Annotated in this window: 53 protein-coding genes (2 of these 53 only partly in view); 36 read left to right on the forward strand and 17 right to left on the reverse strand. The window is 64.7% G+C overall.

The annotated features are described in order from the left end of the window. The 4 genes from tagF to C8K18_RS21235 form a co-directional block, all read left to right on the forward strand. Window positions 1-1,019 carry the 3' portion of a type VI secretion system-associated protein TagF gene (tagF, locus tag C8K18_RS21220; protein ID WP_107709598.1) on the forward strand. The gene continues 472 nt to the left of window position 1, outside the view, so 1,019 of the gene's 1,491 nt are visible here — the last part of the coding sequence; its start codon lies beyond the left edge, outside the window; the stop codon is at window positions 1,017-1,019. Further along, window positions 1,016-1,732 carry a PP2C family serine/threonine-protein phosphatase gene (locus C8K18_RS21225; protein ID WP_006049760.1) on the forward strand — a complete coding sequence of 239 codons (717 nt, stop codon included), beginning with the start codon at window positions 1,016-1,018 and terminating at the stop codon, window positions 1,730-1,732. Before tagF ends, C8K18_RS21225 begins: the two co-directional genes overlap by 4 nt. A gap of 10 nt (window positions 1,733-1,742) precedes the next feature. Next, window positions 1,743-4,601 (forward strand): serine/threonine-protein kinase, encoded by a 2,859-nt coding sequence (locus C8K18_RS21230; RefSeq protein WP_107709600.1) that lies wholly within the window; start codon window positions 1,743-1,745, stop codon window positions 4,599-4,601. 71 nt (window positions 4,602-4,672) lie between these two features. Further along, a complete protein-coding gene (locus C8K18_RS21235) occupies window positions 4,673-5,029 on the forward strand; it encodes a hypothetical protein (protein WP_258196168.1) in 357 nt (118 codons plus the stop codon). Window positions 5,030-5,123: 94 nt separating this feature from the next. Here C8K18_RS21235 and tssA read toward each other — a convergent pair whose 3' ends face one another. After that, window positions 5,124-6,206, reverse strand: coding sequence for a type VI secretion system protein TssA (gene tssA / locus C8K18_RS21240; protein ID WP_107709681.1), 1,083 nt, complete (start codon window positions 6,204-6,206; stop codon window positions 5,124-5,126). Between the two features lie 258 nt (window positions 6,207-6,464). On the opposite strand from tssA, the gene C8K18_RS21245 reads away from it, so the two are divergent. The 4 genes from C8K18_RS21245 to C8K18_RS21260 all read left to right on the forward strand — a co-directional run bounded on the left by C8K18_RS21245 (window position 6,465) and on the right by C8K18_RS21260 (window position 10,246). After that, window positions 6,465-7,013, forward strand: a complete 549-nt coding sequence (locus tag C8K18_RS21245) for an RNA polymerase sigma factor (protein ID WP_107709604.1) — start codon at window positions 6,465-6,467, stop codon at window positions 7,011-7,013. Then, the gene (locus C8K18_RS21250; protein ID WP_107709606.1) at window positions 7,010-8,011 is read left to right on the forward strand and encodes an anti-sigma factor; all 1,002 of its coding nucleotides are present in this window, start codon (window positions 7,010-7,012) and stop codon (window positions 8,009-8,011) included. Before C8K18_RS21245 ends, C8K18_RS21250 begins: the two co-directional genes overlap by 4 nt. Window positions 8,012-8,119: 108 nt before the next feature. Continuing rightward, entirely contained in the window at window positions 8,120-9,208 is a 1,089-nt protein-coding gene (locus tag C8K18_RS21255) for a catalase family peroxidase (protein WP_258196169.1), read from the forward strand. A gap of 135 nt (window positions 9,209-9,343) precedes the next feature. Next, a complete protein-coding gene (locus C8K18_RS21260) occupies window positions 9,344-10,246 on the forward strand; it encodes an anti-sigma factor (protein WP_107709608.1) in 903 nt (300 codons plus the stop codon). Here C8K18_RS21260 and C8K18_RS21265 read toward each other — a convergent pair. The 12 genes from C8K18_RS21265 to C8K18_RS21320 form a co-directional block, all read right to left on the reverse strand. Then, window positions 10,224-11,144, reverse strand: a complete 921-nt coding sequence (locus tag C8K18_RS21265) for a LysR family transcriptional regulator (protein WP_107709610.1) — start codon at window positions 11,142-11,144, stop codon at window positions 10,224-10,226. The two genes, C8K18_RS21260 and C8K18_RS21265, sit on opposite strands and share 23 nt — an antisense overlap. A 135-nt stretch (window positions 11,145-11,279) precedes the next feature. After that, entirely contained in the window at window positions 11,280-12,845 is a 1,566-nt protein-coding gene (locus C8K18_RS21270; protein ID WP_107709612.1) for a UbiD family decarboxylase, read from the reverse strand. A gap of 35 nt (window positions 12,846-12,880) precedes the next feature. Next, entirely contained in the window at window positions 12,881-13,606 is a 726-nt protein-coding gene (locus C8K18_RS21275; RefSeq protein ID WP_107709614.1) for an enoyl-CoA hydratase/isomerase family protein, read from the reverse strand. Next, complete coding sequence (locus C8K18_RS21280; RefSeq protein ID WP_006049749.1) at window positions 13,596-15,947, reverse strand: xanthine dehydrogenase family protein molybdopterin-binding subunit; 2,352 nt, start codon at window positions 15,945-15,947, stop codon at window positions 13,596-13,598. The genes C8K18_RS21275 and C8K18_RS21280 overlap by 11 nt, the downstream gene beginning before the upstream one ends. After that, window positions 15,944-16,453: a (2Fe-2S)-binding protein gene (locus C8K18_RS21285; RefSeq protein WP_006049748.1), complete on the reverse strand. Its 510-nt coding sequence runs from the start codon at window positions 16,451-16,453 to the stop codon at window positions 15,944-15,946. Before C8K18_RS21285 ends, C8K18_RS21280 begins: the two co-directional genes overlap by 4 nt. A 28-nt stretch (window positions 16,454-16,481) precedes the next feature. Next, the gene (locus tag C8K18_RS21290; RefSeq protein ID WP_006049747.1) at window positions 16,482-16,940 is read right to left on the reverse strand and encodes a carbon monoxide dehydrogenase subunit G; all 459 of its coding nucleotides are present in this window, start codon (window positions 16,938-16,940) and stop codon (window positions 16,482-16,484) included. Between the two features lie 38 nt (window positions 16,941-16,978). Beyond that, window positions 16,979-17,782, reverse strand: a complete 804-nt coding sequence (locus C8K18_RS21295; protein ID WP_107709616.1) for a xanthine dehydrogenase family protein subunit M — start codon at window positions 17,780-17,782, stop codon at window positions 16,979-16,981. Window positions 17,783-17,843: 61 nt separating this feature from the next. After that, window positions 17,844-18,608, reverse strand: coding sequence for an alpha/beta fold hydrolase (locus C8K18_RS21300; RefSeq protein ID WP_107709618.1), 765 nt, complete (start codon window positions 18,606-18,608; stop codon window positions 17,844-17,846). 3 nt (window positions 18,609-18,611) lie between these two features. Next, window positions 18,612-19,982: a fumarylacetoacetase gene (fahA, locus tag C8K18_RS21305; RefSeq protein WP_107709620.1), complete on the reverse strand. Its 1,371-nt coding sequence runs from the start codon at window positions 19,980-19,982 to the stop codon at window positions 18,612-18,614. Next, the gene (locus C8K18_RS21310; RefSeq protein WP_181324937.1) at window positions 19,979-20,521 is read right to left on the reverse strand and encodes a VOC family protein; all 543 of its coding nucleotides are present in this window, start codon (window positions 20,519-20,521) and stop codon (window positions 19,979-19,981) included. The genes fahA and C8K18_RS21310 overlap by 4 nt, the downstream gene beginning before the upstream one ends. Window positions 20,522-20,580: 59 nt before the next feature. Further along, window positions 20,581-21,768, reverse strand: coding sequence for an FAD-dependent monooxygenase (locus C8K18_RS21315; RefSeq protein WP_107709622.1), 1,188 nt, complete (start codon window positions 21,766-21,768; stop codon window positions 20,581-20,583). A gap of 227 nt (window positions 21,769-21,995) precedes the next feature. Continuing rightward, window positions 21,996-22,574: a UbiX family flavin prenyltransferase gene (locus C8K18_RS21320; RefSeq protein ID WP_006049741.1), complete on the reverse strand. Its 579-nt coding sequence runs from the start codon at window positions 22,572-22,574 to the stop codon at window positions 21,996-21,998. A 308-nt stretch (window positions 22,575-22,882) separates the two neighbouring features. Between C8K18_RS21320 and C8K18_RS21325 the strand changes: the two genes are divergently transcribed. From C8K18_RS21325 to C8K18_RS21335, 3 genes are all read left to right on the forward strand, one after another. Continuing rightward, window positions 22,883-23,974: a porin gene (locus tag C8K18_RS21325; RefSeq protein WP_107709624.1), complete on the forward strand. Its 1,092-nt coding sequence runs from the start codon at window positions 22,883-22,885 to the stop codon at window positions 23,972-23,974. A gap of 198 nt (window positions 23,975-24,172) precedes the next feature. Then, complete coding sequence (locus tag C8K18_RS21330; RefSeq protein ID WP_107709626.1) at window positions 24,173-25,558, forward strand: MFS transporter; 1,386 nt, start codon at window positions 24,173-24,175, stop codon at window positions 25,556-25,558. Window positions 25,559-25,714: 156 nt separating this feature from the next. Beyond that, window positions 25,715-27,085, forward strand: coding sequence for an MFS transporter (locus C8K18_RS21335; protein WP_107709687.1), 1,371 nt, complete (start codon window positions 25,715-25,717; stop codon window positions 27,083-27,085). Window positions 27,086-27,167: 82 nt separating this feature from the next. On the opposite strand, the gene C8K18_RS33760 is transcribed toward C8K18_RS21335, so the two are convergent. Next, the gene (locus tag C8K18_RS33760) at window positions 27,168-27,434 is read right to left on the reverse strand and encodes a hypothetical protein (protein WP_258196170.1); all 267 of its coding nucleotides are present in this window, start codon (window positions 27,432-27,434) and stop codon (window positions 27,168-27,170) included. Here C8K18_RS33760 and C8K18_RS21340 point away from each other — a divergent pair. Further along, window positions 27,403-28,908 (forward strand): methyl-accepting chemotaxis protein, encoded by a 1,506-nt coding sequence (locus tag C8K18_RS21340; protein ID WP_258196171.1) that lies wholly within the window; start codon window positions 27,403-27,405, stop codon window positions 28,906-28,908. The genes C8K18_RS33760 and C8K18_RS21340 overlap by 32 nt on opposite strands. Before the next feature lie 54 nt (window positions 28,909-28,962). Here C8K18_RS21340 and C8K18_RS21345 read toward each other — a convergent pair whose 3' ends face one another. After that, entirely contained in the window at window positions 28,963-29,862 is a 900-nt protein-coding gene (locus C8K18_RS21345; RefSeq protein WP_006049736.1) for an NAD(P)-dependent oxidoreductase, read from the reverse strand. Window positions 29,863-30,106: 244 nt separating this feature from the next. Between C8K18_RS21345 and C8K18_RS21350 the strand changes: the two genes are divergently transcribed. From C8K18_RS21350 to C8K18_RS21365, 4 genes are read left to right on the forward strand one after another with little or no spacing between them, the layout of a single operon-like run. Further along, window positions 30,107-31,108: an ABC transporter permease gene (locus C8K18_RS21350; RefSeq protein WP_181324938.1), complete on the forward strand. Its 1,002-nt coding sequence runs from the start codon at window positions 30,107-30,109 to the stop codon at window positions 31,106-31,108. A gap of 57 nt (window positions 31,109-31,165) precedes the next feature. Next, window positions 31,166-32,107, forward strand: coding sequence for a sugar-binding protein (locus C8K18_RS21355; protein ID WP_006049734.1), 942 nt, complete (start codon window positions 31,166-31,168; stop codon window positions 32,105-32,107). Then, window positions 32,107-33,624, forward strand: coding sequence for a sugar ABC transporter ATP-binding protein (locus tag C8K18_RS21360; RefSeq protein ID WP_107709627.1), 1,518 nt, complete (start codon window positions 32,107-32,109; stop codon window positions 33,622-33,624). The genes C8K18_RS21355 and C8K18_RS21360 overlap by 1 nt, the downstream gene beginning before the upstream one ends. A gap of 30 nt (window positions 33,625-33,654) precedes the next feature. After that, entirely contained in the window at window positions 33,655-34,311 is a 657-nt protein-coding gene (locus C8K18_RS21365) for an aspartate/glutamate racemase family protein (protein ID WP_006049732.1), read from the forward strand. Here C8K18_RS21365 and C8K18_RS21370 read toward each other — a convergent pair. Beyond that, window positions 34,286-35,050, reverse strand: a complete 765-nt coding sequence (locus C8K18_RS21370; protein ID WP_107709629.1) for a Crp/Fnr family transcriptional regulator — start codon at window positions 35,048-35,050, stop codon at window positions 34,286-34,288. The two genes, C8K18_RS21365 and C8K18_RS21370, sit on opposite strands and share 26 nt — an antisense overlap. 360 nt (window positions 35,051-35,410) lie before the next feature. Here C8K18_RS21370 and C8K18_RS21375 point away from each other — a divergent pair, with 360 nt between their 5' ends. From C8K18_RS21375 to C8K18_RS21435, 13 genes are all read left to right on the forward strand, one after another. Beyond that, complete coding sequence (locus tag C8K18_RS21375; protein WP_006049730.1) at window positions 35,411-36,106, forward strand: GntR family transcriptional regulator; 696 nt, start codon at window positions 35,411-35,413, stop codon at window positions 36,104-36,106. A gap of 49 nt (window positions 36,107-36,155) precedes the next feature. After that, window positions 36,156-37,424, forward strand: a complete 1,269-nt coding sequence (mtnK, locus tag C8K18_RS21380; protein ID WP_053860204.1) for an S-methyl-5-thioribose kinase — start codon at window positions 36,156-36,158, stop codon at window positions 37,422-37,424. 16 nt (window positions 37,425-37,440) lie between these two features. Next, window positions 37,441-38,520, forward strand: a complete 1,080-nt coding sequence (gene mtnA, locus C8K18_RS21385) for an S-methyl-5-thioribose-1-phosphate isomerase (RefSeq protein ID WP_029970307.1) — start codon at window positions 37,441-37,443, stop codon at window positions 38,518-38,520. Next, entirely contained in the window at window positions 38,517-39,188 is a 672-nt protein-coding gene (locus C8K18_RS21390; protein WP_029970309.1) for an L-fuculose-phosphate aldolase, read from the forward strand. The genes mtnA and C8K18_RS21390 overlap by 4 nt, the downstream gene beginning before the upstream one ends. Before the next feature lie 64 nt (window positions 39,189-39,252). Continuing rightward, window positions 39,253-40,362 (forward strand): sugar ABC transporter substrate-binding protein, encoded by a 1,110-nt coding sequence (locus C8K18_RS21395; RefSeq protein ID WP_006049726.1) that lies wholly within the window; start codon window positions 39,253-39,255, stop codon window positions 40,360-40,362. 62 nt (window positions 40,363-40,424) lie between these two features. Further along, window positions 40,425-41,960, forward strand: coding sequence for a sugar ABC transporter ATP-binding protein (locus C8K18_RS21400; protein ID WP_107709631.1), 1,536 nt, complete (start codon window positions 40,425-40,427; stop codon window positions 41,958-41,960). Beyond that, window positions 41,957-42,958: an ABC transporter permease gene (locus tag C8K18_RS21405; RefSeq protein WP_006049724.1), complete on the forward strand. Its 1,002-nt coding sequence runs from the start codon at window positions 41,957-41,959 to the stop codon at window positions 42,956-42,958. The genes C8K18_RS21400 and C8K18_RS21405 overlap by 4 nt, the downstream gene beginning before the upstream one ends. A gap of 48 nt (window positions 42,959-43,006) precedes the next feature. After that, window positions 43,007-44,017, forward strand: a complete 1,011-nt coding sequence (locus tag C8K18_RS21410; RefSeq protein WP_107709633.1) for a dihydroxyacetone kinase subunit DhaK — start codon at window positions 43,007-43,009, stop codon at window positions 44,015-44,017. Window positions 44,018-44,029: 12 nt separating this feature from the next. Next, window positions 44,030-44,656, forward strand: coding sequence for a DAK2 domain-containing protein (locus C8K18_RS21415; protein WP_107709634.1), 627 nt, complete (start codon window positions 44,030-44,032; stop codon window positions 44,654-44,656). A 419-nt stretch (window positions 44,657-45,075) separates the two neighbouring features. Further along, window positions 45,076-46,056, forward strand: a complete 981-nt coding sequence (locus C8K18_RS21420; RefSeq protein WP_029970314.1) for a 2-keto-3-deoxygluconate permease — start codon at window positions 45,076-45,078, stop codon at window positions 46,054-46,056. Continuing rightward, the gene (locus tag C8K18_RS21425; RefSeq protein ID WP_107709636.1) at window positions 46,053-47,408 is read left to right on the forward strand and encodes a four-carbon acid sugar kinase family protein; all 1,356 of its coding nucleotides are present in this window, start codon (window positions 46,053-46,055) and stop codon (window positions 47,406-47,408) included. The genes C8K18_RS21420 and C8K18_RS21425 overlap by 4 nt, the downstream gene beginning before the upstream one ends. Before the next feature lie 72 nt (window positions 47,409-47,480). Next, the gene (pdxA, locus tag C8K18_RS21430; protein ID WP_029970316.1) at window positions 47,481-48,482 is read left to right on the forward strand and encodes a 4-hydroxythreonine-4-phosphate dehydrogenase PdxA; all 1,002 of its coding nucleotides are present in this window, start codon (window positions 47,481-47,483) and stop codon (window positions 48,480-48,482) included. A 78-nt stretch (window positions 48,483-48,560) separates the two neighbouring features. Further along, window positions 48,561-49,397 carry a DeoR/GlpR family DNA-binding transcription regulator gene (locus tag C8K18_RS21435; protein WP_107709638.1) on the forward strand — a complete coding sequence of 279 codons (837 nt, stop codon included), beginning with the start codon at window positions 48,561-48,563 and terminating at the stop codon, window positions 49,395-49,397. A 133-nt stretch (window positions 49,398-49,530) separates the two neighbouring features. Here C8K18_RS21435 and C8K18_RS21440 read toward each other — a convergent pair whose 3' ends face one another. Next, entirely contained in the window at window positions 49,531-49,881 is a 351-nt protein-coding gene (locus tag C8K18_RS21440; RefSeq protein WP_107709640.1) for a hypothetical protein, read from the reverse strand. 572 nt (window positions 49,882-50,453) lie between these two features. Here C8K18_RS21440 and C8K18_RS21445 point away from each other — a divergent pair. The 7 genes from C8K18_RS21445 to phnA form a co-directional block, all read left to right on the forward strand. After that, window positions 50,454-51,209: a DeoR/GlpR family DNA-binding transcription regulator gene (locus C8K18_RS21445; RefSeq protein WP_006053235.1), complete on the forward strand. Its 756-nt coding sequence runs from the start codon at window positions 50,454-50,456 to the stop codon at window positions 51,207-51,209. 613 nt (window positions 51,210-51,822) lie between these two features. Next, window positions 51,823-52,911 (forward strand): 2-aminoethylphosphonate ABC transporter substrate-binding protein, encoded by a 1,089-nt coding sequence (phnS, locus tag C8K18_RS21450; protein ID WP_029970318.1) that lies wholly within the window; start codon window positions 51,823-51,825, stop codon window positions 52,909-52,911. Window positions 52,912-53,011: 100 nt separating this feature from the next. Next, window positions 53,012-54,112 (forward strand): 2-aminoethylphosphonate ABC transport system ATP-binding subunit PhnT, encoded by a 1,101-nt coding sequence (gene phnT, locus C8K18_RS21455; RefSeq protein ID WP_006053233.1) that lies wholly within the window; start codon window positions 53,012-53,014, stop codon window positions 54,110-54,112. Then, window positions 54,090-55,049, forward strand: coding sequence for a 2-aminoethylphosphonate ABC transporter permease subunit (locus C8K18_RS21460; RefSeq protein WP_053860213.1), 960 nt, complete (start codon window positions 54,090-54,092; stop codon window positions 55,047-55,049). The genes phnT and C8K18_RS21460 overlap by 23 nt, the downstream gene beginning before the upstream one ends. Further along, on the forward strand, window positions 55,039-55,902 hold the full coding sequence (gene phnV / locus C8K18_RS21465) for a 2-aminoethylphosphonate ABC transport system, membrane component PhnV (RefSeq protein WP_006053231.1): 864 nt from the start codon (window positions 55,039-55,041) through the stop codon (window positions 55,900-55,902). Before C8K18_RS21460 ends, phnV begins: the two co-directional genes overlap by 11 nt. A gap of 94 nt (window positions 55,903-55,996) precedes the next feature. Next, window positions 55,997-56,743, forward strand: a complete 747-nt coding sequence (locus tag C8K18_RS21470) for a phosphonate utilization associated transcriptional regulator (RefSeq protein ID WP_006053230.1) — start codon at window positions 55,997-55,999, stop codon at window positions 56,741-56,743. A 64-nt stretch (window positions 56,744-56,807) separates the two neighbouring features. Next, window positions 56,808-57,212, forward strand: partial view of a phosphonoacetate hydrolase gene (phnA, locus tag C8K18_RS21475; RefSeq protein WP_107709642.1) — the 5' portion only. Its footprint extends 873 nt past the window's final position; the window shows 405 of its 1,278 coding nt (coding positions 1-405); it begins with the start codon at window positions 56,808-56,810; its stop codon lies off the right edge, out of view.

Genomic DNA, 57,212 nt, shown 5'->3' on the forward strand with positions numbered 1-57,212 from the left:
GCGGGCAATGGGGACTCGGCATAGCGGACAGCACGTGCGCCGGCCTGATTCTGAGCGAGGCATGGCGCCAGCTTTGCATGAGGCCGGGGCCGTGGTGCCTGTGGTGGACCGCGGGCGCGGCGCGATTGCTGGCGACGCGCGGGTTGCCGCGCAGTTATGCGGCGCTGCTTGCGCCTTCATGCCTGCCGGTTCAGGACGGACCGCATGGAGCGTATCGACAGTATCAACCGTACGAGCAACCCTTGCGCGCTGACGATACTTTTAGCTCGTCGGATATCGATGCAAGTGGCGCCGCGTCGATGACGGCAGTCTGCGCCTTCGCAAGCGAGCCTTTGATCGCGACCTCAAGCAGTCCCGACCTCGTCCCTCGCACCGCCCCGATCGGCAGCACGACGATGTGGCTGGACAACGGCCGGACTTTGCTCGTGAGCGCCGACGACGGTCCGCCTGACCCACGCCGCGTGGCCGCGCGCGGCATCCGCGAGACGGTGCTGCTGAACGCGCCCGACGCCCGGATGCTCAGGGCCGGGCTGATGTCGCTCCATGCGCGGCTGCGTGATTCAAACAGTGAAGCAAGCCGTGAAGCAAGCGGGGCGGCTGCCGAAAACGGCGCGGCTGTCGTCGTGTGTTTCGAGGGCGCGTCCGCCCGCGTGATGCGCGTCGGCGCCGCGGCGCTGTGGCACTGGCGATCCGGCCAGTTGCTCGCGCCGTTCGTCGAGCGCGCAGCGGGCACGGGCGGCGAGCTGGACGATCTGCTGTTCGGCGACGCATGGCTCGACATGCCCGGCATCGGCGCCCACGGCGATCCGAACTGCGAGGAAGCGGCGCTTTCGCTCGAACGCGGCGACCGTCTGCTTCTGCTCGCCACACGCGAACTCACGCGGCTTTCGCGCGACTGTCTCGCCACGGCGCTGGCGCTGCCGACCTGCGACGACGCGCGCGCCTATCTGGCGAATGCGGCCGGGCTTCGTGCGCCGTCCGCGGAATGGCCGCTCGCGGTCGTGGAGATAGACGCATGAGGACGGTCTGCCGCTCAGCCGGCCACACGGAAACGGGTAACGTGCGCCGCCGTAACGAGGACGCGATCCTCGTGCGCGACGACCTCGGACTGTGGGTCGTCGCCGATGGACTCGGCGGCCACGCGGCCGGCGACTACGCCAGCACGCTGATCGTCGAGCGGCTGGGTGCGCTGACTCGCGACGCCGACGTGAACGACTTCATTGCGGCCATCGAAGATACGTTGCAGCAGGTCAACGCCGAGCTGCGCGCGGCAGCCGCTCAGCAGCAGGTCGACGTGATCGGCTCGACGCTCGCGCTGCTGGTCCACGCCCCGGCATTCGTGCTGTGCGGCTGGGTTGGCGACAGCCGCGTCTATGTGCACGAAAACGGCGCGCTGGTTCAGCTCACGCGCGATCACGTGCACGGTCAGCCAGCCGACATCACACAGTTCGGCACGCGCGCGCCGGCAGCGGGGGCGGGGGTGCTGACACGCGCAATCGGCGTCGAGGACACGCTGTTCGTCGACTGGGCGGTGGCGGGCAGCCGCCCAGGCATGCTGTTCCTGCTGTGCTCGGACGGGATCAACAAGGAACTGAGCGACGGCGAACTGGCCGACGCATGCCGCGATCCGCACACCCCGCAGCAACTGGTGGACCGCCTGTTCGCGCTGTCGCTTGCGCGCCGCGCCCGCGACAACCTTTCCGCCGTGATCGTACGGCTTGAAGCAGCCTGATAGACCTTCGATGAACGACATCTACTCACGCCTCGGCGCCGGCGGCGCGCGCGCACGGCAACTGTTCCTTCTGATCGAGGCCCGCGCACGGCGGTTGTTCGCGCGGCGCGCCGCGCCGGTTTCGTCTTCTTCCGTGTACCGCCGCGAGCAAGTGGCGCTCGATGCGAGGCCCGCTGACGCCGACGACGGCCTCACTGTCGTGCAACCCGCAGTGGGGGTTTCATCGCACGCATCGTGGGACGACGCGACCGTCGTCAAACCCGCGAGCCGTTCCGTCAGCCACGCGGGATCGGAAGAAGTCCGAAGCAACGATGCGAACAACAGCGATGTGAACGGCAGCAGCGCCAGCGATAGCAAGTCCAGCGACAGCAGCCTGAACCGCGATAGCTGGCAGCGCGTAGCTCAGGCACAAAGTAGCGATCATGCATCGGTGGGCAAGCTGCTCAAAGGACGTTTTCTGCTCGAGCGCGAACTGGGGCGCGGCGGCATGGGCGTCGTCTATCTGGCGCGCGACGAGCGCAAGGTCGAGGCCCGCGACCGCGATCCCTACGTGGCCGTGAAGGTGCTCAACGACGAGTTCCGCCGCCACCCGGATTCGCTGATTGCCTTGCAACGCGAAGCGCGCCGCGCGCAACGGCTTGCTCACGACAACATCGTGCACGTCTACGACTTCGACAAGGACGGCACGATCGTTTTCATGACGATGGAGTACATCGACGGCACGGATCTGCGCACGCTGATTCGCGAGCGTCCTTCGGGAATGCCGTTTCGCGAGGCGTGGCCGCTGATCGACGCGATGGCGCGCGCGTTGCAGCGGGCGCATGCGAGCGGCATCGTGCACTCGGACTTCAAGCCGGGCAATGTCATGGTGACGCGCGACGGCGTGCCGAAGGTGTTCGACTTCGGCATCGCGCGCGCGGGGCTCGCTGCCGCGGGCGCGGCCGGTGAGCAGACCGTGTTCGATGCCGGCACGCTCGGCGCGATGACACCGGCCTATGCGAGCCTCGACATGATCGAGGGCGCGGCGCCGTCGGTGCGCGACGACGTGTACGCGCTCGGCTGTGTGGTTTTCGAGTTGCTAACCGGCCGCCATCCGTTCGACCGGCACAGCGCCGACGTCGCGTTGCGCGAGAGTGCAGTGACGCCGCCCGTGCCGGGTCTCGGGCGGCGTCAATACCGGGCGCTGTGCCAGGCGGTGGCTTTTCGCGGCGGCGAGCGGTTGCAGGCGGTGGGCGCGCTCGTCGAAGGGCTGCGGCCGAGGAAAATGCGCGAGCGCCTCTTGCCATATTGCGCGGGCGCGCTCGCCGTGGCGGTGCTCGCCGCAGGCGCTTCCGCATGGCATAGCCAGCATCGCCATCGGCAACTGGAGGCGACCATCGCGCGCTTTGCCGGTAGCGATCCACGGCACTACGCGAACGAAGACCAGGCCGTCGCGGCGCTCGCATTACTGGGCGTGGACGAGCGCGAACGCCTCGTGCTGAACCAGAACGATCTGATCCAGCGCTTTCTCGCAAGCCGGCTCGACGCGTACTGGAGCCCGCCGCTCGGGCGAATCGATTATGCGGCCGCCCAGCACGTGTTTCAGATCCGCGACCAGTTGAAGCTGTTTTCGCCGGAATTCGACGTGCGGCGCAAGCAGATCGACGATGAGCGCGCCGACATGCTCGCGAAGCTCGCGAGCAGCCTCGACGAAGCGCTCGATCGCGACGCGTTGTTCGACGACCAGCCGGGCAGCGCGGCGGACATCCTGCAGCGGATTCGCATGCTCGACCCGGGCAGCGCGTTGCTGAAGAGTCCGCAGATCGAATCGCGCTACGACGCCGCGATCGGGCAATCGCTCGACTCGGCCAGGTTCGACGAAGCGCGGGCGCGGATCGCGCTGGCCCTGCAACTGTTTCCGGACTCCTCGCGCTTGCAGCGGCGGCGCGGACAACTGGCGGCCGCAGCGGCATCGGCGACACAAAATCATGGGACGCCTGCCGCCGCGATGAGCGTGCCCGATGCGCGCCGCTCGCTCGTGGAACTGGCGGCTAATCCGTCAGCCAGTGCATCGTGGCTCGACGGCGTGAGCCGGGCGATGAGCGCGCTGCAAAACGACGCTTCGCCGGAAACCGGCACCGCAATAGACGCGCTCGCCGACGGCATCGTCGCCGCGGCGTCTCGCGTGACCGATCCGCTGCTGGCGCATCGGACGCTGGACGTCATCGAGGTCGGCTTGCGTTATGCGCCGCATTCGCCGGGTCTTTCCGCTCAGCGTGACCGGATGCTGCAGTTGTTGCAGCAGCAACGCATCGACCAGTTGACGGCGAGCGGCGACGCCGCTGCGCAAATGGACGCGCTGCGGCTCGCCGCTGCCGCCAACGACGGAGCGCGTGCTCTCGCGGCACTCAACCGGATGCGCGCGTTGGAACCCGGCAACGCGTTCCTCACGAGCGGCGCGCCGCAGCTCGTTGCCAACGCGTATCTCGGCAATGCTCGCGCGCTTGGCCGCGCGGGCCATCTGCAAGACGCCGCTCGCGTCGCCTCGCAGGGTGCCGACGCGCTTTCCGGCGATCAGAAACTCGGCGACGCGGCGCAACGCTATCTGCTCGCGGCGGCAATCCTGGCCGCGCGCGATCAGCCGATGGCCGACCCGGATCTGCAGGCGCTGCAGGCACGCTTCGATACCGCGCAGGCAGCCGACCCTGAAGCGATGAAGCAGATGGAGCGCGACATCGGCGCGAGCATCGCGTTGCCGCCAGGCGGCTTGAGCGCGCTGCTGGACCAGATCAAGGCGCGGGTCGAAAGCGGCGACGCGGCGAGCGCGGCGGCGTCGGTTTCGATGACGCTGCCCGCGCGCAGCGACCGGCACAGCCAGGCAAACGCATGACGGGCAGCGAAATGCGGCGGGCAGGACAGCGCAGACGGGCGGCGCGGCGCGACCTGCAGGCGGAGCTTGCGGTGACGACACATGAGGAGCCGGGCATGCGCGAGCAGCAGGTCAACGACGCGTTGCGGGCGCTCGATGAAATGCATCGGCTTGGCCGCATCGAACGCGATGCATATCGGCAGCGGCGGCGACGCTTGCTTGATTCGCTCGTCGGCGAAGCGCCCTCCGATGGGCGCGATACGGTGCGTCGAAGCGTCCCTGCGGGTGCCGCACGGCGCCAGCCCGTGCCGATTCGGCGGCTCGATGCCGGCAGCGCGCAGATGCCTGTGAAGCGAGGCCGCTCGTCCGCGCTATGGATGCTGCTGATGCTGCTGCTGGTCGCGGTGGCCAGCGCGCTTGCCGCCGGGTGGTTGATGCTGACTCGTTGATGCTGGCGTCATGATCGCCGTTGAGGGCCGCGATGCGGTCTGCTGAACGCGCCTCCGCGGCCGCACCTCGCCGGCCGCACCTCGCCGGCCGCGCTTATTCGCTCTCGGAACCCGACAATGTCTGAAGCTCCGACAGCCCGCCTGGCGCGATGTCCCTGAGCACCTCGGCGAAACTCTTGCCGACGAGGCGCCGCGCGCGTTTGAGCAGAATCGGTAGCGGGCTCGAAGGTTCGACGCGCTCGTAGTAGTCGCAAATCTCGTCGAGCCGCCGGATCACATCGGCTTGGCCGGAGATTCTCGCGTTGGCCGGCTCATGCGTGGCGCCCTCGTGCGGCGACACAGGCGAAGACGAAGACAAGTCCAGAAGCGAGCCCGACAGCGAGGCCGGCGACGCGCCGACGCTCGCTTCCGGTCGTCCAGGAAACCGGCGCTGCACTTGCGTATCGACGAATTTTTTCAGCTCCGCGATATCGCCGCACAACAGCGCCAGGTCGGGGCTCGCCGTGCCGAGTTTTTCCCGCACCAACGCAACGATGGCTTGCGCATGTTCCTGTGCTTCTGCGAGCGTTGCGGCCGATTGCGGCAACTGATCCTCCGGGCAGTCCATGCAACATGCTTCGAGATCGACGAGCGTCGGAGCCGGCGCGCCGTCCTGCGACGGCGACGCGTTGATCGCGCCCGTCGCGACGCGCAGATCGCGCAGCGAAAAGCGGCCGAGACGCGGCGACTGCACAAACGGAGCAAGCCTGAACATGCCGAGCGCGCTTTGCGGATCGCCAAGCGGCATCAGCGCATTGGCGCGGGCGGTGGGGTCGTTGTTATCGTCTGCGTCCAGTTGCGGATGCACATGGTCCCAGTAGCGTTCGAGCAGCCCGCGCACGAGGCCGAGGCCCGCGGCCCATCCGGACAGACCTTCTCTACGGGTTCGAGCAGAACACAGGTGAACCGCGACGCGCAGATCTTTCGTGCGCGCGAGCAGTGCGCCGGCGGCGCTTGCGACTTTGTCCCAGTCGGGTTCCTGAGCCGCTTTCAGACTGTCGCCCATGGCGCGCTCGGGCGTCGGTGTCGCCAGCAGTTCGAGTTCGGTGAAGGCGGGATCGTATTCCAGGTTGAGCCCGGCCGGCGCCGCATCGTCGATAGGGGAAAGCAGGGCATTCGTCGTGGAGGAGTCGGTCATGTCGGACTGGAAGATGAGAGCATGTGCAAGCGCAAGCGAAAACGGCGGACGCGCTCGCGTGATTTCGTTCGGTGTTTCCGGTCCATGACAGAACAACTGACGGCGAGCGGTTATTCCACCTGAGGCGGCAAAGAGGCGTGGCTGCCCCGAAGCAAACGTTTGACGCACGCTGTACAATCCGCGAACTCCTTCACCCGCAGGAACGGTCAGTCAGCAGCCGGCGCGCCGGACGGTAACCCTGCTTCGAGCCAGTCAATCATGTCAACAGCAGATGTCGAGAATCTGCCCAGTCTTCTACCGGGCATGCTGCCGCGGCTCTGGGCATTCTCTCTGCGCCTGTGCGGGAACCAGCACGACGCCGAGGACCTGCTCCAGCGCGCGTGCGTGCGGGGGCTCGAACGTGCTCATCAATTGCAGCCCGGTACCTCGCCTCTGAGCTGGATGTTCTCCATCGTCCATTCCACCTGGCTCAACGAACTACGTGCGCGCAACGTGCGCAGCCGCTCGAGCATGGAGTGGGACGACAACTTTCTCGAAACCGTGCCCGACCCAGGGGCGCGCAATCCTGCCGACAGCGTGAGCGAGATCATCGCGGCGGTGGAGCGTCTTCCCGACGCGCAGCGCACCGTGATGCTGCTCGTGGCGGTCGAAGGGTTCAGCTATGCGGAGGCGGCCGAGGTGCTCGGCGTGCCGATCGGCACCATCATGAGCCGGCTCTCCCGCGCGCGCCAGACAATCGGCGCGCAATTCAGCGACCACGATACGTCTTCGGCACGATCGTCGAAAACCCAGCGAGCGGCGCAATGAAGATCGATGATGCCAGCCTGTTGGCTTATGTCGACGGTGAGTTGTCGGGCCCCGAGCGCGAACAGGTGGAAAAGGCGATCCGCGAATCGGAAGATCTCGCGTCCCGCGTGTCGATGCTGCGCGCCTCGCAACTGCCTTATCGGCATGCGTTCGAACAGCAGGCGTTGCCGCCCATGCCGGAATCCCTGGGCCGTAGCGTCGACGCGTTGATCCGTCAGCATGTGGAGCGCGAGAGCGCCGAGCGGAGCGCGAGCGCTGACGCGGCAGAAGTGGCCCAAGCGGCCGAAGCGGCAGAAGCGGCCGAAGCGGATAACTCGCGCGGCACCGAAGAACAGCATGGCGACAATGTGCGGCCGCTAAGGCCTCGGACGAAGTCGCGGCAATGGCTGTCGCTGCCGCAGTGGCCCACGTGGCCGAAGCTCGCCGTGGCGTTCGTCGCGGGCGCGTTCTGCTGCGGCCTCGCGCTGCGGCTCGTGCCGCAACTGGCCGGTGGCGGCGCGCTCACCACGGCCTCTGACGACTCGGGCATGACGCCGTGGATCAAGGCGGCGGCCGGTTATCAGAAGCTGTACACACGGGACACGGTCGCTCTGCTGCAACCCGACATGAGCACCACGGCGACGACCGTTGCAGACATCCAGCAGGTGGATGAGCTGCCCGTACGGATTCCCGATTTGCGCAGCCAGGGGCTGACTTTCAAGCGCGTCCAGCGGCTGCGCTTTCATGGCAAGCCACTGGTGCAGATCGTCTATTTGCCGGAGAAGGGCGACCCGGTCGCGCTGTGCGTGCTGAAAGAACCGAAGGCGGATGCAGCGCCGTCGAACGCGAAAGTCGAAGGCATGAAGGTGGTCGCGTGGCGGCGCGGCGAGGTGGGCTATGCGCTGATCGGCACGCCAGGTGCAGTCGATCTCAATGCGCTCGGCAGGCAGCTTTACGATGGCCGGGTATCCGCGACCGTCGGCGACAACCGCACCGGCACCGATGTCCAGCAGAGTTGAGCGCAACCTTAGCGGTTCGATGTGCATGACGAGTCGCGCCGCATTCGCTGGTCACGAGCCGCTCGCGTACGCCGCGTTGAAGCGCACGCGCCGCCGGCCGCATAACGCATGAGGTTCGGCCACTTGCGCGATCAGCCGGCGCGTCAGCGATCATCGCGTCGCACGTTGCGCACATTGCGCACGTTCGCCGTATGCGCGATACCCGCGGCGCTCGCCGCTGTGTTCCTTTCGTGCGTGGGCTGGCTTTCTCCACGGCTGAACGCACGGCGCATCGTCAATGCGTTCGAGGCGACGACCACGCCGCACCCCGGTTTCAGGCGCAATCATGCGAAAGGAATTTGCGTGACCGGCCACTTCGACAGCAACGGAGACGGCGCGCTGCTCTCACGTGCCAGCGTGTTTGCGAAGGGGCGTTATGCGGTTGTCGGACGCTTGTCGATACCCGGCGGCGATCCCGGCGAGGACGACGCCGCGGCCACGGTGCGCAGCCTCGCGCTGCGCATGGCGCTGCCGCGCGGCGAGGAGTGGCGTCTTGCGATGAACTCCACGCCTGTCTTCCCGGTGCGCACACCTCAGGCGTTGCTCGATCAGTTGCAAGCGGATGCGCGCGATCCGCGCACGGGCCGCCGCGATCCGGCGAAGATGCAGGCGTTCCTCGACAGTCATCCCGAGGCCCGCGCTTTCAGGCGTTTTATCGAGCAGCATCCGCCGTCGTCGGGCTACGACAATGCCACGTACTACGGCATCAGCGCGTTCCAGACTATCGACGCGCACGGTATCCGTCGCTTCGTTCGGTGGGAAGTGGTGCCGGACAAGCCTTATCGTCCCGTCGATGCCGGCGATCTGCGCGATCCGGATTTTCTGTTCTACGATCTGTCGAAAAGTCTGCGCAAGGGGCCGTTGCGCTGGCATCTGTTTATGAACGTCGCCATGCCCGGCGACACGACCGACGACTCCACCCGGCAATGGGTGAGTTCGCCGCGCCGGCCGAGAATCGACGCAGGCACGCTCGTGATAGATCGCGCGCAAACGCAGATCGACGGTGCGTGCCGCGATCTTGCTTTCGATCCAACGGTTTTGCCGGACGGCATTGCGCCTTCCGCCGATCCGCTGCTTGCCGCACGATCCGCCGCCTATGCCGTGTCCCTGCAGCGCCGCACGAGTGAAGAAGCGGCGGCGCGGGCCCGCGCACATTGACGCGCGCACTGCCTCGGGTGGGAACGCACCGCCAGTACGGTTATCATGGAAGCCTTCGGCAGCACGGGCGTTCGTGCCCGCCGTGACGCCACTCACTCATTCACACAGCCCTTTCTCTCCTTAGCCTATCGTCCAATGAAGCCCGACGACAGCCAACTGATCGCGTATGCCGACGGCGAACTCAGTGCTCGCGAAGCGGCATCGGTCGAGAGCGCGCTCGCGCAATCCGCCGATCTGAGAGAGAGCGTGGCGTTGCTGCGAGCGTCGCGGCTTCCTTATCGCGAAGCGTTCGCGGCGCAGAAATTGCCGCCGCTGCCTGACGAACTCCGGCGCCGGATCGAGTCGATGGCGCAGGCCGCGGGGCCGCAGGCATCGAGCACTCCCGCGCCGCAAGCACAGCGTTCGCAGCGCCGCCTGTGGCTTGCCGCCGCTTTCATTGCGGGCGCTTTTTGCGCGGGCCTCGTGCAGCATCTTGGCGGATGGCCCGGCGCGTCCGGCAATCGCGGAGTCTCCACGGCGGCCGTTCAGACGCGCTCGTGGATCAGCGTCGCGGTCGACTATCAGCGCATGTACACGCGCGAGACGGTCGCCAGTATCGTTCCCGATGGCGCCGCTGCCGCCCGCACTGTCGATGCGATTCGCAAGGTCGACGGCATCCGCTTGCGTATGCCCGATCTGCAGGCGGCGGGGCTATCGTTCAAGGCGGTGGAGCGGTTGCGCTATAACGGCAAGCCGCTCGTCCAGATGGTGTATCTCCCCGAGCGTGGCATGCCGGTGGCGCTGTGCGTGATGAAGGATTCGCGCCCTGACGAGTCCATCGCCCAGCGCGAGATGGACGGGATGAACGTCGTTTCGTGGCGGCAGAACGAACTGTCCTATGCGCTGATCGGCAAGCCCGATTCCGCCGACTCCGCCGACTTGCCGGCCATCGCCCGGCAGATATCGAACGGCAATGTCGACGATATGTTCTCCGGGCTCGACGCATCGTCGCAGCACGGGCGTGGCACGCGGCCATTCATCCAGGCACGAACGGGCTGAGTTGAGCCGCCGCGGCGAACATCCGCGTGAATTGATCCAGCGCGGGCAGCGTGTCGCGTCCGCTGCGCGTGATCCGGTAGAACGAAAATTCCACCTCTGGCCGGATCACGTCGATGCGCACCTGATAGTGCCGGCAGATGTGTTCGCAGAACGACGGCATGATCGCAACGCCCAGTCCTTCGTGAGCCATCGCGACCGCGGTCTGCAAATGACCGACGACCGTACGCCGGCCCGCCGTCACTTCTTCTTTCGACAACGACGCTTCGATCAGCCGCTGCAACGGGTTCTCCTTCGGCAGGGTAATGAGCGGCAACCCTTCGAGCGCGCGCCATTGCACTCCGTCGCGCGGCACCTTGCCGATGCCATGCGCTCCTTCCACGGGCGACGAGACCACGACGAGCCGCGTCGGAAAGATAGGCACGCGGTCTATCCCGGACAACTGCGAGAAGAAGATGCCGTACGCCGCATCGAGATCGCCGTCCTCGACCATCTTCAGAAGCTCGCCGGGAGGACGGTCGACGAGTTCGATCTGCGCTTGCGGACTCGTCTCGGCGAAACGCGCAAGCACTTGCGGCATCAGACTCGCGGCGATCATCGGCGTGCAGCCGAGCAGCAGCGACGCCTGCTTCTGCCGGCCGAGTTCGTTGAGTTCGACGACGGATTTTTCAAGCGTGTCGACGATCTTCATCGCCGTTGGATAGAACAGGTGACCCGCCTCCGTGAGCGCAACCGTGCGCGTGGTGCGTTCGAACAGCCGGCAATCGAGCTGGGTCTCGAGCTCGCGGATGATCGCGCTCAGCGCCGCCTGACTCAGATGCAAGCTCTGCGCGGTCTTCGTGAAGCTCGACGCGTTCGCCACGCCGAGAAAGACCTTCAGTTGTTTCAGGGACAGATTCATGCGGCGGTCCTGTGGGAAGGGCACGAGAGGGCTGCCGGGATTCTATCGCCGCGCTCGGGTATCCGCGACCGGGACAACACCCGATCGCCCCTTACATGTCCATGACGATGCGACGGCGCCGTTGCGCCGCACCTGTCATGCAAACGCGTATCGCCCCTCCTCGTCGCGGACGATGGCGCGGGTTGCCGCCGTGTCTTCGAGCCAGCGCACGATCTCGCGGCCATCGCGCGTTCCTGTCGCGGACATGAGTTCGGTGAAACGCTTCGGACCGTGCTCGAGTGCGGCTTGCAGCGAATCGAAACGCGCGCCCGTCAGAACCGGCGGCGTGGGAACGCGATGTTCGAGATCGCGCTGTTCGCCGGGGCGCAAGAGCGGCAGTGTCAGGTCGAAGCCGAGCTTGGCGGTGACCGTTGCGCCGGCGAGCGACGGGTCCAGCGGCATCGCGCGCATGCCGCCATGCATCACCATATCGCGGTCCGCCTGGAAGCGCGTGGCGAGCGCCCAGTCCATCTGCTCGTCCGAGAAGATATCGATGTCGGGGTCGACCACGAAAACATGCTTGACGTTGGCAAGCGACGCGAACACGGCCGCGATCGCGTTGCGCGCTTCACCAGGCACACGCTGTTGCATCGCGATCCGCACGTTGAACATGCCGCCCGTCGCGGGACTCGCGTACACCGCCCTGATCTCGCGCACGGCCGTTTCCAGCGCGCGCCATACGGTGACTTCGGTGCGCAGCGCGGCCAGTTGCGCGGTATCGGTGCGCGCCATCGTGCGGCCGCCGATCGTGCAGGTCTGGAACACGGCGTCTTTGCGATGCGTGATCGCAGTCAGATGAAACACCGGGTTGGTCTTGATGCCGCCGTAATAGCCGAGGAATTCGCCATACGGTCCTTCGGGCTCCGCGTGGCCGCGCTCGTCGAGATAGCCTTCGAGAATGAACTCCGCGTCGGCCGGCACCAGCAGATCGCTGGTCACGCATTTGACGACGCCCATCGGCGCGCCGCGCAACGCGGCAACGAGCTCGAGTTCGTCGGCGGGAATGCGCATCGTTGCACCGACGTGATCGATGGGGTGCGTGCCGACGGCGAAAGCGATCGGCAGCCGCTCGCCGCGCTTCGAATGTGCGAGCGAGATCGCGCGCAGATCGGACGGCGCCACGAGATCGATTCCGGCGGTGCGGCGCCCGCGCAGCATCAGCCGGCGAATGCCGACGTTGGTCCAGCCCGTGTCGGGGTCGACCGCGAAGTCGATCGACGCCGAGATATACGGCGCGCCGTCCAGATCGTGTTGCAGATGAACGGGCAGCGCCGTGAAATCGCAATCGTCGCCGGTCAGGACCACTTGCTGAACGGGTGCCTGTGCGCGGCTCACTTCGACGAGCTTGCCCTTCGTGCGCAAACGGTCGCGCACGACTTCGAGCAACTGGTCGGGTGTCGTGTCGAACGCTTTGGCAAGGCGCGAGCGGCTCGCCGCCACGCTGCCCGCGAGCGGCACGCTGCCGCCCGCCGGTTGCGCGAACCAGACGGCGCGCGGATTGCCTTCCATGATCGCGGCGATATCGGCCAGATCGACGGGCTCGCTGCGTCTATCGAGTTCGGTTTCGTCGAGCGAGTCGAGAAAGCGGCGCAGCCGGAAGCGCTCCAGGTCGGGCAGTTCCGCGCCTTGCGCGGTGGAAGCGATGGTGGTCTTCGGTCTCAATGTCGTGTCCTTGTGCGAGGGGCGGCGCGCGGCCCTCAGAAGCGGGCTGACAGCGCAGTGGCTGCAAGATGGGCGGCAAAGCCGCTCGAAGCCGCGGCGGGCATCTCCGGAGCGAGATGCAGGAACTGCTTGACGGCGCGCAGCGTGACGGCGCTGCAGCCGAGCAGCGTTTCGGTGAGCGCCCCGGCTTCGGCGTCGAGCGAGGCGGATGCAACGACGCGGCTCACGAGCCCCGCCGCCAGCGCTTCGTGCGCGGAGAGCCGCGCGCGGCTCAGCACCATGTGTGCAACTGTCTTGACTGGAACGCGTCCGATCAGCGCCGACATGACGAGCGTCGGCGGAATGTCGCGCTCCATCTCGGGGATCTGAAACACGGCGTCCTCGGCGGCAAGCGCGACATCGCAAACGCCCGCGAGCGCGCAGCCCACGCCGATCGCCTCGCCGCGCACGACCGACAGCACCGGCACACGCACCGCCTTCAGCGCATCGTAGAGCGCGAGCGGCGGCGCGGCGACGACGCGGCGCAGCGTTTCCGCCGACGGCTTCGCGCCTGCCGGCGGCATCGGCGACTGGCGTCCTTTGCAGAAGTCCTTGCCGCTCGTGACAATGCGCACGAGCTTGGTGTCGTCGTCGATCGTGGTCATGGCGGCGATGATCGCATCGCTCATCGCCTGGTCGATCAGGTTGCCGTTCTCAGGACGGTCGAGCACGACTTCGAGCAACGCGCCCTCACGGCGGATAGTCACGGATTCAGTCGACATGAGCGCCTCCTTGCGCGCGGTGTATGTATTCCCAGATCACCCTGGGCGTGGCCGGCATCGCGAGTTCGTCGCTGCCGTAGTCGCGCAGCGCGTCGGCCAGCGCGTTGAAGATGGTGGCCGTAGCCGGCGTGATGCCGCTTTCTCCACCGCCTTTCACTCGCAGCGGATTGCCCTGCGTCGGATCTTCCGTCAGCTCCACGTTGAGCGGCGGAATCACGCCGGCGCGCGGCACGCCGTAGTCCATGTAGGAGCCGGTCAGCACCTGGCCGGTTTGGCGATCCATGTAGAAGCCTTCCGAGAGCGCCTGGCCGATTCCCTGCGCGAGGCCGCCATGCACCTGGCCTTCGACGATCAGCGGATTGATCGGCTGCCCCACGTCGTCCACCGACGTGTAGTTCACCAGCTCGACCGCGCCGGTGTCGGGGTCCACTTCGAGTTCGCAGACGGCCGCGCCGGTCGGATGGGCGGGCACGCGCGTGCTGACTTCCGCGTGGGCGTGCAGCTTTTTCGCCGATGGGTCGCCTGGCAGGCCGTCTTTCGCCACATGCTGCGCGATCCCGGCAAGGCTCACTCGACGGCCGCTCGCGGGCGCGGTGAATTGCGCGTCGGCGAATTCGACGCTCGCTGCGTCCACATCGAGCAAGACCGCGGCGACGCGCTTGCCGGCCGCAATGATCTGTTGCGCGGTATCCACGAGCAGCATGCCGCCGAGCCGCATCGTGCGGTCCGAGTGACTGCCGCCGCCGACGCTCACGAACGCGGTATCGCCCGTGCGCAGCTTGACGGCTTCCATCGGCACGCCGAGATGATGCGCGACCACCTGCGCGAACGTGGTTTCGTGTCCCTGGCCGGTCGACTGCGTGCCCGACACGATATCGATGCCGCCGTCGGCGCGCACCGTCAGTTCGATGCGCTCACGCGGCGCGCCCACCGGCGATTCGATGTAGTTCGCAAGGCCGATGCCGCGCAGCCGTCCCTGCGCGCGCGACTGCTCGCGGCGCTCCGCGAAGCTGTCCCATTGCGCGAGCGTCAGCGCGCGCGCCATGTTGCGCGCAAAATCGCCGCTGTCGTATGTGAGACCCATCGGGCTGCGATACGGAAGCCTGTCTCGCGGCACCAGATTGCGCCGGCGAATCTCCGCGCGATCAATACCTAAGCCGGCGGCCGCAAGATCGAGCATACGTTCGATCACATGCGTCGCTTCGGGGCGGCCCGCGCCGCGATACGGCGCCGTGGGCACGGTGTTGGTCAGGACCGCGCTCACATGCACGGCGGCCACCGGTACGTCGTAGACGGTCGTCATGATGCGCGTGCCGTTCGACATCGGCACATACGAGACCGTGTGGGCGCCGACGTTGCCGATCCACTCGTTGTCGATGGCGAGCATGCGGCCGTCTTTCGAGAAACCGATCGTCGAGCGGATGATCGCGTCGCGCCCCTGGTAGTCCGACAGAAACGCTTCGCTGCGATCGCTCGTCCATTTGACCGGGCGTCCGATGCGGCGCGCGGCCCATACGACGGCAAGCTGTTCGACATAGATGAACGAGCGCGGCCCGAAGCCGCCACCGGTATCCGGGCAAATCACGCGCACGTTCGCCGGCGGCACTTTCAGCGCCGCGGCGAGGCAAAGCTGCTGGCGCACCGCGCCCTGACTGCCGGAGATCAGCGTGTAGACGCCGGTTGCCGCGTCGTACGCGCCGATTGCGCTGCGCGGCTCCATCTGGCAATTGACGAGCCGGCTGTGATGAAACTCGCGGCGCACGACATGATCCGCTTTGGCGATGATCGCGCGCGCGGCGTCACGATCGCCGATCTGGGTCTGAAAGCACAGGTTGCCCGGCGCGCCATCCCAGAGTTGCGGCGCACCGTCCTGCATCGCGTCGTTGCCGTTGATCACGGCGTCGAGCACGTCGTAGTCCACGTCGATCAGTTCGGTCGCGTTGCGCGCCTGCAGCGGCGTCTGCGCGATCACCATCGCGATCGCTTCGCCCACATGGCGCACCCGGTCGACCGGCAGCGGGAGATGGGGCTGATTGAAGATCGAGCCGGTCAGCGACGTGAGGAAAGCCTTCTTCGTCGCGTCGATGGCATCGACGGGATTCGGCACATGGTCCACCCCCTTGAAGCCGTCGTCGAGATAATCCTGGCCCGCCAGTACCGCGATCACGCCGGGCGCTTCGCGGGCGGCGGCGATGTCGATCGAACGCAGCACGGCGTGCGCATGGGGCGAGCGCAGAAACGCCGCATGCAACTGTGCGTCGACGTGAATATCGTCTGTGTACTGGCCGTTGCCGGTGACGAAGCGCTGGTCTTCGACGCGAGGTATCGGTTTGCCGATCATGACGAGTGAGCCTCCGTCCTGGCGAACGGCGCATCCGGATACATTTCGCGAGCCGCGTGGCGAACGGCCTCGATGATGTTCACATAGCCCGTGCAGCGGCAGATGTTGCCCTCCAGCGCATGAGCGATGCTCGCCTGGTCGAGCGCCGGCTCTTGGCGCAGATAGAAGGCGCTTGCCATGATCATGCCCGGCGTGCAGAACCCGCATTGCAGACCGTGGCACTGAACGAAAGCAGCCTGCACCGGGTGCAGTTTGCCGCCGCACGTTGCGTTGAGACCTTCGACCGTGACGACCTGGCCGCCGCTCGCCTGCGCGGCCAGCACGGTGCACGACTTGACGGCCTGACCGTCGAGAAGCACGGTGCACGCGCCGCACTGGCTCGTATCGCAACCCACGTGCGTGCCCGTGAGGCGCAATTGCTCGCGCAGGAATTCGACCAGCAGCGTGTTGTCGGGCACGTCGCGCGCGACGTCCGCGCCGTTCACCTGCAATTGGACATCAACCATGATTCACCTGTGTTTCCGGTTCTTGCGCTCATTGCGCGGCCTGGCTCGCTGCGCTCAGCGTCGCGTTGAAGCGTTTGAAGAATTCGGCGGCGAGCTTGTTCGCCACGGACGTGACAAGCCGCGAGCCGATCTGCGCGAGCTTGCCGCCGACCTGCGCGTCGGCCACGTAGGTGAGCAGCGTGCCGTCTTCGGCATCGGCGAGCGTCACGGTTGCGGTCATCTTGCCGAAGCCCGCGATACCGCCTTCGCCCTGGCCTACGATCCGGTAGCCGCTCGGCGCATCGCGATCCGACAGTTCGAGCGTGCCCTTGAAGCGCGCCTTGACGGGCCCGACCGACGCCACCACCACCGCCTTGTAGCGGTCTTCGCTTTCGGCCTCGAACGATTCGCAACCAGGTATGCATTCCTGCAGCACGGCTGCGTCGTTGAGTCCTTGCCAGACCTGTTCGCGCGATGCCGCGATGGTTTGCGATCCAGTAAATTCCATTCTTGTCTCCTCGATGAGCGTCCGCTGTGACGACGCAGTTACGACGCAAGCAGCGCCTGCAGTGCGCGGCGGGTATAGGTTTCGATCAGATGAGCGCGATACGGCGCGGACGCGTTGTCGTCGTCGGGGAGCGTATTGCGGTCGATGCAAAGCGACGCGAGCGCCGCGTGCGAAAGGTCCTGCTGCAAGGCGTTTTCCGCATCGAACCAGCGGAACACCGACGCGCCCGCGCCCGTCACCGCGACGCGGATCGTATCGTCGTACTGGGCGATGAAGACGCCGGCCACCGCGTAGCCGGACGCGGGATGCCGGTACTTGGCGTAGGCCGCGCGCAGCGGAATCGCAAATTCGATTGCGGTCACGAGTTCGTCCGGGCGCAGCGCGGTCTCGAAGGTATCCACGAAGAATTCGTCGGCGGGAATGCGCCGTTGCGACGACGTGACGACGTGCGCATTCAGACCGAGCACGGCGGCGGGGTAGTCGGCGGCGGGATCGTTGTTGGCGACCGAGCCGCCCAGCGTGCCGCGGTTGCGCACCTGCGGATCGGCGATCACGCCAGCCAGGCTGGCAAGCGCCGGAATCGCGCCGCGCACGACGCTCGACGCCGCAACCTCGGCGTGTTTGCTCAGCGCGCCAATGCGTAAAACGCTGCCGTGCACTTCGATGCCACGCAGCGCGTCGATGCGCGTGAGATCGATCAGATGCGAGGGCGCGGCGAGGCGCTGCTTGAGGGTGGGAATCAGCGTCATGCCGCCCGACAGCGGCCGCGCTTCTTCATGCTCGCGCAGCCAGCCGACGGCTTCGTCAAGCGATGCGGCGCGCAGATAGGTGGTCTCGTACATGGTGTCTCCTGCATCGCGCCGGTTGTGTTGGCGCGCGTGCCTGACTGCTTAGCGCGGTCCGTTAAGGCTCCGAGAGCCAGTTTTCGAGTGCGGTCGCCAGCGCCACCGGCACTTCGTTCATTGCGTAATGCCCTGCATTGGTCAAGGTTTCCACGGCGGCATTCGGATACCACGTCAGCCACGTGCGCGCCGTCAGCTCCGCCGTGATGGCCGGATCGTGTTCGCCCACGAAGAGTTTGACCGGCGTGGGATTGCCTTCCACCTGTGCGGCAAAGTCGCCGGTGGCCCAATGCGGCAGATAGGCCGCGAAAGCCTCGCGGCGCGATTCGCGCTCCGATTGCTGCGCGAGGTGCGCGCTCCATCGTGCGGCGAGCCGGCTGCCCGTCGAAAAGTGAATGATGCCCGCGCGCTTCGTCACGTCGCCGATTGCGGCGGCAAACATCGCGAGACGCGCCTCGTCCATCCGCGAGCCGCACGCGGGAACGGCCGACACCCCCGCCATCTTCACGATGCGCCTGGGCGCCGCCAGCATCACCCGCTGCATCGCCATGCCGCCCATCGAGTGGCCGATCAGGCTGAAGCGCTGCCAGCCGAGATGGTCCGCGAGCGCAAGTACGTCGCTTGCCACTTCGTCGAAGGTGAATTCGCCGTCTTTGTCGCGCGAAAGCCCGTAGCCGCGATAGTCGAAGAACGCGTAGCTGAAGCGCTCGGGATCGAGTGCGGGCGTGAGCGCGTTCCAGTCGGCCGAACTGCCGAACCAGCCGTTCAGCGCGATGACTTTATGCGGGCCGCCGCCGAACTGCGCGAAGCCGTTGAGCGTCGTCATGGTTCAGTGTTCTCCGTGCGGCAGCGCGTTTGGCGCCTGCGGATACGGCGCGTGCGGATACGGCAACGCCGGCGCGATGCGCGCGCGGCACTCGCCGAAGCCGATCGACACTGCGCCGGGCGCGCTCGCACGCGCACTCAGCACGATCTCGTCGCCGTCTTCGAGCGCGATGCGCGATTCGCCGCTCGGCAGCGCAAGCGGCTTCTTGCCCGCGTCGGTCAGTTCGGTCAGACAGGCGCGCGATTCATCGCTCGCACCGGAGATCGTGCCGCTGCCGAGCAGGTCGCCCGTGCGCAGGTTGCAGCCGTTGCTCGTGTGATGCGCGACCATCTGCGCAAACGTCCAGTAGAGATTGTCCAGATGCGTGTGCGTGATTCGCACAGGCTCGATGTGGTCGCGCCGCATCGCAGCCGTGGACAGTTGTGCGAACAACTGCAGATCCAGACCGCCGCTTTGCTGGTCCTGCACGCCGCGAAGATGCGGCAGGATCGCCGGATCGCCGGCGGCGCGTGCGGGCGCCGCCTTGCGAAACGGGGCGAGCGCTTCGTCCGTGACGATCCAGGGCGAGATGCTCGAATGAAAGCTCTTTCCAAGGAACGGCCCCAGTACCTGCTCGAACCATTGAATGCTCTTCGCCGACCAGTCGTTGAGCAGACAGTAACCGAAGATGTGCGCGCGGGCGTCGTCGATCGGAATGGCTTGCGTCAGCGGGTTGCCGCGGCCGATCACGGCAGCCAGCTCCAGTTCGAAGTCGAGCATCGGCGCGGGCCCGAAACACACGCGGCCTTCCGCGTCGCGATACTGGCCGTACGGGCGCCGCACTTCGCCGCCGCTCACGCGCAGCGACGAAGCCCGGCCGTGATACGCGATCGGCAGCGATTTGAACGCGGCCGGCAGCGGATCGGCGAGGCCCTTGTAGCGGCCGTGGCGCTCGGTGTGATGAAGCGACGTCAGAAAGTCGGTGTAGTCGCCGATCGTGCACGGCAGTGTCAGTTGCACATCGTTCATCTGCGGCAGCACGGCGTCGATCGACGATTCGAGCCGCGAGCGTGCGGGCGCGTTCTGCGCGAGCAGCGCCGACAGTGCGCCACGCAACGCGCTCACATGGCGGGCGTCGAGCGCCATTAGCGCGTTCAGCGTACCGTCGCGAACCGACGCGCAGGCGAGCGCCGCGTCGCCTTCCAGCAGCGCCGTGTCGTGCAGCGCGCGCAAATCGACGATGCGATCGCCGATTGCGACGCCGGTGCGCAATTCGCCGCCTCGCACGAATGCGCCGAACGGCAGGTTCTGAATGGGGAAATCCGCGTTGCCGGCGTTCGCCGATTCGATCCAGCTGCGCCGCGCCGGATCGTGCGTGGAATTGAGCGCGCTCATGCGGGGCGTGTCTCCGACACTGTCTTGTTCTTTTCAGCGGTCCAGGCGTCGAGCACCGGCCGAGCCCGCATTCTATAACCCGCGAGTTCTTCGGCGGGCGCGACGGGCACCGTCAGTTCGACACGCAAGCCGTTCGGGTCGAAAAAATAGATCGAGCGGACGAAGTGATGATCGGTGACGCCGAGCACCTCGACGCCATTGTGGGTCAGCCGCGCTTTCATCGTTTCGAGCTGTTCGAGCGTTGCCAGGCGCAGCGCGATGTGGTTGACCCACGCGGGCGTATTCGGCGAGGCAAGCGCGGCGGTTCCATCGCCGAGATCGAAGAAGGCGATGTTCGAGCCGTCCGCCATTTCGAAGAACAGATGCACGTAGGGACAATATTCGCCGGTGCTCGGCACGCGGTCCAGGCGGATGACGTGCACGAGCGGCAGACCGAGAATGTCTTCGTAGAAGTGACGCGTTTCCTCTGCGTCGCGGCAGCGCCACGCAAAATGATGCAGGCCGAGCACCGGCGCTGGAGGATCGAGATGGATGGACACAGTGTCTCCTGGTATTGCTGGATCGTACGGGGCAGCGTCGCGCGAAAACCCGGTGCGGGTCAGACTTCGATCGCGTCGACGTTGTATTCGAACAGCCAGTTGTAGCGCTCCTTCACGCGCTCCTCGCTCCACTCGCGGTCCACATAGGCGGCCGCGCCTTCCGCATGGGCAAGCTGCGGATTGTGAAAGCGCGTCGCGTTGGCCGCCGAACCGCGCACGACTTTCGCGGTGCGTTCGAGCCGCAGCGCCTCATAGCGTTGCAGTGCCTGCGGCACGTCGTGCGTATAGCGTTCGAGACAGCGCGCGAGCAGATAGCCGTCTTCGATCGCCATGCCGGCGCCTTGCGCGAGAAACGGCAACGTCGGATGGCAGGCATCGCCGAGCAGCGTCGCGTGGCCCTGGCTCCAGCGGGCCATCGGCTCGCGCACCATCAATGCCCATTTATACGGAATGTCGATCGCGGAAATCAGCGTGCGCACATCTTCGTGCCAGCCTTCGAAGTCGGCGAGACATTCGTCGAGCGTGCCGCGTTCGGACCATGATTCGACTTGCCAGCCCGACTTCTCGATCGCCCCGACGAAGTTCACCAGACCGTTGCCGCGCAGCGGATAGTGAATGACGTGCGCGCCGGGGCCGACCCAGTTCGCGCCGTAAGGCGAACGCAAGTGCTCCGGCAGCTTGCTCGCGTCGATCACGCCGCGCCATGCCATCACGCCGGAAAACACGGGCTCGTCAGGGCCGAAGAGCGCGTGCCGCACACGCGAATGCACGCCGTCCGCACCGATCAGCAGATCGCCTTCGCAGGTTTCGCCATTGACGGCCTGCACCAGCACCTTGCCGTTCTGTTGCGAGAAGCTCTCCACCTTATGGTTCAGGCGGATCGCGTCGGGTTTCATGGAGCGCACCACGTCGGCGAGTTTCTGATGCAGGTCGGCGCGATGCAGTGTGAAGTAGGGATAGCCGTAGGTCTCGCGCGATTGCGCGCCGAGATCGAACAGGCGCCATGTCTGGCCGGTGTTCCATAGACGCACGCGCTTGCCGAGCGGTTCGCACGCAAGGCCCTCGAGCGCATCGCCCGCGCCGAGCCGAAACAACACGCGGGTGGCGTTCGGGCTCAGTTGCACGCCGGCGCCGATCTCCTTGAGCGCCTGCGCCTGCTCGAACACCGTGACATCGAAACCTTTTTTCAATAATGCGGCTGCGGCCGTCAATCCGCCGATACCGGCGCCTGCAATAACTATCTTCATTCGACGATTCGACCTTTTTCGTAATGAGCGCTTTTATCGATCTTCGTTATGAATCGATCGATAATCTTTATAAGTAGCCAACGCGGTGAAATCGGGAATCACTTTAATTCAGCGAATCGCGCGAAAGAAGCAAATTAATCCGAATGGATCATCACTGAAATTTGATAATCGGAACAGGCGCTGTGACAAGGGCGCGGTGGCCCTGAACGGCAGAGACGGCGGCGCGCCTACATGCCCCAGCGCTGCACCGTGGCAGCGTCCAGCCCGAACAGGTCGAGCACGCGGCCGAGCGTGTGATCGACCATGTCGGTCAGCGATTCGGGGTTCGCGTAGAACGCGGGCACGGGCGGATAGACGATGGCGCCGGACTCGGTTACCGCCGTCATGCTGCGCAGATGGCCGAGGTGCAGCGGTGTCTCGCGCACCATCAGCACGAGGCGGCGGCGCTCCTTCAACGTGACGTCCGCGGCGCGCGAAAGCAGGCCGCTGGTCATGCCCGTGGCGATTTCCGACAGCGTCTTGATCGAGCAGGGCGCGACGATCATGCCCATCACCGGGAACGATCCGCTCGAGATCGACGCGCCGATATCGGTGTTGGAATGGCAGACGCTCGCCATCGCGCGGATGTCGGCGACGCTGAAGTCCGATTCGTGAGCGAGCGTCACCTGCGCCGAGCGGCTCATCACCAGGTGCGTTTCGATTTCGAGCTTGCGCAGCAGTTGCAGGAGCCGCACGCCGTATATGACGCCCGACGCGCCGCTGATTCCAACCACCATGCGCCGCGGCAGCATGCCTCTTATATCCATACGAGTCTCCAGACGCAGGTTCTTAATGCCGACGCGGCGGATGGTAGCACCGGGTTCTGGCTAATAGAAGCGTGGGCGCCAATTAATCGCGCTTACCTGGTATTTTCACCGACCATTAAAAGCTTTATTCGTTTTGTTCGATGAGTTGATAAATAATTCACGATTCAAAAGCCTAAATCCATTCGCTACACTCCCGGCAACATCTGGAAGACGGCAGCGAACCGCGCAGCAGACCGGCGCCTGTCACCCACATGAGGATCGGTCAGCAGACATGCGGCCGGCGACAAAAAAGACATTGGAGACATGGGTTGAAAACGACGAGTCTGTTCTCAGGTGCGTGCGCGTTGGTGCTGGGGTGCCCCGCGTTCGCGCAGTCATCGGTGACGCTCTACGGGAGCGTCGACGTGGGTGTCGATTTCGTGACGAACTCGCGCGGCGGGCATCTGTATCAGGAGTCGGCCGGCAAGCGCACGCCGGACCGTTTCGGCTTTCTCATCAAGGAAGACATTGGCGGCGGCAACATGGTTTTCGCGCGGCTGGAGTCGGGTTTTCTCACCAACACGGGCACGCAGATCAATCCGGCCAGCTTCTTCAACCGGGACGCGTACGTGGGCATCACGAACAGCCGCTTCGGCTCGCTGAGTCTCGGCCATATCCCCGACTATGTGTACGAGTACGTGGGCGCGTTGAACAATTCGGTGCCGGGTATCTCGTCGTATTACACCGTGGGCAATCTGGACGGCCTCGCGAACACGCGCGCGCTCGACAACTCGGTGAAGTACGAATCGATCGACTACCGCGGCTTCCAGGCCGGTGCGATGAACGCCTTTGGCAACCAGACGAACTTCAGCGAAGGGCGTCAGTACAGCGTGGGTGCGCGCTACCAGAACGGCAGAGTCAAACTGGGCGCGGCGTATTCGATGTCGCACAACCGCACGGCCGACCTGTTCGGTATCTTCGGCGTGACCTCGGTACTCGGTCAGCGGCTCAAGCAGGGCACCCTGTTCAACGCCGACCGTTACAGCACGATAGCGGTCGGCGGCTCGGTGGTCGTGGGCGACTTCATTCCGCACGCGACCTTTACGGACGTGAAGCTCGAAGATCCGCAGGGCTCGGTGACGGAGCGCAACTATCAGGTGGGCGTCAACATCGACCTGAGCGGCGGCAAGCGCTTCTATGTGATGGGGATTTCGTACAACCGCTCCGTGTTCGAGGGGCTGACGTACAACCAGTACAACCTGTTCATCACGCACTATCTGTCCAAGAGCACGCAGATCTATGCAGGCGTCGGCCTGCAACGGGCCTCGGGCACGAATGCGAAGGCGGAGCAGTTCGGCTATCAGCCGTCGAGTTCGAGTGCGCAGACGGTTGGACGTATCGGTATCAACCAGATGTTTTGACGTGACGCGGATGCCGTGTGCCGGGTAACGCGGCGGGCTTTGTTCACTAATTTCGATTTCATCATCGGGATTTTTTGATTCTGTCGCCCGCTGCCGGGCCGTATATTGAGGCTCCCGGCGCAGGCGCCAACGGGAAACAGAACGAAGCGGCGTGCGCGGCAACTGCGCCCACCGCCTGATCGGCATATTGGGACGCACATGCAAGCAGAGCGCACATTCAACATATCGACACTCATCGAAGAGCAGAAGACAGGACGTTTCGCGGTCGGCTTGCTGTTCTGGTGCTTCCTCATCATGCTGATGGACGGTTACGACCAGACGGCCGTGTCGTTCGCGGCGCCCGCCATCATCAAGGAGTGGCACGTCGCACGCGGCGGCTTTGGACCGGTCTTCGGCGCGGGTCTGTTCGGCACGTTGATCGGCTCGTTCATCTTCGGCTATTTCGGCGACCGCTTTGGCCGCAAGCGTGCGATCGTGTCGGGCAGTCTGTTTTTCGGTCTGCTGACGCTTCTGTCGGTGTGGGCAACTTCGCTGCACGAACTCATGCTGCTGCGTTTTATCGCCGGTCTCGGCATGGGCGGCGTAGTGCCGAATTCGGTTGCGCTCGTCGCCGAATACGCGCCCAAACGGTTGCGCGCCACATGGGTGACGCTGATGTTCTCGGGCTTTTCCATCGGCGCGGGGTCCGGCGGGCTGGTTTCGTCGGCGCTCATTCATCGCTATGGCTGGCCGGTGATGTTCGTCGTGGGCGGTATCGGCTCGCTCGCGGTCGCGTGCCTGCTGATCGTGACGCTGCCGGAATCCGCGAAGCTGCTGGTAGTGCGTCAGCGCAGTGTCGAAACGGTGCGCAAGCTCGTTGCGCGTCTGCGCCCCGAACTGGCGCTTCCCGCCGACGCGCAGTTCGTGCCCGGCGAAGTGCAGGAAAAGAAGCGCTTTGTGCTCAAGCTGATTTTCTCCGACGGCCTGCGCGCAATCACGCCGTTGCTGTGGATCGTATTCATCGTCAATTCAATGGCGCTGTACTTCTTGCAGAACTGGCTGCCCATTCTGATGGAAGGTGTCGGCATCAATCCGCAGAGCGCCGGTGTCATCACAACGATGTTCTCGGTGGGCGGCGTGCTCGGCGGACTGATCCTGTGCCGCTTTGTCGACCGTCACGGCGTGCTTGCGATCATCTCGTTGCCGGCGGTCGGCTGCCCCGTGGTCGCCTTCCTCGGGCATGGCATGTCGGAGGCGTGGCTCATGTTCGCCGTGTTCGCGACGGGTTTCTGCGTGGTCGGCGCGCAGTACGGGCTGTACGCGGTGGCGGGGATGATTTACCCGACCTCGTTCCGCTCGGCGGGCGTGGGCAGTGCAATCTCCGTCGGCAAGATCGGCTCGGTATCGGGGCCTGTGATCGGCGGAATTCTGCTGTCCATGCATCTGCCGATCTCGCAGATGTTTTACGCGGCGTCCGGACTCTTTCTCGTCGCCGCCATCTTCTCGACCGTGCTGGCGGTGTTGTACAAGGCGCGATTCGGCGAACAGCATAAACAGGACGACGCCCGCATCAAGGAGATGCGTTCCGCGCTGGGCGACTCCTGATCCGGACCAGACAGAAGCGTTCATACAATTAGCCGGCCGGCGCCGCAAACAGGCGAACGGCCGCAGCCACGGAGACCCGATGAGCCCGTACTTCGAACGTGCTTCTGGATGCGCGTCGGCGCGCGCCATGCGCCGCGCCGATGGGAGATACACGCGATGACTGTGCTTCCCGAAAGCGCTTGCGCTGTTGCCCCGGCCGTTGACATCACCGCGCTCATCGAGCGGCAGAAGTTGCGCGGCTTTTCGCTGGGCCTGATTGCATGGTGCTTCGTGATCGTGCTCATCGATGGCTACGATCAGGTCGCCGCTGCCTATGCCGCGCCCACGCTCGTCCGCGCATGGCACGTGAAGGCCACCGAGTTCGGTCATGTGTTCGGTTACGGCCTCGTCGGCGTGCTCGTCGGTTCGTTGCTGCTGGGCTTTCTCGGCGATCGCATTGGACGGCGTCTCACGATCATTTACGGCGTGTTGTGGTTCGGCATCCTGACACTTGCGTGCAGCCGGGCGGCATCGCTCGATCAATTGACCGTGCTGCGTTTTGTTGCGGGAATCGGCATGGGCGGCGTGGTGCCCAATACGGTCGCGCTGGTGTCGGAATATGCGCCGAAGGCACGCCGCGCGACATGGATCACGCTAATGTTCTCGGGCTTTTCGATCGGAGCCGGCGGCGGTGGCGCGATCGCTTCGTGGATGCTGCCGCGCTTCGGCTGGCCGGTTCTCTTCGAGGTGGGCGGCGTCGCGGCCATTGCGGTCGCCCTCGTGTCTTTCGCCGTGCTGCCCGAGTCCGTCCGTTTCCTGATCCTCAGGGGGCGGGCGCCGCGCGAAGTCGCCCGCATCGCTCGCCGTCTCGGTTCGGACAGGGTTCTCGACGACGCGGAAAACCAGGCTGCGCGCTACATCGTTCAGGACGAAAAGCGTATCCGCGCGACACCGCTCGCGTTGTTCGGCAACGGTCTTGTCCGCGTGACGCCTTTGCTGTGGGCGCTCTTTGTCCTGAATTCGCTCGCACTGCATTTTCTGCAGAACTGGCTGCCGATTCTGTTCAGCATGAGCGCGTTGCCGGCGGCGCAGGCAGCGAAAGCCGCGATGATGTTTCCGGTCGGCGGGACGGTCGGTGCGCTCGCGCTGTGCCGATGCGTGGACCGTTACGGCATAGCGGTGATTCTGTTGCTCGCTTTGGTCGGGCTTCCGGTTTGCATCTCGCTCGGCATGCCGATGCCCGCTCTTTGGCTCTACGGCGCGTCGTTCATGAGCGGGGTATGCGTGATCGGCAGTCAGTTTGCGCTCTATGCGGTGGCCGGCATGCTGTATCCGACGATGTTGCGCTCGGCCGGAGTCGGCTCGGCTATCGGCATCGGCAAGCTCGGCTCGGTAATCGGCTCGGTGCTCGGAGGCGTCCTGCTGGCGATGCATTGGCCGGTTGCCGATCTTTTCATGAACGTGTCGGGCGTTTTCATCTTCATTGCGCTGTTGTCCGTCTGGCTGGGCTTGAACCGGCGCCGCGCAGCGAGCCAGTCGATCGCGTAACTCAACGCCGCTTGCCGCAACCAGGCGCGGCATATACGGGCAAGGCCGTGCGCGAGTCGACGCGTCATAGCGTCCACGGCATTTACCCGATTTCAAAAGCAGAGGTTCGCATCATGCTGTCCTTTTCCAACGCCTCCAACGCTTCCAACGCTTCCAACGCTTCCAACGCTTCCAACGCTTCCAACGCCGACATGGCCACACCGGTCTCCGAACCGGACCCGGTTAGCAACGCCGATGCGTTCGGCGCGACAGATCGTGCGGCGGCACCGGCCGGGCTGCGCAAGGCGATTTCGTTGCAGCAGCGCATTGCGTTGACGATGGCGTTGCTCGCCGCGCTGATGATCGCCATCGGCGTGCTCGGACTGGCGGGCGCATGGCGTGCGAACCAGGCGACGCGCGATACCTATGAGAACAAGCTGACGGCTGCGGTCCACATCGGTAACGCCGAACTGCTGATGGCGCGTACCCGCCTCGTGCTCGGCGGTGCAATGGCCGCGACGGACACCGCGCGCGCGGGGGAGCAGATTCGCCATGCCGCCGACTTCCTCAAGCAATCGGACGAACAGTGGCGCAGTTTCGTGAACGAGCCGCACGAAGCGGGCGAAGCGTCTCTTATCGACGCCGCGGGGCAGCGCCGCGACGCAATGCGTGTCGCGATGCGAGCGTTCCTCGACGCGCTGCAGTCAGGTGACCGGTCGACTGCGCAGCGGATCGGCGTATCGCAGTTGAGCACGCTGTTCAACGACATGAGCGCGGCGAACGACACGCTCAAACGCTCGCTGTATGCCAATGCGAAACGCAGCTACGACGACGCGGAACACTACTTCAAGCTTTTCTTTGCGGGATCGACGGCGATGCTTGCGTTCGGCGTCGCCGCGGCGGCGTTTAGCTGGCTGGCGCTGCGCCGTGCGATCGTTGCGCCGCTTCGCGACGCGCTTGCGCACTTCGACGCGATCGCGGCTGGAGATCTGAGCCGCACGGTTGCCCGTCACCGCACCGATGAAATGGGGCAACTGCTCGACGGACTGCATCAGATGCAGGCGCGGCTCGCACAAACGGTAACGGCGGTGCGCGACAGTTGTGAATCGATCGGTACGGCCGTTGGTGAGATTGCTGCCGGCACGCTGGATCTGTCCGCGCGGACGGAAGAACAGGCGGCGTCGCTCGAGCAGACCGCCGCGAGCATGAGCGGGCTGACGGAGACGGTGCGCCGCAATGCGACGCGGGCGCAGCAAGCATATGGCGTCGCGCAGGAGGCGGCCTCGGCCGCGAACCAGGGCAATCATGCCGTCGAGGAAGTGAGCAAGACCATGGCCCGCATCGACGCCAGTTCGAGGAAGATCGCGGACATCACGGGAATCATCAAGGGCATCGCGTTCCAGACCAATATCCTCGCCTTGAACGCTGCCGTGGAAGCGGCGCGGGCCGGCGTGCATGGACGGGGCTTTGCCGTCGTCGCCGCCGAGGTGCGCTCTCTCGCGCAGCATGCGTCGACGGCTGCGAAGGACATTGGCGTGCTGGTGGCGGATTCCGTCGGCGCGGCGGCGGACGGCTCGACGCTCGTAACACATGCGGAGGGCGCGATCCGGGCCGTGCTCGACGCAGCCGGACGCTTTCGCGAAGTAATGAGCGAGATGACTGCCGCGGCCGAGGAGCAGCGCGTCGGCATCGAGCAGGTCGACGCCGCACTGACCATGATGGATTCGATCACGCAGCAGAACGCGGCGCTCGTCGAGCAGGCGAGCGCATGCGCCCAGTTGCTCGACGAGCAGTCCCGGCAGTTGAGCCGGCAAGTCGCGGTGTTTCGCATCGGCGCAGCATAGCGATGCCGGTGCGGTGCGGCCTTGCCTCAGCGCACGGCTCTTACGACCTACGACCTACGACTGTGACGACACCTGCTCGCGCCACCGATACGCCTGCTGCCATCCAAGCAAACGCTTGAGCTTCTCGTTACTCAGCAAGGTCTCGAACTCGCCGAGCGGCTTTTTGACCGGCACATTCGGGTAGTAGGTCTTCAGCAGTTCGGCAACCGGGCGGTCCGAAGAGACGTCGTCGGCGGCGACATTCATCACCGTGTAGCCCAGCCCGTCTTTTTCAATGCCGAGACGGCAGGCCGCCGCGAGATCGCGGCCGTCGATATAACTCCATGCGATGCGCTTTCTCAACGCAGGGTCCTTCAGCCAGACGGGGAATTTCCGGTAGTCCTCGGGATCGAGTACGTTGCCGATACGGAAGCAGTAAATGTCCGAGCCCGTGCGCGCATGAAACGCCTTGGCCGTCACTTCATTAATGACCTTCGACGTGGCGTAGCTGTCCATCGGGTCCACCGGGTACTCCTCGTCGAGCGGAAAATACGCCGGGTCGCGATGGCGATGCGCGAACACCACGCCGTATGTCGTCTCGCTGGAAGCCACGATAACCTTCCTGATGCCGAGCTTCGCCGCCGCGTCCAGCACGTTGTAAGTGCCCATCACGTTGATGCGGAACACCTCGTTGTCGGTCGTGACGAGAATGCGCGGAATCGCCGCGAAATGCACGACCGCGTCAATCGGCTTGGGCTCGATGTCGTCGTCGAATTCCTTCGCCGTTGTAGTGGATGCGAACGCATTGAATACCTGTCCCGCATCGGTGATGTCGGTGATCAGGGTCCGCGCCGTGCCTTTGGCCATCGGTACGCGGTCCACATTGAGCACTTCATAGCCGTGCGCCACCAGATCCTCGACGACCCATTTGCCGGCAAGTCCGCTGCCGCCCGTCACTATCACTCGCTTGGTCATGCCTTGTCTCCTTTACAGTTCATAAAGCCGTCCGGTTGTGCCGCGCCGTTGATCACACCACTCGCATCCTAACGCCGCGCCTCGCGCGAATGCTGTGACGCGCGTCATAGGCACGGGGCCTTTCGTCGCGCTATCCGCAGGCAATCTACGGGTGAATCCCGATACGGATCTATGACGGGCGTCACAGATTTCCGCGGGCCGGCGCCTCTATGATCTGTTCCGGGCTTGCAAAGAGGAGCGATGGGTGACCGCAATATCGTCGAATAAGGAACCCCAGCCTGCGCCGTCGCGTACCGCGGAACGGATCAAGGCGTGTCTGCGGATACGCGAGCTGAACGTGCTGTCGGTGCTGCTGCTGGTCGGCTTGCTGATCAGCGTCTTCTCGCCGTACTTCCTCACGACCAACAACCTGATGGGCGTGTTCCGCTCGTTTTCGCTGATCGCGCTGATGTCTATCGGCATGATGCTCGTGATCATTACAGGCGGCATCGACCTGTCGGTGGGCTCGGTCATGGGCTTGTCGTCGCTCGTCACCGCGCTTGCCTTCCAGCACGGTTACAGCGCGCCGGTGGCGATCGGCGCGGGGCTCGGCGTGGGAATCGCCGTCGGCGCGTTCAACGGCTTCATGATCACGTGGATACAGTTGCCGCCTTTCATCGCGACGCTGGGCACGCTGTCGATCGGCCGCGGCCTCATGTACATCGTCACCAAAGGCGTGCCCGTCACGCCCGACGTGCCCGACAGTTTCACCTTCATCGGTCAGGGCTATATCGGTTTCGTGCCCTTTCCGGTCGTCATTCTTCTGGCGATGACAGCCGTCTTTTCCATCGTCATGCGGCAGACGCGCTTCGGCCGTCATGTCTATGCGACGGGCGGCAACGAAGTGGCCGCGCGCCTGTCCGGCGTGCGCACGGCCCGCGTCAAGTTCTCGGTCTATGTGCTGTCCGGACTGATCGCGTCGATGGCGGGCGTCATCGCGTTCTCGCGCTTCGTATCGGCGGAGCCGGCCTCCGGCTTCGGCGCCGAACTCGACGTGATCGCGGCGGCTGCCATCGGCGGCGCAAGCCTGTCGGGCGGCGCGGGCAGCGTGGAAGGCGCCATCATCGGCGCGGCGCTCGCGGGAATCATCACGAACGGCGTGGTGCTGCTCAATATCGATACCTATGCGCAGCAGGCCATCACCGGCTGCGTGATTCTGATTGCCGTCAGCATCGACATCTGGCGCGTGCGCCGCAAGGAACGCTAGAAACGCTAGAAACACGAGTCATACCGAATGCCGCGAACACAACATCAGGAGACATGCATGAAACTCACGCAACGTATTACCGCGGGCGCGTTGGTCGCGCTGGCCGCGTCGGTCGGCACAACGGCTCACGCGAAGGACGCAAAAGATATTTCGGTGGCCGTCATTCCCAAAGTCGCCGTGCCGTTCTTCGACGACTGCAACAAGGGTGCGAAAACGGCGGCCGACAAAGCCGGCGTGAAATACCAATGGGTGGTGCCGCAAAACACCCAGGGCTCCACGCAGGTGCAGATCATCGAAGATCTGATTTCAAGGCACGTGGATGGCATTGCGATATCTGTCAATGAGCCGAAGTCGGTCGAGAGCGTGATGAAGCGCGCGGAGCAAAGCGGCATCAAGGTGCTGACGTACGACTCGGATTCGCCGAAAAGCGGCCGGTCCATGTATATCGGCACGAACAACGAACAGGCGGGCGCCACCATGGCCGAGACAATGGGCAAGGCGCTCAACGGTCAGGGTGAAGTCGCGATCATCACGGGGCAGCTCGGCGCGGTCAATCTGAACGAACGCATTGCCGGCATCAAGAAGGGCCTGGCGAAGTATCCGGGCATCAAGGTGGTCGAGACGCAAGGCACCGACGACGACCTGGCGCGCGGCGTGTCGGTCGTCGAAACCACGCTGCGCGCGCATCCGAACCTCAAGGGCATTTTCGGCGTGAGCCAGGTCGGCGGGCCGGCGGTCGCGAAAGTGCTCAACACGCGGGAATTCGGCGCGATGAAGGGCAAGCTCGAAGTGCTCGCCTTCGACGATCTTCCGGACACGCTCAAAGGTCTCAAGGACGGCTACATTCAGGGCATCATGGTCCAGCGCCCGGTGACGATGGGCTCGCTCGCGGTCGACCATCTCGTCGCGCAGATCCAGGGCCAGGAGGGCCAGCCGAAGGACATCGACACGGGCGTGACCGTGGTCACGAAGGACAACATGACCAGCTATACGAAGTGATGAGCCCCGTGACAGGCGTTCCGTTTCTGGAGATGCGCAACATCTCCAGAACCTTCCCCGGCGTCAAGGCGCTCGATCGCGTGAATCTCGAGATCCGCGCGGGCGAAGTGCTCGCGCTTGCCGGCGAGAACGGCGCCGGCAAAAGCACGTTGATGAAGATACTCACCGGTATCTATGCGCCCGACGCAGGCGGCACGATTCTCATCGAAGGGCAGGAAGTCACGCTGGCCGACAGCCATCACGCTCGCGCGCTCGGCGTGAACATCATTTACCAGGAACTGGCGGTCGTGGGCAATCTCACCGTCGGCGAGAACATCTTTCTCGCGAGGGAACCGCGCACGCGGCTCGGGCTGATCGACCGTCCGCGCATGTATCGCGAGGCGCGCGAGGTGCTGGCCACCATCGACATGGATATCGATCCCGCCACGCGCGTCAGCGAACTGAGTGTCGGACAGCAGCAGATGATCGAGATCGCCAAGGCATTGTGCGCGCAGTCCAGGGCCATCATCATGGACGAGCCGACAGCGTCGCTCAGTCATCACGAAACGGGCATACTGCTGGGGATCGTCAAGCGCTTGCGCGAACGGAACATCGCTGTGGTGTATATCTCGCATCGTCTTGAGGAAATCTTCGAACTCGCGGATCGCGTGACCGTGCTGCGCGACGGACGCACGGTCGGCACGGCGCCGATTGCCGAGATGACCCGCGAGACGCTCGTGCGCATGATGGTGGCGCGCGAGTTGAGCGAACTCTACGGCGAGCCGGATTCTCATGCGAGCGGGGAGGCCGTGCTCGAAGTGCAGGCGCTGTCGCTCAAACCGGTCAGAGGGGCGGCGCCCCGCATTCGCGACGTGAGCTTCACGCTGCATCGCGGCGAAGTGCTTGGCATTGCCGGCCTCGTCGGTTCCGGGCGCACAGAAATAATGGAAATGATCTTCGGCATGCGGGCATGCACGGGATCGATCAGGATCGACGGCAAGCCGGTGGAGATCCGCAATCCGCACGATGCAATCAGAGCCGGCATGGGCTTCGTTACCGAAGACCGCAAGGCCCAGGGGCTCGTGCTCGGCATGAGCGTGCGCGAGAATTTCAGCCTCACGCATCTCGAGCGCTATTCGCCGTTCCAGTTCGTCCAGCATGCGCGAGAACGCGAGAGCTGCCAGCATTTCGTGCGCATGCTGGGCATCAAGACGCCGGGCGTGGAGCAGAAGGTCGTCAACCTGAGCGGCGGTAATCAGCAGAAGATCGTGATCGCCAAGTGGGTCGCGCGCAGTCCGAAAGTGCTGATCGTCGACGAGCCCACGCGCGGGATTGACGTGGGAGCCAAGGCGGAGGTGCACGCGCTGATTGCGAGGCTCGCGGTCGAGGGCATTGGCGTGATCGTCATCTCTTCCGATCTTCTCGAAGTACTTGCTGTCAGCGACCGGATTCTGACGGTGCGGGAAGGCCGCATTAGCGGCGAATTGAGCAGGGCGGAAGCATCGCAGGAAAAGGTGATGGCACTCGCCACCGCCTGAAAACCATTCAACGAAGTAACGGATACGAACATGACCACGATCGTCGTTATACATACCGGCCCAGTCACGGTCGACCCGCTCAAGGCGCAATTCGCCGCGCAATTAGCCGATGCGCGGGTCGTCAATATCGTCGACGACAGCCTGCTCGCCGATGTGCGTTCGGCGGGACACCTGACGCCCGAAGTAACGCGCCGCCTTTATAGCTACATGGCGAACGCGGAAGCGCTCGGCGCGGACATCATTCTTAACGCGTGCTCGTCGGTGGGCGAGGCGACCGATCTGCTGCGCGGCATGATCCGCACGCCAATCGTCAAGGTGGACGAAGCGATGGCTGACGAGGCCTGCGCGCTCGGACCGCGGGTCGGCGTGGTCGCTACCGTGTCCACGACGCTGGAGCCCACGGTGCGCCTCATTCGCAGGAAGGCTGTCGAGCGCGGCGTTGAGATCGAGGTGACGGAATGCATCGCGCAAGGCGCATTCGAAGCGCTGCTTGCCGGCGACGCCGCGAAGCACGACGACATCCTCAAACGCGCGATTATCGAGCTTGCCGGACAGGTGGATGTGATCGTGCTCGCGCAAGTCTCGATGGCGCGCCTCGTGCCGTCGCTCGGCTCGCTGCCGGTGCCTGTGCTGTCCAGTCCGCAGAGCGGCGTGGCGTCGGTCAAGCGCGCATTAGCGGCGCTCTGAACTCGCGCGGCGCCTGGCTTGCGCTTGCCGGTACGGCCGTAAAGCTGGGCGCTCTTGTGATGTAGCGCGTGACGAACGCAGGCGTCAGCACGATCTTGCGCTCGTGCATGTCGACGAAGCCTTCCGCCTTCAGGTCGCTGAAGTGCCGGTTGACGGATTCGCGCGACGTGCCGATGAATTCCGCCAGCTTGTCCTGTGCGATCGGCAAGTCGATCAGGATGGTATCGCCGTGCTCCGGGTGCTCGTGGGCCGCACCGACCTGGCCGGCGAACATGACGAGGATATTGACGAGCCGCTTTCTGACATCGTGCAGCGAGAGATTCTCGATCAACTGCTGTGCTTCCTGCCAGCGCAGATAGTGATTGCGCAGCACGAACTGATTGATGACGTCGTAACGCGCGAGCAGTTCCTTGAAATCGGCCTTGCGGATATAGCAGACCATGCTCGGCGTCAGCGCCTGCGCGTGATGGGAATAGTTCTCTTCGTTGAGCACGTCGCCGTCGCCGAAAATCATGCCCGCCTTCACGAACGCAAGCGTGATTTCCTGGCCGTCCTCGGTCAGACGGTAGAGCCTTACGCTGCCCCTCTTGAGCAGGTACACGTGCTCGCTCGATTCGTCCGGCCGATAGATGACGGCGTTCTTACGCAGCGTGCGATGGTCGCTAAAGGCGGGCATTACCTCGTCGAGGCAATGACATTCGATCAAAGAGAGCAGTTCGCTCTTGCCGACAAACCACATTGTCGTCTCCTTAAATTTGCCTTGCGAATGCAGCGCCCATTCAGGCGTTTGTAATAGCGCGGCGTTGTGCGATTCATTCTACACACCGACCATAAAAACGCGCTCGGCACAGCGCGTTCAGCACTTTGCAAGGCATCGCCGCGCAAGCCCGATTTTGCGCAACGCAGCGCGGCGAGAAGCGTGCATCGACAAGGATGAGCGTCTGGACTTGCTGCGCGTGCGACGCAATTCGCGGCTCGTGAAGGGCGGCAGACGCGAGAAAAAACCAAGGGAAACTCCCTACAAAAACATCAGATGTCTGATGTATATTGGGCGCAGTGACGAGCGAGAGACAACATGCGCCTGAGCGTAGAGCGATCGATGAGCGACAAGATTCAGGAGTCGCTGCTGACCATGATTCGTGAGCGCAAGCTCAAGCCGGGTGACCAGATTCCTACTGAACTGGAGCTCTGCGAACTGCTTGGAGTCGGCCGTTCGAGTTTGCGCGAAGCAGTGGCGCAAATGATCTCGCATGGACTGCTGTCACGGATTCAGGGGCGCGGCACCTTCATCAGACAAATTTCGTTGAAGCTGCAAGGTGGCCTCGATGATCTGATGTCTGTAACTGACATGATCAGGAGCGTGGGCGCCGTACCTTCCACGAGCCGTATTCAGATGGACAGCATTGCCGCATCGGAGAGTCTTGCCGAGAAGCTTGGAATCGCGCCGGGCGACAGTTGCATCCGCATCGAACGGGTGCGCCGCGCCGACGATGCAATTGCCGCTTATTGCATCGACACGATTCCGAAAACGCTTTTCGACGAGGCGCAGGGTGAATTGGGCGAATCGCTATTCGGCATGTTCGCGCGGACTGGCCGGCGTTTGTCGCATACGCACACGTCGATACAGCCCACCATTCTCACGCCGCGCGATCTGCCCGAGTTGGGCGATGGTTTCGGCATGTTTCTGCTGCTGGACGAAGTGGATTTCGATCAGAGCGGCGAGCCGCTTTGCTATAGCAACGACTACTACAACACGAGCATCTTCAAGTTCGACCTGGTGCGCAAGCGTCGCTAAAGACGTCTTTGGTCGATGAGCGCCGGAAGCAACATCGGAGGAGGCACCGATGGAGTTTGAAGCCTTTACCGCAAGCGAGCTCGCAGCGTATCTCGGCGCCATTCCCAAGGTGCGCGCGCTGCTCGGCGAGCCGGACGATCTGGACGTCGCCGAAGTCGGCGACGGCAATCTGAATTATGTGTACTTCGTGACGAATGCGAAGACGCCGCAGCGCAGCGTCGTGGTCAAGCAGGCTCCGCCCTTTTTGCGGCTGGTCGGCAAGACGTGGCCGCTGTCGTGTCAGCGCATGGAGCACGAAGTCGCGGCCCTGCGCCGCTTCGGCGCGCTTTGCCCGCAGCATGTGCCCAAGGTGTATCACGCCGACAGCCAGCGTTTTCTGATGGTCATGCAACGGCTCGCGTCGCATTGCATTTTGCGGCAAGGGCTGATGAGCGGCATGACCTATCCGAAGCTCGCGGCGCATCTGTCCACCTATCTCGCGCAGACGCTCTTTCATGGCTCGGATCTGTTCCTTGCGCCCGACATCAAAAAGCAGGCGGTGAGCGCAGCCGTCAATGTCGAACTGTGCAGGATCACTGAAGATCTGGTGTTCACGTTTCCTTTCGAAGATCATCCGTCGAATATTTATAGCCCGGCCTTGCCGCTATCCGCGCTCGAACGTTTGAGAACGAACGAAGCGTTGCGCATTGCCGCGGGCGACATGAAGTGGGCATTCATGAACCGCGCGGAGACCTTGCTGCACGGCGATCTGCATACCGGCTCGATCATGGTCAACGAGGACGAGACGTTCGTGATCGATCCGGAGTTCGCTTTCTACGGGCCGATGGGTTTCGACATCGGCGCGGTGCTGGCCAATCTCCTTCTGGCCTATTTCTCGCGCGACTGGCATGGCCGTGCTGACGGAGGCGACCCGGCGGCTTACGAGGAATGGCTGCTGGCTCAGGTGATCGGCATATGGAACGGCTTTAGCGAGCAGTTCGTTGCACTGTGGCGCGATCATGAAAGCCGCAGCGAGCGCCGCTTCATCGGCGGACAGGGGCAGACACGCGCGCTCGAAGGCTATTGCGCGCATTTCATGCGCCGCCTGCTTGCCGATACGCTCGGTTTTGCCGGCTGCAAGATGATCCGCCGCATCGTCGGCATGGCGAAGGTCGCCGACATCACGCGCATACCGGATGCGCAGGCGCGGGCGCGGATCGAAGTGCGTTGTCTGCGCTGCGCCGAAGCCTTGCTCGTCGAACGCGAGACGCTCACCGACATCGAGCAGGTCGCCATGCTCGCGCGCGAGATTCGCCGCGAGACGCCTGTACACGTTTAACGCACACGGAGCTTTCATGGTTGCGCAGTCCCTGTTCCCCGCGCTGGCCCCTACGATCGAATGGCGCGACGGCGATCTTCTGCTGCTCGATCAGACTCGCCTGCCGCATGAGATCGTCGTGGAGCATGTCGCCGATGCAGCCGCAGTGTGGCGAGCCATTCACGAATTGCGGGTGCGCGGCGCGCCGGCCATCGGCGTCGCGGCGGCGTATGGACTATGCGTCGCTGTTCAGGATGCCCGCGCATTGCCGCTCGCGCAGTTTCGGGCGGAACTCGAACGGCGCGCACGCTGGCTCGACACCGCGCGTCCCACTGCCGTCAATCTGAGCTGGAGCCTCAGACGCATGCTGCAACGTGCGCTCACGTGCGGCGCAAGCGATACCGCTGCGCTTTACGCTGCGCTCGTCGACGAGGCGCAGCAGATCCATGCGGAAGACCAGGCGCTGTGCGAAGGCATCGGCCGTCATGGCATGCCGCTCATCGGACAGGGCAGCGGCGTGCTCACACATTGCAACGCGGGGGCGCTTGCCACGACGGGCCTCGGCACTGCAACCGCGCCGATTTACGCAGCGCATCGCGAAGGCGTGACCTTCAAGGTATTCGCGGACGAAACGCGGCCGCTGCTGCAAGGCGCGCGTCTCACCGCGTTCGAATTGCAGCAGGCGGGCGTCGACGTGACGCTGATCATGGACAGCGCGGCCGCTTCGATCATGTCGCAGGGACTCGTGGACCTGGTGATCGTCGGCACCGACCGCGTGGCGGCCAACGGCGACTTTGCCAACAAGATCGGCACGCTCGGGGTTGCCATTGCAGCGAAGCATTACGGCATACCGTTCTACGTGGCGTGCCCGTCGTCGACGCTGGACTTTCGCACGCCGAGCGGCGCGCAGATCGAAATCGAGGAGCGTTGCGACGAAGAGGTCACGCATATCGCGGGACAACGCACGGCGGCGCCGGGCATCAAGGTCCGCAATCCCGCATTCGATGTGACGCCGCAAGAACTCGTCACGGGTTTCATTACTGAACGCGGCATCGTGAGGGCGCCGTTCGAACGATCGCTCGGCAGTCTCTTTCCTGCGGCAGGGAACGCGGCATGAGTGCGGCAACGGAGCGCGCGTTGCGCCGGGACATCGTCGAGACCTCGCTCGAGATGGAGCGGCTCGGCATCAACCAGGGCACTTCGGGCAACGTGAGCGCGCGCCTCGGCGATGGTTTTCTGATCACACCGAGCGGCGTGCCGGCGCGCGAGCTGCGCGAAGACAGCATCGTGTGGCTATCGCTCGACGTGGCCGACGACGCGGACGTGCTGCGCGACAAGCGTCCGTCGTCCGAATGGCGCATTCATCGCGACATTCTTCGCGCGCGGCAGGAGATGCATGCGGTCGTGCATACGCATTCGATCGCGGCCACGGCGATGGCAATTCATGGACGCGACATTCCGGCGCTGCATTACATGGTGGCGGCAGCGGGCGGCGATTCGATTCGCTGCGCGCCATACGCGCTGTTCGGCACACAGTTGCTTTCGGATCATGCGCTCACGGCGTTGCAGGACCGCCGCGCGTGCCTGCTTGCGCATCATGGCGTGGTCGCGCTGGGTGTCGATCTGGCGCGCGCCGTCTGGCTCGCGCACGAAGTGGAAGTGCTGGCACGGCAGTATCTGCTCGCGTGTCAACTGGGAGCGCCGCCGCTTCTGTCGGGTGAGCAGATGGACGAGGTGCTCGAAAAGTTCAAGACGTATGGCAGGCGCAAGGAAGCCAAGCATTAGCACGCTTGCTTGAAGGAAGTGGTCGTTCGCATCGCAGTGAAGAAATCCTACAACGGAGACAGCTATGGCCTGGAGTTCAGCAAGATTCGACGGATGGGACGTATTGGGTAAATCGACCTGCGCGGTGTTGCTGTGTGCGGCAGCCGCGCTTGCCGGGTGTTCGAAAAGCGACAACAGTTCGACCAGCAGCAGCTCGACCGGCAGCGCGAGTGAAGCCGCGAGCGCGCCGGCGAGCGCGCCCGTGGCGAACGCAGCGGGCGGCAAGACGAAGATCGGCTTCTCGGTCTCTACGCTCAACAATGCGTTCTTTGTCGGCCTCAAGGCGGGCGTGGAGAAGGGCGCCAAGGAGCAAGGCTTCGATCTCGTGCAGACCAATGCGAACGGCGACGCGCAGCAGCAGGTCAACGACGCCATCAATCTTCTGAGCCAGGGCGTGACAGCACTGGTACTCAATCCGATCGATTCGAAGGCCATCATTCCCGCTGTCGAAAAAGCCAATGCGATGAACATTCCGGTGTTCACGCTGGATCGTGGTTCGGATGGCGGCAAGGTCACGTCTTTTGTTGCATCCGATAACGTTGCGCTAGGGCAGACGGCCGCCAAATGGATCGCCGACCAGTTGACGAAGCGTTACGGCTCGGCGAAAGGCAACGTGGTCGACCTGATCGGGCTCGTCGGCACGACGGCCGCCACCGATCGCGAGAAGGGCTTTAGCGACGAGATCGCCAAGTATCCCGACATCAAGGTGGTCGCGCGTCAGGAAGGCGCATTCGATCAGGAGAAGTCGCTCAACGCGATGACCAATATCCTGCAGAAGTATCCTCAGATCGACGCGGTGTTCGGTGCTAACGACGACAACACGGTCGGCGCGGAAAAGGCCATCGACAATGCGGGCCGCTACAAGCCGCTCGACGACAAGCAGCACATTCTCGTGATCGGCGCGGACGGCACGGCGCAGGCACTGTCGGCGATTCGCGCGGGCAAGCAGGACGCGACCATTTCGCAGAACCCGATTCAGATGGCCGCCAAGTCGCTGCAATTCGTCGCGGATTACACCGCGAAAAAGGACGTGCCGGCGAACTATGCGTGGCCGACCCTGCTGATCGACAAGTCCAATATCGATTCGGATGCGACGAAGAAATATGGGCTGTGGTCCGAGGAAGTCAAACAGTAAGACGGGTCGCGGGCTGCGTTGCAGCGGACGGTGCGCGCAGCCCGCAAACGGAATGAGGCGACATGACAGTGCAAGCCGAAGAACGGGAGCGCGTGCCCGTCGAGACACCTGTGCCGCTGCTGCGCATGCAGGGCATCGTCAAAAGTTTTCCGGGCGTGAAGGCGTTACGCGGCGTGAGTCTCGAATTGCAGGCCGGGCGTGTGATGGCGATCGTCGGCGAAAACGGCGCGGGCAAGTCGTCACTCGTCAAAACGCTGTCGGGCGCGTATGAGCCCGACGAAGGCACGATCGAAATAGACGGCGTGCCGTTGGCGCGCGGCACTCATGCGGCCATCGACGCAGGCGTCGCCGTGATCTATCAGGAACTCTCGCTGATCAACGACATGACGGTGGCGGAAAACCTGTTTCTCGGCCGCATGCCGGCGCGCAAAGGTTTCCTCGTGCAGCGCGAAGCCAATCGTCTCGCGCGGGCGGCGCTCGCGCGCGTGGGCCTCGACGATGTGCCGCCGTGGATGCGCCTCGGCGATTTACCGCTCAACAAGCGCCAACTGGTCGAAGTCGCGAAGGCCATTACGCGCGATGCGCGCATTCTCGTGATGGACGAACCGACCGCCGCGCTGCAAAGCCAGGACATCGTCAATCTGTACGCTGTGGTGCGCAGGCTGCGGGCGGCGGGCATGGGCATCATCTTCATTTCGCATCATCTCGAAGAGGTGTTCGAGCTGGCCGATTCGGCGGTCGTGATGCGCGACGGCGCGACTGTCGGCGCGCGTCCCATGTCGCAATGGACCGAAGCCGAACTCGTGCAGGCGATGGTCGCGCGCAATCTCGAGTCGTTCTATCCGTGGGAGCCGCGCGATTACGGCGATGTCGTGCTCGAGGTGCGTGATCTCGCCAGTGCGCCGCTGCTGCGCAATGCGAGCTTCAAGGTGCGCGCGGGCGAGATTGTCGGCATTGCGGGAATCGCAGGCGCGGGGCGCACCGAACTGCTGAAAACGATCTTCGGCGCGCTGCCTGCGACGGCCGGCGAGATACGCGTCAAGGGCAGGAAGATCTCGAATCATTCGCCGACCGAAGGCGTGCGTCATGGCCTCGTCTATACGTCCGAGGATCGCAAGCTGGAGGGGCTCGTGCTCGATGCCAGCATCGAGGAAAACATCGCACTGTCCAGTCTGAAGGCGCTGGCCACGGGCGGATTCGTCAGCCGCGTCAGAAAGCGGAAACTGGCACGCGACGCCAGCACGCGCTTTAACGTGCGTTCGTCGTCGGTCCTGCAGGTCACGGGCACGCTGTCCGGGGGCAACCAGCAGAAGGTGATTCTCGGGCGCGCTACCGCAACACAACCCGTTGTGATCATGCTCGACGAGCCGACGCGGGGCATCGACGTAGGGGCGAAGACGGAAATCTACGCGCATATGGTGTCGATGGCGCGCGCGGGCGCTGCGGTCGTCATGGTGAGTTCCGAATTGCCGGAACTGCTCGGCATGTCGGATCGCGTGCTCGTGATGTATCGCGGCAGCATCGTGACGGAAATTGCGCGCGACAACGCGCATTCCGAAGCTGTCATTCAATGGGCTACAACAGGAGCAGGCGCATGACCTCCACGGCAGCCAACCGCGCGGATACGGAGGCGCTGTCGCGCCGCGTGATTCGCCAACTGAGGAGCGGAATCGGGCCACTGTTCGCCGCGCTCGTGCTGATCTGCATCGCGTTGTCGATCGCATCGCCCGAGTTTCTGACGACTAGCACGTTGACCAACATCATGGTGCAGGTGTCGGTGGTCGGCATAGCGGCGGTGGGCGGAACCTTCGTGATCATCACGTCGGGGATCGATCTTTCGGTCGGCTCGCTCGTCGCGTTGACCGGCATGGTCGCCGCGACTGTGATGGCGGGGTCCACGCCGGGCGCGGTCGGCCTCGGCATTGCGGGGCTATGCGTGGCGCTCGCGGTCGGCGCAGCCGCGGGAGCGTTGAACGGCCTCGCGGTGGCGTGGCTGCGGCTCGTGCCCTTCATCGTCACGCTCGCGATGATGGCGATGGCGCGCGGCCTCACGCTCGCCATTTCGGACGGCCGCACCAAATTCGATTTCCCGAATGCCTTCACCGCGTTCGGCGCGAAGACGGTCGCGGGCCTGCCCATGCCGATGATCGTCATGCTGGTGATCTTCGCCATCGGCCATGTGTTGTTGCGCAAGACGACGTTCGGCCATCAGGTGTTCGCAGTGGGCGGCAATCAGGAAGCCGCGCGTCTTGCGGGCATCCCCGTGCATCGCGTCGTGTTCCTCACTTACATGCTGGCCGGCGTGACGGCCGCGATTGCCGGGATCGTGCTGGCGGGGCGGCTCAATTCCGCGCTGCCTTCCGCGGCCAACGGGCTGGAGTTGCAGGTCATCGCGGCGGTCGTGATTGGCGGAACGTCGCTTGCCGGCGGGCGCGGGTCGATCGTCGGAACGTTTATCGGCGTCGTGCTGATCGGCGTGATCAATGTGGGATTGTCGCTGCTCGGCGTCAATCCGTTCTGGACGCAGTTCATACAGGGCGGCGTCATCTTCGCGGCGGTCCTGCTGGATGCGCTCAGTCAGCGGCGCAAGCAGTAAGCGCCTTATTGCATCTGTGAAAGCACCCCAAAACCGGAGGAGCAGCACGTGAAGAAAATCATCAATGAACCGGATGTCTTCGTCGACGAGATTATCGAAGGGCTGCTTGCCGCCCATCCGGCGTGGATCAAAAGCGCAACGGCCGACAAGCGGGCGCTGGTCCGCAAGGACGCGCCGAAAGAGGGGCGCGTGGGCATCGTGACGGGCGGCGGTTCGGGTCATCTGCCCGGCTTTCTCGGCTACGTGGGCGAGGGTTTGTGCAGCGGCGTCGCGGTGGGCAACGTGTTCTCGTCGCCGTCCGCCGAGCAGATTCTGGAGGCGACCAAGGCGGTGAACGGCGGCGCCGGCGTGCTCTACGTCTATGGAAACTACGGCGGCGACGTGCTGAACTTCGATCTCGCCGCCGATCTCGCCGAGCCGGAGGGCATCGAAATTCAGACAGTGGTGCTGACCGACGACGTCGCTTCCGCACCGAAAGAGCGCGCCGCGGACCGCCGCGGCGTGGCGGGCATGCTGTTCGCGTTCAAATGCGCGGGAGCGGCAGCGGAGCGCGGCGATTCGCTCGACGACGTGGCGCGTCTCTGCGGCAAGGCGAACGCCAGTTGCCGCACCATGGGCGTCGGCCTGTCGCCGACGATCCTGCCCGCCGCCGGCAAGCCGACCTTCACGCTGCCTGAAGGCGAGATGGAGATCGGTATCGGTATTCATGGCGAGCCCGGCACGCACCGCGGCAAGCTCGAATCCGCGGATGCCATTGCAGAGCGCATCACGCGCGAAATTCTCGACGACCTCGACGCGGAGAAGGGCTCACGCGTGGCATTGCTCGTCAACGGCCTCGGCGCGACGCCACTAGAAGAGCTGTATCTGCTCTATCGACGTTCGGCGCGCCTGATCGCGGATCGCGGCCTGAAGGTGGTGCGCTCCTATGTCGGCGAATACGTGACGAGCCTCGAGATGGCGGGCGCATCCATTACGGTGATGCTGCTCGACGACGAGCTTCAGGCGCTGCTCGAAGCGCCGGCGAATTCGCCGTTCTTCCGCGACGGCACGGCATCCTGAAGAGGTCCGGCAATGACTGTATCCAGCAAGGAAATGCGTGAGGTTTTGACGCGCGCACTGAATGCGGTGCCGGCCCACGCCGACGAACTGCGCGAACTCGACGCGGCATTGGGCGACGGCGATCTCGGCATCACGGTACGCGCAGGATCGGCAGCGGTGGTGAAGGCGCTTTCCGCACTGCCCGACGAAGCATCGGTTGCGGATGTGCTGCTGGCTGCCGGCAAGGCGTTCTCGACCGCCAACCCGTCAACGTTCGCGGCGCTCGTGGGCGGCGGCCTGCTTGCTGCTGCCAAGGCGACGGCCGGGGTACAGAGCGCCGGGCGCGCCGACGCGCTGACGATCGGGCGCGCGGTGGCGGCTCGCATCGTCGAGCGCGGCAAGAGTCAGGTCGGCGACAAGACTGTGCTCGATGCGCTTGTTCCGAGCCTCGACACTCTGGAGGCATCGGAAGGCAGCGCCGTCGAACTGCTCGACGCGATGATCGCGACGGCGCAGGCGCAAGTCGCCGCCACGGCCTCGATGCAGTCGCGAAAAGGCCGTGCCGCCTGGGTGCAGGAACGGAGCATCGGCCATGCGGACCCCGGTGCGACCGCTTACGTGCGCTTTCTGGAGGCGCTGCGCACGGCGTTTGCCGCCTAGGACGTTCATTGACGGTGCGGGCGGGTTCGCAGCCGCGCTGCCCGCGCCGGAAAAAGCATTCGCGGACGCGGCGATAGGTGTCGCCTGTCGCCGCGTCCGCAGGTTATCGCCCTTCCCGGTAACCGAAGCTCATGCCCCCGCACGTCCATAGGCAGTCCACGCTACTCCCGCTTGTCGACCTACGCGGAGCATGCGCGCCTGCGCTTTGCTGGCGGCTTGCTCGCGCTCGAATGCGTGCCGCGCATGATTAGCGACACGCCGCCGCCCAGACCCCTAATTCCCACTCTGCCGTTTTGATCACTTCGATCATAAAAATGAGCGATTTGCGCAAGTCTGCCGACCGCAGTACACTTGGACATGATCGTTTCAATCAAAGAAGTGACCGATCCGATCAAAACCCAATCAGAGCGGAGACTGGCATGGCCCAAATAAACATCAAGCGCGGCATCGAACGCGTACCCGGCGGCATGATGATCGTCCCCCTGCTGTTAGGCGCGCTCGTCGCGACCTTTCTGCCGGGCATGCCGAAGTTTTTCGGCTCGTTCACGAATGCGCTTTTCACTGGCGCGCTGCCGATTCTCGCGGTGTTCTACGTCTGCATGGGCGCGAGCATCGATGTCAAAGCGACCCCCTATCTGCTCAAAAAGGGCGGGGCGCTGTTTGTCACCAAGGTCGGCGCGGCAATCGTCGTGGGCGTCGTGATGGGCCATTTCCTCGGTGAACAGCCGATTTCGTCCGGGCTGTTCGCCGGCCTGTCGACTCTTGCCGTGGTCGCGGCGATGAACGACACCAATGGCGGGCTCTACATGGCGTTGATGGGCCAGTACGGCCGTTCCGAGGACGTCGGCGCGTACACCATCATGTCGCTCGAATCGGGACCGTTCCTGACGATGGTCACGCTGGGCGTCGCCGGCCTGTCCGCGTTTCCGTGGCCCACGCTCGTCGGCAGCATACTGCCGCTTGTTTTCGGCATGCTGCTCGGCAATCTGGACCGCGAAATGCGGGCGTTTCTCGGCAAAGCTGTCCCGGTCATGATTCCTTTTTTCGCGCTGGCGCTCGGGGCCAGCCTGGACCTGCATAAGGTTTGGCAGGCCGGCGTCCTCGGCATTGGTCTTGGCATCGCCGTCGTGATCGTTACCGGCATTCCGCTCTATCTCGCCGACCGTCTGACGGGCGGCACGGGAGTCGCGGGCACCGCCGCGGCGAATACGGCAGGTAATGCGGCCGCCGTGCCCGCGCTGATCGCCGCGGCCAACCCGGTCTACGCGGAAGCAGCGAAAAGCGCGACGCTGCTGGTGGCCGCCTGTGTGGTGGTGACCGCGATCCTGTCGCCGATCCTGACGGCCGCCGTCGCAAAACGCGTGCAGGTACGGCGCGAATCGAGGGAGCTGGCGCGATGAGCATGCTGATCATCGCCGACGATCTGTCCGGCGCGGCGGATTGCGCGATCGGTTTCGCGAGCGCGGGCTATCGCACGGTCGTCGCGCTCGAGGCGTCGGCGCAAGCGCTCGACGCCCATGCGGCCGACGTGATCGCCGCCGATACCGACACGCGCCGGCTGACGGCCGCCGAGGCCGCGCGGCGCACTGCGGCGGCGTGGCAGGCGTTGCGCGTACCGGGCCGGCGTCTGTACAAGAAGATCGACTCGACGCTGCGCGGCAATTGGGCCGCGGAAGTCGCCGCGCTGCAATCGCTCGCGGGTCTGGCGATCGTTGCGCCGGCATTCCCGGCGACCGGCCGGACGTTGCGCGGCGGTCGTGTGTTGGTGCACGGCAAGCCGCTCGAAGGCACCGATACCTGGAAGCTTGAAAACGCCGGCCGCGCCGCTGACCTGCATGCGATGCTGGCGGAGGTCGGCCTGTCGACGGCGCAACTGAACGTGGATGCGTTGCGCGAAGGCAGTCAGGCGCTCAGGGCGCGGATCGCGGCGGTGGCGGCGAGCGGCACGCAGGCCCTGATCGTCGACGCAGAGACCAGCGAAGACCTGCTGACGCTCGCGCAGGCCACCACCCAAATGGATCAGGCGTTGTTCTGGGTCGGCTCGGGTGGCCTTGCTCGCGAGATCGCGAGCCTTGAAGGCTTGTTCGGCGCGCGAGCGGCAGAAGAGACCACAAGCGCTTCCGAACGGCAGCGAGAGAAACAGCAGAAACAGCAGAAACAGCAGAAGCAGCAAGACCATTCGCCGGTGCTGGTGCTGGTAGGCAGCCTGTCGGCGGTATCGGAGCGGCAGTGCGCGATGCTGCGCGATCGCGCCGGCATGGCGGAACTGACGGTGCCGCCCGGTGTGCTGCGTGACGGCGAACGTCACGCGGACTGGGCGGCATGGCAGACGCGCATTGGCGAGGCGCTCGATACGCGCGCCGATCTCCTGCTGCGCATAGGCCGCGACGATGCGTTCGATCCTGCGGAAGGCGCGTTGCTGTCCGCGGCCCTTGCTGCGCTCGTCAAGCCGCACTTTGCGGCGCTCGGCGGCCTGATCGCCACGGGCGGCGAGACGGCGCGAGCGATGCTGAGCGCAGCCGGCATCGGCAGTATCGAACTGATCGCGGAGATCGAAGCGGGTGTGGCAGTCGGCAAGCCCGTCGCAACGTGCGCTTTGCGGCCGCATTTGCGTATCGTCACGAAGGCGGGCGCCTTCGGCACCGATCATGCGCTGTTCGCCGCCTGGCGCTATCTGCACGAAGCGCCGGCAGAACCGGCAGCATCCGCAGCACCGGCAGCCGCCGGAACCGGATTACACGACTCGGCCTGATCGCCGCGTTGGCGTAATCAGGCAGGCAGGACTGGCAGGACTGCACAGACATCAAGGACCAGGCAAAACACCATGAGCAACTACCTTCCCGTAATCGGCATCACGATGGGCGACGCAGCGGGCGTCGGCCCGGAGATCGTCGTCAAGAGCCTTGCGCACGACATCGTTTACAAGCAGTGCCGTCCGCTCGTGATCGGCGATGCGCGCCGGCTCGAACGCGCGACTCAGATCGTTGGCGGCACGGCGAAAATCCGCCGTATCAAGGAAGCGGCCGAAGCGCGCTATGAGCCGGGCACGATCGACTGCATCGACCTCGATCTGATTCCCGACGATCTGCCGTTCGGCCAGCTGTCGGCAGTCGCGGGCGACGCCGCGTACCGGTTCATCGCGCGCGCGGTCGAACTCGCGGAGGCGAAGCAGATCGACGCGATCTGCACGGCGCCGTTAAACAAGGAAGCGCTGCACGCGGGCGGCCACAAGTTTCCCGGCCACACTGAAATGCTTGCGTACCTGACGGGCGTCGATGAAGTGTCGATGATGCTGGTGGCGCCGCAACTGCGCGTGATCCACGTGACGACGCACATCGGCATCATCGACGCGATCCGCAAGATCGAGCCGGGCCTCGTGCAACGCACGATCGAGCGCGGCAACGCGACACTGGTCAAGGCCGGCATTGCGAAGCCGCGTATCGGCGTGTGCGGCATCAATCCACACGCGGGCGAGAACGGTCTGTTCGGTTACGGCGAGGAAGAAGAGAAGATCGTTCCGGCAGTGAAAGTGTTGCAGGAGCGCGGCCTGGACGTGACCGGCCCGCTACCCGCGGATACGCTGTTCTTCCGCGCGGGCCGGGGCGACTTCGATCTCGTCGTCGCGATGTATCACGACCAGGGACATGGCCCGGTGAAGGTGCTGGGTCTCGAAGCCGGCGTGAACGTGACGGTGGGTCTCGAAGTCATCCGTACCTCGGTCGATCATGGCACCGCATTCGACATCGCGGGCAAGGGCATCGCCGACGAGCGCAGCCTGCTGGAAGCACTGCGCCAGGGCGCGGAACTCGCGACGCGGCGCGGCTGAACCCGCGCAATTAATGCGGAAGATGGCGTGCGAACCGTGGTGTAACATCGGCAGCCTTGTTACAGCAGAATCACACCCATGAAAGCGTCCGAGCGCCATCGCGCGATTCTCGAACTCGTCCTGACCGGCGACGCCAACGTAGAGCAACTGAGCGCCGCGCTCGGCGTGTCCGAGGCAACCGTCCGGCGTGACCTGACGACGCTCGCCAATCAGCGGCGGCTAGTACGCACCTATGGCGGCGCGACCGCGCTTATCGGCTCGCATGAACCGGAGGCGTCGCTCGAGGAGCGCAAGGCGACGCAGCGCGATCAGAAGGAAGCGATTGCGCGTGCGGCTGCCGCGCACGTGCACGACGGCGATACGGTATTGCTTGACGGCGGCACCACCTGTGCAGCGCTCGCGCGGCATCTTGGCTCGCGTGCTGATCTTCATGTGGTTACCAACAACCTGCTTGCCGTCATGACGCTTGCCAATGCACCGGGCGTGCATCTGACGCTGATCGGCGGCGATCTGCGCAACTCGAGCATGAGCACGCTCGGGCCGCTCGCCGAACTTTCGCTGAGCCGTTTGAGCGTGGACAAGGCGTTCCTGGGCGCCGACGGCGTGGTTGCCGGTTTCGGGCTTTGCGAGGCCAGCGCGCAGCAGGCGTATCTGAAGGACTGCATCATCCGGCGCGCGGCGCAGGTCATCGTGCTCGCGGACGCCGACAAGCTTGGCCGCTCGCGGCAGCAGCATTGGACTCCGCTCGAGCGCGACTGGCGGCTTATTACGTCGAGTGTCGCGGACGAGGCGTGTCTCGCGCCGTTCAGGGCGCTTCAGCGCGTCGTGGTGGAGACGGCCGATCTCGAGAACGCGCCGCTTGTTGCCGCGCCCCGCGAAGCGGCGGTTCGAGGTACTGGAGCCGCTCGGGATTGAGCAGCGACGGCTGGTTGTCTGTATGGGCCAAGCCGCGCAGCAACAAATCCAGCAGGAAACCGGAGGTCGCCGTTGTTTTGCTCAACGATGGCGCGACTCCATACGTCATGGCCGCGTTACTACTGCGATTGCATTAGCGCACGACGTGAGCGGATGCCGCGTGGCCTCTCACGCGAAGCACGTTGCCTTCCGGCGTGGTTTGCCGCGGAATCTCGGACATGTCTGGTTCTTCGTTGCGCAAGGTCTTTTGCGCAATACCTTGCTTCGCCACGAGCCGTGGAGCAGTTGCCAGCGCGCGCGGCGAACGCAGCTTTTTCGCGTGCAAGGCCACATGGCGTCGTACTGCGAGCCTGTGTGCGGTAGCCACCCGGTGCGGGGCAGTCGCGCGCGCCTCAGGCGGATTCCACACCTCCGAATAGGTGCCGGCCCCGAAAGCCATCGGCGCGAACGCCGCGGTCAGTAACGCAAGTCCAAGTTTTCTCACGATTCCCCCTGCCTGCCTGTCATTGCTGCCACTTTTTGCAAGCCATCGGCTGATGCATGCATCAGCCGTGGCAGCCTGCGCAATAGCGGCGGTTCGGTGTGGGATACTGTACATCCATACAGGTTTTATCGCAATGGGATCTGCTTGGGCTGGTCATGTCGGCAGCACGAGCAGCAATGGCCCTGCGGGCGATGTGGCCCGTGACGAAGTCCTCGCACAGTTTCCGCTCCGTGTATGATTCCGGCGGCGAAGCTATCACAGGCTGATTTGGTGCCTTGCGAGCAAGAACGGGGGCGTCGCCAGCGTCGTGGCGCGTGCGAACGTCTTGCCACTCGCCCAGCTTTTGCCGACGCATCCGGCCGTCGTTTTAGCTGTTTCGCGGCCTTGGCATCGAACCTCATGGTCGGCGCAGGTTTTCGGCTGGCGAGTGAAAAAAGCTACGCTAACGTCTTGAACTCAGCAACCTGCAGACGACCGACTACTGATACGAAAAGCCCTTATTTCAAGGGCATTTGACAAAGAAGCACCCCGCGCGACACGCCTCTCGCGGGAAGACGAAGGAACCGTCCTGAATGCTGGCAGAACAACGTCATCAATACATCCTGGCGCAAGTCGCCAAAACCGGCGCGCTTTCGGTCGCCGAACTGGTGCGCGAATTGAACGTGTCGCGGGAGACGATCCGCCGCGACCTTAACGCGCTGGCCGGGCGCGGCCTGCTCGTCACCACGCATGGCGGCGCGCTATCGAGCGACCGGCGCGAGCCCGATCTCGACACCCGCGAAGCCGCGAATGCGGGCGCGAAGCGTGCGATCGGCGAGCGCGCGGCGCAGTTCGTTCCGGACGGCGCGTCGCTGATCGTCGACTCCGGCAGCACCACGCAGGCCGTCGCGCGAGCCTTGCTCGACCGCCACCGCCTGTCGGTCTATACCAACGACTGGCGCATCGCGCTCTTGCTCGGCCGGCGCAATGACAACCGCGTCACGCTGCTCGGTGGCGAGCTTTCCGACATCGAAGACGCGACGTTCGGGCTCGATACCGTGCACCAGCTCACGCAATATCACGCGGACTTCGCCTTCATCGGCGCAGGCGGCATCTCGCCCGACGGCTATCTGACCGACTACAGCCGCATGGCCGCCGAGGTGCGCAGCCGCATGATCGCCGCCGCCGACACCGTGGTCGTCGTCGCCGATCATTCGAAGTTCGGCCGCGTGACGCCTGTGCGCATCAACGGTATCGAGTCGGCGCGCTATCTCGTGACCGAGCTGGCGCCCGAGCGCTCGCTCGGCAAGGCCATCACCGATCATGGTCCGGAAATCGTGATTGCCTGAGCGACGCGCGCAAGCAGGCAGATGCCCAGGCCGCCGCGCCGTACGACGCGCGGCGGTTGCAAAAAGGCGCATGCAACACGCCCACACAACCGCCCGGTCACGCGTCCGCGCAATTCGTTCGCTGATACCCGCCACGCATCCGGCGGCAACGTCGGAATTCCCCGGCATGTTCTCCTGGCACTTCGTTGCAGCTTGGCTATTATTGGCGAATTGTGTCGTTTTTTGGAATTCGACAGAATGGTCATGGCGTTGTCATCGAAACCTGTGATCCTTGCCGTGCCCATGCAGGCGCGGCAGGCAGCGCGAAGGTCGTAAGCAGCTGTATGCCGGGGCAAACATCACGCGTTCGGGTTGTCGGCAATCTGCAATCCACACGGGACAGCGGCGCCGCCGCCGGGCAACATGCAGGCAAACGAGCAGTCGACACGCACGCAACGGTTACGCAAACAGCAAGCAAGCAGCACGCAACCAGCAAGCGAGAGCACGCAGCGGACACGCAAGCAGCACGCAGGCAACAGATAAAAGCGCAAACGGCGCGGCCCAGGCGCCGTTCAATCACAACAGGTATCGGGTTTTCCCGGCCGTCTGGTTTTAAGCCTTTCGGAGAAGCGACATGACAAAGACCAATTCCTCTCAAGCCACGGGCCTCGCACGCAAGCTGTTGCCGGCGCTGCTGGCCGCCACGTTGTTCGGCGGCGCGGCGATACAGGCGCACGCGGCCGACGCCGTCGTGCTCTACACCGCCGACGGCCTCGAAAATCTCTACAAGGACGTACTGCCGGCCTTCGAAAAGAAGGAAGGCGTGAAGGTGAACATCGTCACCGCGGGCAGCGGGGAAGTGGTGAACCGCGCGACCATCGAGAAAGATCAGCCGAAGGCCGATGTACTCGTGACCTTGCCGCCGTTCATCCAGCAAGCGGACCAGAACGGTCTGCTGCAGGCTTATCAGAGCGCGAACTACAAGAACGTCCCGGCGATCGCGAAGGCATCCAATGGCGCGTGGGCGACCTTCGTGAACAACTACTTCTCGTTCGCGATCAATCCTGAAGTCACGAAAAACGCGCCGAAGACTTTCGCCGATCTGCTGCATCCCGACTACAGCGGCAAGATCGCGTACTCGAATCCGGCGACGGCCGGCGACGGCATGGCCGTGATCATCCTGACGTCGTCGCTGATGGGCGAGGACAAGGCGTTCGAGTATCTGAAGAAGCTCGAGCAAAGCGCCAAGTTCCACACCAAGGGCACGGGCTATCTGGACGTGCTGCTCTCGCGTAACGAAATCGCATTCGCAAACGGCGATCTGCAAATGGATCTCGACGACGCGGCCAACGGCGGCTTGTCGCTCAAGCCGGTGTTTCTCGCGGCGGCGCCGGGCGGCCAGCCGACCACGTTCCAGTTGCCTTACGCGATCGGCCTCATCAAGAACGGTCCGAACCAGGCGCAAGGCAAGAAGCTGATCGACTATCTGATGTCGACGGAAGTGCAAGCCAAAGTGCCCGACATCTTCGGCATTCCTGGCCGCACCGACGTGCCGCTCGCCGGCAAGAACGGCGAAACGGTCAAGCAGGCCATCGCAGGCGTGAAGCTGATTCCGGTGGACTGGAATCAGGTCATGGCGAAGAAAGCCGATTGGACCGCGCGCTGGAAGAACGACGTCGTCGGTTCGTCGGGCAAGCAGATCGAAGTCGTCAAGCCCAAGTAAGTTTGCATACGAAGTAAGCCTGGAACATGCAGCGCCTGCGCGATCTTTTTGAGCCGCCACGGCGCTGCACGCGCATCAATCTTGTTGGAGGATGAACCCGGTGAATACCGCCAGTCTTGCTGATCCAGGCGCGCTCGGCGCGTCGCCGGACGCCCTCGGCGCGGCGCGTTCGGACGCGCCCGGCGGCGTCCAGATCGACCATCTGACGGTGCGCTTCGGCTCGCGCACCGTGCTCGACGATCTGTCGCTGACGATCCAGCGCGGCGAGTTGCTGACCGTGCTCGGCCGCAGCGGCTGCGGCAAGACCACGCTGCTGCGCTTCATCGCCGGTTTCATCGAGGCGGACGGGTTGTCGGGCACGCTGACCGTTGCCGGTCACGATCTCACGCACGTATCGCCGCATAAGCGCAATCTCGGTCTGCTGTTCCAGAGCTACGCGCTGTTTCCGCATCTGTCGGTGTTCGAGAACGTCGCGTTCGGCTTGCGCGCGCGGCGCATATCGGCGAAAGACATCACGCGTCGCGTCGCCGATGCGTTGAAGCTCGTGCAACTCGGCGACGCCGGGCATGTGATGCCCGCGCAGCTTTCGGGCGGCATGCAGCAGCGCGTGGCACTCGCCCGCGCGCTGGTGATCGAGCCGGACGTGCTGTTGCTCGACGAGCCGCTTTCGGCCCTCGACGCCAACCTGCGCGCGTCGGTGCGCTCCGAACTCAAGGCACTGCACGAGCGCCTGCCGCATCTGACGATTGTCTGCGTGACGCACGATCAGGACGACGCGCTGGTGCTCTCGGACCGCACGCTGCTGATGCGCGACGGACGCATCGCGCAGCTCGGCACGCCGCAACAGTTATACGACGCGCCGGCCGACGCGTTCGTCGCGCGCTATCTCGGCGCGGCCAATCTGCTGCCGCCGCAAGTCGCTTTCAGCATGGACGACGCGCGCTATAACGAGCGTGAGCGCGTCGCTTGTCTGCGGCCCGAGGCGCTGCGCATCGTGCCGCTCGGCGAAGGGCACTTGCATGGCGCGATCGCGTCGGTGGAATGGTATGGCGCGGTGTTGTCGGTTTCCGTCATGCTCGACGCAATGCCGAACGAACCGGTGCTCGTCACGATGCAGCGCGGCCACGGCATGATGCCGGAGAAAGGCGCGCGTGTTTCCCTGCGTTATGAGGCTGACGATGTCGTCCTTATCAAGCCCTGAGGCGCCGGCTTCGCTGACCGCATCGGCGTCGGCTTCCGCAGCCGCCGACGCTCGCCGCAGCGCGAGCGCCGCCTCGCATCGCGCCGCGGTGAAGCGTCGCCAGCGCGCGGCGCAATGGCATCTGCTGTTCATCGCGGTGGTCGTGCTCGGACCGCTCGTCATCTATCCGCTCGTGCGGCTGGTGGCGCTGAGTTTGAGCGGGCCGCATGGCTTCGGTCTGCAAGCGTACGCGGCATTCTTCGGCAATCCGGAAACGCGCGGCGTGATCGGCACGACGCTGTGGATTCTGTTCGCGAGCGCAGGACTCGCGTCGCTGCTTGGCGTGGCGCTTGCCTCGCTGCTGTTCTTCAAGCCGTTTCCCGGCGCGCGCCTCGTCACGCGCTTTCTCGAACTGTTCGTCGCGTTCCCGTCGTTCCTCGTCGCCTTCACGCTGATCTTTTTGTACGGCTCGCAGGGCTCGGTGAGCATCGGCTTGCAGCGGCTCTTTCATCTTCAGGCGCCGCCGCTCGATTTTCTGTTCGGCGTGGGTGGCGTGATTCTCGCGGAAGTCGTGTTCTACGCGCCGTTCGTCGTTCGCCCGACGCTGGCCTCGTTCGCGACGCTCGACATGCGCCTGATCGAAGCCGCCCGCAGCCTCGGCGCGAACGGCTGGATGGTCGCGTTCAAGGTGATCGTGCCGCTCGCGTGGCCGGGCATCGCGGCGGGCACGATCCTGTGCTTTCTGCTCACGCTCAACGAGTTCGGCATTCTGCTCGTGCTCGGCAGCGCGCATCTGATCACGTTGCCGGTCGCGATCTACAGTTCGGCCACCGTCGATCTCGATCTGCCGACGGCTGCCGCCGGCGCGGTCGTGATGCTCGTCATGTCTTTGTCGCTGTACGCGTTGTACCGCCAGGTCAATCGCCGCAAGGTGAAAGGAGCGGGTCATGGCCGATGAACTCGATCCGACCGTGCTGCCGGTCATGCACATGAAGGCGCGGCCCGTGCGCCGCAGTCTCGTCGTCAGAATGCTCGGCGGATTGTTCCTCGGCTTTGCGGCGCTGTTGTGCTTCTGGCTTTTCGTGTTGCCGGTGATCGTGGTCGCGCTATCGAGCGTGGCGGCTCACTGGTCGGGCACGATCCTGCCCGACGGCTTCAGCACGCGCTGGTTCGAACGGCTCTCGTCGAGCGACTTCGACGCGCTGACGACGAGCCTCGAAATCGGCATGGGCGTCGCCGTGCTCGGCACGATTCTCGGGCTCTGGCTCGCGCTTGCGCTCGAAGGACGCGACCGGCGCGGCCTCGGCGCCTTCGTCGACACCATCGCGATGATGCCCAACGGCGTGCCGAGCGTCGTGCTCGGGCTCGCGGTGCTGATCGCGTATCACAAGCGGCCGGTGGATTTGTCGAGCTCGGCGGCGATCGTCGTGTTCGTGCAGCTCGCGCTGGTGCTGCCGTTTTGCTACCGATGCGCGGCCGCCGCGCTGCGCCCCGAATTGACGGTTCTGCGCGAAGCGGCCGCGAGCCTCGGCGCGCCTCCGTCGATGGTGCTGCGCCGCGTCGTGCTGCCGCAACTCGTGCCGGCGATCCGCGCGAGTCTCGCGCTCGGCTTCGCGTTGTCGCTCGGCGAACTGGGCGCGACGCTCACGGTTTATCCGCCGGGCTTCGCGACGGTGCCGATCGTGGTCGTCGGTCAGGTGGAGCGTGGTTATTACCTGCCGGCGTCGGCGCTGTCGCTGATCTTGCTGCTCGTTTCGCTCGCCGCGCTGCTCGTCATTGCGGCGCGCGTGCCGCGTCGCCGGATCGACTGAGCCCGCATTCACGATTTCCCTGCTTGCGTTGCGCGTCTGGCTCACGAGACGCCGTCGCGCAAATGTCCTTTTCGATGTGGCGAAATTTGTCAAAATGACCGAATATATGCAAACTGCTTCTGTCGATCCGATTGAGGTTGTGCGCAGGCATTCGCTGACGGCGCTGGTCCGCGACGAAATCGAAAGGCACATCGTCGAGGGCGAGCTTGCGCCGGGCGACAAGCTCAACGAAGCGGAGTGGGCCGCGCGTCTGCGGGTGTCGCGCGGGCCGGTGCGCGAGGCGTTTCGGGCGCTGGAGCAGGCGGGGCTCGTGCGCACCGAGAAGAACCGCGGCGTGTTCGTACGGACGGTGTCGCTCGCCGAGGCGGACGAAATTTACGCGGTGCGCGCCGTGCTCGAGGAGGCAGCGTGCCGCATGCTGGCCGCGAGCATCGACGCGCAACAACTGGCGGTGCTGCGCGACTGGCTCGACGCGATGCGCGCCGCGCTCGACACGCAGGACGCCGACGCGTATGCGCGTGCCAACGTCGCGTTTCACGATGCGATCGTGGCGGCGGCCGGCAATGTGAAGCTGTATGAGACGTATCGAAGGCTGGTGAGCGAGCTGAGTCTCTTTCGTCGTGCGGCGCTGGTCGTGCATGCCGACGCGATGGAGCGCTCGCTTGCCGAGCATCGTGCGATTCTGACCGCGCTGGCTTCACGCGACGCCGCGCGTGCCGCGGCGCTGATGCAGGCTCATGTGCACGGCGGCTTGCAGCGCGCGCATGCGGCGTGCGAGGAAGGCGGCGCGGCGGCAGGGCAGTTGGATGCGGCGCGATTTACGCCAGCGTCGGACGAGTGAAGCGATGAGGTGGGTTTAACCGATTGGCTCGAGCACGCGTGCGCGGCACGCAGGGACGGGAACAATGGCAAGCACGAACGAAGAAACGGTTGGGCGGATGATCGAAGTCAACGGCCGCCGCTACAGGCTGCCGTCGCGGCCGACGGTCGTGGTGTGCGTCGACGGCTGTGAGTTCGATTATCTCGAGGCGGCGGTCGCGCCCGGCGTTGCGCCGTTCATCGGCAAGATGCTGAAGGGCGGCGCGGCGTTCAAGGGCGATTGCGTGATCCCGTCGTTCACCAACCCGAACAATCTGTCGATCGTGTGCGGCGTGCCGCCTTCGGTGCACGGCATCTGCGGCAATTACTTCTGGGACCCCGACGCGAACGGCGGCGCGGGCGCCGAGGTGATGATGAACGATCCGGCCTATCTGCGCGCCGGCACGTTGCTGGCTGCCGCGAGCGAAGCCGGCGCGGCGGTCGCCGTCGTC

The organism is Paraburkholderia sp. GV068 (genome assembly GCF_003058125.1).
GTDB lineage: Bacteria > Pseudomonadota > Gammaproteobacteria > Burkholderiales > Burkholderiaceae > Paraburkholderia > Paraburkholderia graminis.

Excerpts from the sequence above, each read along its gene's own strand:
- phnV (WP_006053231.1), top strand. The coding sequence starts at position 55,039 with ATGGCCGATGAACTCGATCCGACCGTGCTGCCGGTCATGCACATGAAG.
- C8K18_RS21265 (WP_107709610.1), bottom strand. The coding sequence starts at position 11,144 with ATGAATCTGTCCCTGAAACAACTGAAGGTCTTTCTCGGCGTGGCGAAC.
- C8K18_RS21330 (WP_107709626.1), top strand. The coding sequence starts at position 24,173 with ATGCAAGCAGAGCGCACATTCAACATATCGACACTCATCGAAGAGCAG.
- C8K18_RS21290 (WP_006049747.1), bottom strand. The coding sequence starts at position 16,940 with ATGGAATTTACTGGATCGCAAACCATCGCGGCATCGCGCGAACAGGTC.
- C8K18_RS21230 (WP_107709600.1), top strand. The coding sequence starts at position 1,743 with ATGAACGACATCTACTCACGCCTCGGCGCCGGCGGCGCGCGCGCACGG.
- C8K18_RS21340 (WP_258196171.1), top strand. The coding sequence starts at position 27,403 with ATGGCGTTGCTCGCCGCGCTGATGATCGCCATCGGCGTGCTCGGACTG.
- C8K18_RS21295 (WP_107709616.1), bottom strand. The coding sequence starts at position 17,782 with ATGTACGAGACCACCTATCTGCGCGCCGCATCGCTTGACGAAGCCGTC.
- C8K18_RS21285 (WP_006049748.1), bottom strand. The coding sequence starts at position 16,453 with ATGGTTGATGTCCAATTGCAGGTGAACGGCGCGGACGTCGCGCGCGAC.
- C8K18_RS21415 (WP_107709634.1), top strand. The coding sequence starts at position 44,030 with ATGACTGTATCCAGCAAGGAAATGCGTGAGGTTTTGACGCGCGCACTG.
- fahA (WP_107709620.1), bottom strand. The coding sequence starts at position 19,982 with ATGAGCGCGCTCAATTCCACGCACGATCCGGCGCGGCGCAGCTGGATC.
- C8K18_RS21345 (WP_006049736.1), bottom strand. The coding sequence starts at position 29,862 with ATGACCAAGCGAGTGATAGTGACGGGCGGCAGCGGACTTGCCGGCAAA.
- C8K18_RS21280 (WP_006049749.1), bottom strand. The coding sequence starts at position 15,947 with ATGATCGGCAAACCGATACCTCGCGTCGAAGACCAGCGCTTCGTCACC.
- C8K18_RS21315 (WP_107709622.1), bottom strand. The coding sequence starts at position 21,768 with ATGAAGATAGTTATTGCAGGCGCCGGTATCGGCGGATTGACGGCCGCA.
- C8K18_RS33760 (WP_258196170.1), bottom strand. The coding sequence starts at position 27,434 with ATGGCGATCATCAGCGCGGCGAGCAACGCCATCGTCAACGCAATGCGC.
- C8K18_RS21420 (WP_029970314.1), top strand. The coding sequence starts at position 45,076 with ATGGCCCAAATAAACATCAAGCGCGGCATCGAACGCGTACCCGGCGGC.
- C8K18_RS21260 (WP_107709608.1), top strand. The coding sequence starts at position 9,344 with ATGAAGCCCGACGACAGCCAACTGATCGCGTATGCCGACGGCGAACTC.
- C8K18_RS21370 (WP_107709629.1), bottom strand. The coding sequence starts at position 35,050 with ATGTGGTTTGTCGGCAAGAGCGAACTGCTCTCTTTGATCGAATGTCAT.
- mtnK (WP_053860204.1), top strand. The coding sequence starts at position 36,156 with ATGGAGTTTGAAGCCTTTACCGCAAGCGAGCTCGCAGCGTATCTCGGC.
- C8K18_RS21365 (WP_006049732.1), top strand. The coding sequence starts at position 33,655 with ATGACCACGATCGTCGTTATACATACCGGCCCAGTCACGGTCGACCCG.
- C8K18_RS21250 (WP_107709606.1), top strand. The coding sequence starts at position 7,010 with ATGAAGATCGATGATGCCAGCCTGTTGGCTTATGTCGACGGTGAGTTG.
- C8K18_RS21405 (WP_006049724.1), top strand. The coding sequence starts at position 41,957 with ATGACCTCCACGGCAGCCAACCGCGCGGATACGGAGGCGCTGTCGCGC.
- C8K18_RS21435 (WP_107709638.1), top strand. The coding sequence starts at position 48,561 with ATGAAAGCGTCCGAGCGCCATCGCGCGATTCTCGAACTCGTCCTGACC.
- C8K18_RS21390 (WP_029970309.1), top strand. The coding sequence starts at position 38,517 with ATGAGTGCGGCAACGGAGCGCGCGTTGCGCCGGGACATCGTCGAGACC.
- C8K18_RS21360 (WP_107709627.1), top strand. The coding sequence starts at position 32,107 with ATGAGCCCCGTGACAGGCGTTCCGTTTCTGGAGATGCGCAACATCTCC.
- C8K18_RS21425 (WP_107709636.1), top strand. The coding sequence starts at position 46,053 with ATGAGCATGCTGATCATCGCCGACGATCTGTCCGGCGCGGCGGATTGC.
- C8K18_RS21225 (WP_006049760.1), top strand. The coding sequence starts at position 1,016 with ATGAGGACGGTCTGCCGCTCAGCCGGCCACACGGAAACGGGTAACGTG.
- pdxA (WP_029970316.1), top strand. The coding sequence starts at position 47,481 with ATGAGCAACTACCTTCCCGTAATCGGCATCACGATGGGCGACGCAGCG.
- C8K18_RS21355 (WP_006049734.1), top strand. The coding sequence starts at position 31,166 with ATGAAACTCACGCAACGTATTACCGCGGGCGCGTTGGTCGCGCTGGCC.
- tssA (WP_107709681.1), bottom strand. The coding sequence starts at position 6,206 with ATGACCGACTCCTCCACGACGAATGCCCTGCTTTCCCCTATCGACGAT.
- C8K18_RS21470 (WP_006053230.1), top strand. The coding sequence starts at position 55,997 with ATGACCGAATATATGCAAACTGCTTCTGTCGATCCGATTGAGGTTGTG.
- C8K18_RS21335 (WP_107709687.1), top strand. The coding sequence starts at position 25,715 with ATGACTGTGCTTCCCGAAAGCGCTTGCGCTGTTGCCCCGGCCGTTGAC.
- C8K18_RS21460 (WP_053860213.1), top strand. The coding sequence starts at position 54,090 with ATGTCGTCCTTATCAAGCCCTGAGGCGCCGGCTTCGCTGACCGCATCG.
- mtnA (WP_029970307.1), top strand. The coding sequence starts at position 37,441 with ATGGTTGCGCAGTCCCTGTTCCCCGCGCTGGCCCCTACGATCGAATGG.
- C8K18_RS21275 (WP_107709614.1), bottom strand. The coding sequence starts at position 13,606 with ATGTCGACTGAATCCGTGACTATCCGCCGTGAGGGCGCGTTGCTCGAA.
- phnS (WP_029970318.1), top strand. The coding sequence starts at position 51,823 with ATGACAAAGACCAATTCCTCTCAAGCCACGGGCCTCGCACGCAAGCTG.
- C8K18_RS21395 (WP_006049726.1), top strand. The coding sequence starts at position 39,253 with ATGGCCTGGAGTTCAGCAAGATTCGACGGATGGGACGTATTGGGTAAA.
- C8K18_RS21445 (WP_006053235.1), top strand. The coding sequence starts at position 50,454 with ATGCTGGCAGAACAACGTCATCAATACATCCTGGCGCAAGTCGCCAAA.
- C8K18_RS21400 (WP_107709631.1), top strand. The coding sequence starts at position 40,425 with ATGACAGTGCAAGCCGAAGAACGGGAGCGCGTGCCCGTCGAGACACCT.
- C8K18_RS21320 (WP_006049741.1), bottom strand. The coding sequence starts at position 22,574 with ATGGATATAAGAGGCATGCTGCCGCGGCGCATGGTGGTTGGAATCAGC.
- C8K18_RS21375 (WP_006049730.1), top strand. The coding sequence starts at position 35,411 with ATGAGCGACAAGATTCAGGAGTCGCTGCTGACCATGATTCGTGAGCGC.
- C8K18_RS21300 (WP_107709618.1), bottom strand. The coding sequence starts at position 18,608 with ATGACGACGCTCAACGGCTTCGCGCAGTTCGGCGGCGGCCCGCATAAA.
- C8K18_RS21255 (WP_258196169.1), top strand. The coding sequence starts at position 8,120 with ATGAGGTTCGGCCACTTGCGCGATCAGCCGGCGCGTCAGCGATCATCG.
- C8K18_RS21245 (WP_107709604.1), top strand. The coding sequence starts at position 6,465 with ATGTCAACAGCAGATGTCGAGAATCTGCCCAGTCTTCTACCGGGCATG.